Source organism: Mesorhizobium sp. Root157, assembly GCF_001427385.1.
Taxonomy (GTDB): Bacteria; Pseudomonadota; Alphaproteobacteria; order Rhizobiales; family Rhizobiaceae; genus Mesorhizobium.
On record NZ_LMGJ01000003.1, the window covers coordinates 259801 to 316879 of the forward strand.

The 57079-nt window shown below is 62.2% G+C and carries 54 protein-coding genes (1 of these 54 cut by a window edge); 23 read left to right on the forward strand and 31 right to left on the reverse strand.

The genetic code is table 11. The annotated features are described in order from the left end of the window. Positions 1-653: the 5' portion of a bifunctional proline dehydrogenase/L-glutamate gamma-semialdehyde dehydrogenase PutA gene (gene putA, locus ASD64_RS04450; protein WP_056101250.1), read on the reverse strand. It extends 2959 nt beyond the left edge of the window; only the first 653 of its 3612 coding nucleotides appear in the window; its start codon is at positions 651-653; its stop codon lies beyond the left edge, outside the window. Between the two features lie 142 nt (positions 654-795). On the opposite strand from putA, the gene ASD64_RS04455 reads away from it, so the two are divergent. After that, a complete protein-coding gene (locus tag ASD64_RS04455; protein ID WP_056101578.1) occupies positions 796-1275 on the forward strand; it encodes an Lrp/AsnC family transcriptional regulator in 480 nt (159 codons plus the stop codon). Positions 1276-1363: 88 nt separating this feature from the next. On the opposite strand, the gene ASD64_RS04460 is transcribed toward ASD64_RS04455, so the two are convergent. From ASD64_RS04460 to ASD64_RS04475, 4 genes are all read right to left on the reverse strand, one after another. Next, a complete protein-coding gene (locus ASD64_RS04460; RefSeq protein WP_056101253.1) occupies positions 1364-2566 on the reverse strand; it encodes a cytochrome-c peroxidase in 1203 nt (400 codons plus the stop codon). A gap of 7 nt (positions 2567-2573) precedes the next feature. After that, on the reverse strand, positions 2574-3011 hold the full coding sequence (locus tag ASD64_RS04465; RefSeq protein ID WP_320410175.1) for a FixH family protein: 438 nt from the start codon (positions 3009-3011) through the stop codon (positions 2574-2576). Positions 3012-3318: 307 nt separating this feature from the next. Further along, positions 3319-4776 (reverse strand): NAD-dependent succinate-semialdehyde dehydrogenase, encoded by a 1458-nt coding sequence (locus ASD64_RS04470; RefSeq protein ID WP_056101255.1) that lies wholly within the window; start codon positions 4774-4776, stop codon positions 3319-3321. Positions 4777-4929: 153 nt separating this feature from the next. Next, positions 4930-5880 (reverse strand): AEC family transporter, encoded by a 951-nt coding sequence (locus ASD64_RS04475; protein ID WP_056101583.1) that lies wholly within the window; start codon positions 5878-5880, stop codon positions 4930-4932. Positions 5881-6247: 367 nt separating this feature from the next. On the opposite strand from ASD64_RS04475, the gene ASD64_RS04480 reads away from it, so the two are divergent. Then, positions 6248-6796, forward strand: a complete 549-nt coding sequence (locus ASD64_RS04480; protein ID WP_056101259.1) for a histidine phosphatase family protein — start codon at positions 6248-6250, stop codon at positions 6794-6796. Here the strand turns inward: ASD64_RS04480 and ASD64_RS04485 are convergent. Beyond that, positions 6793-7230 (reverse strand): GFA family protein, encoded by a 438-nt coding sequence (locus ASD64_RS04485; protein WP_056101262.1) that lies wholly within the window; start codon positions 7228-7230, stop codon positions 6793-6795. The two genes, ASD64_RS04480 and ASD64_RS04485, sit on opposite strands and share 4 nt — an antisense overlap. A gap of 177 nt (positions 7231-7407) precedes the next feature. On the opposite strand from ASD64_RS04485, the gene ASD64_RS04490 reads away from it, so the two are divergent. From ASD64_RS04490 to ASD64_RS04510, 5 genes are all read left to right on the forward strand, one after another. After that, positions 7408-7686, forward strand: coding sequence for an acyl carrier protein (locus ASD64_RS04490; protein ID WP_056101265.1), 279 nt, complete (start codon positions 7408-7410; stop codon positions 7684-7686). A gap of 63 nt (positions 7687-7749) precedes the next feature. After that, entirely contained in the window at positions 7750-8934 is a 1185-nt protein-coding gene (locus ASD64_RS04495; protein ID WP_056101268.1) for a beta-ketoacyl-ACP synthase, read from the forward strand. 27 nt (positions 8935-8961) lie between these two features. Further along, positions 8962-10233, forward strand: a complete 1272-nt coding sequence (locus ASD64_RS04500) for a beta-ketoacyl-ACP synthase (RefSeq protein WP_056101271.1) — start codon at positions 8962-8964, stop codon at positions 10231-10233. Positions 10234-10344: 111 nt separating this feature from the next. After that, on the forward strand, positions 10345-11373 hold the full coding sequence (locus tag ASD64_RS04505; RefSeq protein ID WP_056101274.1) for a zinc-binding dehydrogenase: 1029 nt from the start codon (positions 10345-10347) through the stop codon (positions 11371-11373). An 8-nt stretch (positions 11374-11381) separates the two neighbouring features. After that, positions 11382-12365: a lipid A biosynthesis lauroyl acyltransferase gene (locus ASD64_RS04510; RefSeq protein ID WP_056101277.1), complete on the forward strand. Its 984-nt coding sequence runs from the start codon at positions 11382-11384 to the stop codon at positions 12363-12365. 316 nt (positions 12366-12681) lie between these two features. Here ASD64_RS04510 and ASD64_RS04515 read toward each other — a convergent pair whose 3' ends face one another. The 4 genes from ASD64_RS04515 to ASD64_RS04530 all read right to left on the reverse strand — a co-directional run bounded on the left by ASD64_RS04515 (position 12682) and on the right by ASD64_RS04530 (position 17809). Beyond that, positions 12682-13608 (reverse strand): dimethyl sulfoxide reductase anchor subunit family protein, encoded by a 927-nt coding sequence (locus tag ASD64_RS04515; protein ID WP_056101280.1) that lies wholly within the window; start codon positions 13606-13608, stop codon positions 12682-12684. Positions 13609-13646: 38 nt separating this feature from the next. Continuing rightward, on the reverse strand, positions 13647-14408 hold the full coding sequence (locus tag ASD64_RS04520) for a 4Fe-4S dicluster domain-containing protein (protein ID WP_056101584.1): 762 nt from the start codon (positions 14406-14408) through the stop codon (positions 13647-13649). Then, on the reverse strand, positions 14405-17251 hold the full coding sequence (locus ASD64_RS04525) for a molybdopterin oxidoreductase family protein (RefSeq protein WP_056101283.1): 2847 nt from the start codon (positions 17249-17251) through the stop codon (positions 14405-14407). The genes ASD64_RS04520 and ASD64_RS04525 overlap by 4 nt, the downstream gene beginning before the upstream one ends. A gap of 126 nt (positions 17252-17377) precedes the next feature. Then, positions 17378-17809, reverse strand: coding sequence for a L,D-transpeptidase (locus tag ASD64_RS04530; RefSeq protein WP_056101286.1), 432 nt, complete (start codon positions 17807-17809; stop codon positions 17378-17380). Positions 17810-18016: 207 nt separating this feature from the next. Here ASD64_RS04530 and ASD64_RS04535 point away from each other — a divergent pair, with 207 nt between their 5' ends. The 5 genes from ASD64_RS04535 (at position 18017) to ASD64_RS04555 (ending at position 24612) form a co-directional block, all read left to right on the forward strand. Next, complete coding sequence (locus ASD64_RS04535) at positions 18017-19294, forward strand: acetylornithine deacetylase/succinyl-diaminopimelate desuccinylase family protein (RefSeq protein ID WP_056101289.1); 1278 nt, start codon at positions 18017-18019, stop codon at positions 19292-19294. Between the two features lie 123 nt (positions 19295-19417). After that, positions 19418-20896, forward strand: coding sequence for an ABC transporter substrate-binding protein (locus ASD64_RS04540; RefSeq protein WP_056101292.1), 1479 nt, complete (start codon positions 19418-19420; stop codon positions 20894-20896). Between the two features lie 268 nt (positions 20897-21164). Beyond that, the gene (locus ASD64_RS04545) at positions 21165-22112 is read left to right on the forward strand and encodes an ABC transporter permease (RefSeq protein ID WP_056101295.1); all 948 of its coding nucleotides are present in this window, start codon (positions 21165-21167) and stop codon (positions 22110-22112) included. After that, positions 22109-22978 carry an ABC transporter permease gene (locus ASD64_RS04550; protein ID WP_056101298.1) on the forward strand — a complete coding sequence of 290 codons (870 nt, stop codon included), beginning with the start codon at positions 22109-22111 and terminating at the stop codon, positions 22976-22978. Before ASD64_RS04545 ends, ASD64_RS04550 begins: the two co-directional genes overlap by 4 nt. Beyond that, the gene (locus tag ASD64_RS04555) at positions 22975-24612 is read left to right on the forward strand and encodes an ABC transporter ATP-binding protein (protein WP_056101301.1); all 1638 of its coding nucleotides are present in this window, start codon (positions 22975-22977) and stop codon (positions 24610-24612) included. Before ASD64_RS04550 ends, ASD64_RS04555 begins: the two co-directional genes overlap by 4 nt. 60 nt (positions 24613-24672) lie before the next feature. Here the strand turns inward: ASD64_RS04555 and ASD64_RS04560 are convergent, their stop codons facing one another. Beyond that, on the reverse strand, positions 24673-25104 hold the full coding sequence (locus ASD64_RS04560; RefSeq protein WP_056101305.1) for a TerB family tellurite resistance protein: 432 nt from the start codon (positions 25102-25104) through the stop codon (positions 24673-24675). A 116-nt stretch (positions 25105-25220) separates the two neighbouring features. Between ASD64_RS04560 and ASD64_RS04565 the strand changes: the two genes are divergently transcribed. Next, on the forward strand, positions 25221-26006 hold the full coding sequence (locus tag ASD64_RS04565; RefSeq protein WP_056101307.1) for a TSUP family transporter: 786 nt from the start codon (positions 25221-25223) through the stop codon (positions 26004-26006). Positions 26007-26025: 19 nt separating this feature from the next. Here the strand turns inward: ASD64_RS04565 and ASD64_RS04570 are convergent, their stop codons facing one another. Continuing rightward, entirely contained in the window at positions 26026-27495 is a 1470-nt protein-coding gene (locus tag ASD64_RS04570) for a cobyric acid synthase (protein WP_056101315.1), read from the reverse strand. Between the two features lie 201 nt (positions 27496-27696). Between ASD64_RS04570 and ASD64_RS04575 the strand changes: the two genes are divergently transcribed. Next, entirely contained in the window at positions 27697-28875 is a 1179-nt protein-coding gene (locus ASD64_RS04575; protein WP_056101318.1) for an isobutyryl-CoA dehydrogenase, read from the forward strand. A gap of 70 nt (positions 28876-28945) precedes the next feature. Further along, entirely contained in the window at positions 28946-29824 is an 879-nt protein-coding gene (gene mmsB, locus ASD64_RS04580) for a 3-hydroxyisobutyrate dehydrogenase (protein WP_056101320.1), read from the forward strand. Positions 29825-29839: 15 nt separating this feature from the next. Here mmsB and glpK read toward each other — a convergent pair whose 3' ends face one another. The 9 genes from glpK to ASD64_RS04625 all read right to left on the reverse strand — a co-directional run bounded on the left by glpK (position 29840) and on the right by ASD64_RS04625 (position 39839). Beyond that, positions 29840-31330, reverse strand: coding sequence for a glycerol kinase GlpK (gene glpK, locus ASD64_RS04585; protein ID WP_056101323.1), 1491 nt, complete (start codon positions 31328-31330; stop codon positions 29840-29842). A gap of 79 nt (positions 31331-31409) precedes the next feature. Then, positions 31410-32939 carry a glycerol-3-phosphate dehydrogenase gene (glpD, locus tag ASD64_RS04590; RefSeq protein ID WP_056101324.1) on the reverse strand — a complete coding sequence of 510 codons (1530 nt, stop codon included), beginning with the start codon at positions 32937-32939 and terminating at the stop codon, positions 31410-31412. 122 nt (positions 32940-33061) lie between these two features. After that, entirely contained in the window at positions 33062-33832 is a 771-nt protein-coding gene (locus ASD64_RS04595; protein ID WP_056101327.1) for a DeoR/GlpR family DNA-binding transcription regulator, read from the reverse strand. Positions 33833-33950: 118 nt separating this feature from the next. Continuing rightward, the gene (locus ASD64_RS04600) at positions 33951-35363 is read right to left on the reverse strand and encodes a pyridoxal phosphate-dependent decarboxylase family protein (RefSeq protein ID WP_056101329.1); all 1413 of its coding nucleotides are present in this window, start codon (positions 35361-35363) and stop codon (positions 33951-33953) included. A 23-nt stretch (positions 35364-35386) separates the two neighbouring features. Continuing rightward, positions 35387-36118 (reverse strand): proteasome-type protease, encoded by a 732-nt coding sequence (locus ASD64_RS04605; RefSeq protein WP_056101332.1) that lies wholly within the window; start codon positions 36116-36118, stop codon positions 35387-35389. Positions 36119-36253: 135 nt separating this feature from the next. Beyond that, entirely contained in the window at positions 36254-37048 is a 795-nt protein-coding gene (locus ASD64_RS04610) for a transglutaminase family protein (protein ID WP_056101335.1), read from the reverse strand. Positions 37049-37057: 9 nt separating this feature from the next. After that, a complete protein-coding gene (locus ASD64_RS04615) occupies positions 37058-37999 on the reverse strand; it encodes an alpha-E domain-containing protein (protein WP_056101339.1) in 942 nt (313 codons plus the stop codon). 21 nt (positions 38000-38020) lie between these two features. After that, entirely contained in the window at positions 38021-39433 is a 1413-nt protein-coding gene (locus ASD64_RS04620; protein ID WP_056101341.1) for a circularly permuted type 2 ATP-grasp protein, read from the reverse strand. A 169-nt stretch (positions 39434-39602) separates the two neighbouring features. Next, positions 39603-39839, reverse strand: a complete 237-nt coding sequence (locus tag ASD64_RS04625) for an Lrp/AsnC ligand binding domain-containing protein (protein WP_056101344.1) — start codon at positions 39837-39839, stop codon at positions 39603-39605. Positions 39840-39997: 158 nt separating this feature from the next. Between ASD64_RS04625 and ASD64_RS04630 the strand changes: the two genes are divergently transcribed. Further along, positions 39998-40417 carry a DUF4864 domain-containing protein gene (locus tag ASD64_RS04630; RefSeq protein WP_056101347.1) on the forward strand — a complete coding sequence of 140 codons (420 nt, stop codon included), beginning with the start codon at positions 39998-40000 and terminating at the stop codon, positions 40415-40417. 9 nt (positions 40418-40426) lie between these two features. Here ASD64_RS04630 and tgt read toward each other — a convergent pair whose 3' ends face one another. Genes tgt through coaD form a run of 6 tightly spaced genes read right to left on the reverse strand, consistent with a single transcriptional unit; the run spans position 40427 to position 44739 of the window. Further along, positions 40427-41557, reverse strand: a complete 1131-nt coding sequence (gene tgt / locus ASD64_RS04635) for a tRNA guanosine(34) transglycosylase Tgt (RefSeq protein WP_056101356.1) — start codon at positions 41555-41557, stop codon at positions 40427-40429. After that, on the reverse strand, positions 41554-42630 hold the full coding sequence (queA, locus tag ASD64_RS04640; protein ID WP_056101358.1) for a tRNA preQ1(34) S-adenosylmethionine ribosyltransferase-isomerase QueA: 1077 nt from the start codon (positions 42628-42630) through the stop codon (positions 41554-41556). Before queA ends, tgt begins: the two co-directional genes overlap by 4 nt. A 2-nt stretch (positions 42631-42632) precedes the next feature. After that, positions 42633-43082 carry a DMT family transporter gene (locus ASD64_RS04645; protein WP_156460011.1) on the reverse strand — a complete coding sequence of 150 codons (450 nt, stop codon included), beginning with the start codon at positions 43080-43082 and terminating at the stop codon, positions 42633-42635. A 10-nt stretch (positions 43083-43092) separates the two neighbouring features. Next, a complete protein-coding gene (locus ASD64_RS04650; protein WP_056101362.1) occupies positions 43093-43608 on the reverse strand; it encodes a peptidylprolyl isomerase in 516 nt (171 codons plus the stop codon). A gap of 24 nt (positions 43609-43632) precedes the next feature. Continuing rightward, positions 43633-44220, reverse strand: coding sequence for a peptidylprolyl isomerase (locus tag ASD64_RS04655; protein WP_056101365.1), 588 nt, complete (start codon positions 44218-44220; stop codon positions 43633-43635). Positions 44221-44238: 18 nt separating this feature from the next. Beyond that, positions 44239-44739, reverse strand: coding sequence for a pantetheine-phosphate adenylyltransferase (gene coaD / locus ASD64_RS04660; protein ID WP_056101369.1), 501 nt, complete (start codon positions 44737-44739; stop codon positions 44239-44241). A gap of 293 nt (positions 44740-45032) precedes the next feature. Here coaD and ASD64_RS21350 point away from each other — a divergent pair, with 293 nt between their 5' ends. Then, the gene (locus ASD64_RS21350; protein WP_200957797.1) at positions 45033-45185 is read left to right on the forward strand and encodes a hypothetical protein; all 153 of its coding nucleotides are present in this window, start codon (positions 45033-45035) and stop codon (positions 45183-45185) included. A 33-nt stretch (positions 45186-45218) separates the two neighbouring features. Here the strand turns inward: ASD64_RS21350 and gyrA are convergent, their stop codons facing one another. Next, positions 45219-48002 carry a DNA gyrase subunit A gene (gene gyrA / locus ASD64_RS04665; RefSeq protein ID WP_056101370.1) on the reverse strand — a complete coding sequence of 928 codons (2784 nt, stop codon included), beginning with the start codon at positions 48000-48002 and terminating at the stop codon, positions 45219-45221. Between the two features lie 252 nt (positions 48003-48254). On the opposite strand from gyrA, the gene ASD64_RS04670 reads away from it, so the two are divergent. The 6 genes from ASD64_RS04670 (at position 48255) to ASD64_RS04695 (ending at position 54178) form a co-directional block, all read left to right on the forward strand. Continuing rightward, the gene (locus ASD64_RS04670) at positions 48255-48884 is read left to right on the forward strand and encodes a MarC family protein (protein WP_056101590.1); all 630 of its coding nucleotides are present in this window, start codon (positions 48255-48257) and stop codon (positions 48882-48884) included. 135 nt (positions 48885-49019) lie between these two features. After that, on the forward strand, positions 49020-50366 hold the full coding sequence (locus tag ASD64_RS04675) for a substrate-binding protein (protein ID WP_056101373.1): 1347 nt from the start codon (positions 49020-49022) through the stop codon (positions 50364-50366). A gap of 86 nt (positions 50367-50452) precedes the next feature. Further along, positions 50453-51478: a branched-chain amino acid ABC transporter permease gene (locus tag ASD64_RS04680; RefSeq protein WP_056101376.1), complete on the forward strand. Its 1026-nt coding sequence runs from the start codon at positions 50453-50455 to the stop codon at positions 51476-51478. A gap of 3 nt (positions 51479-51481) precedes the next feature. Next, complete coding sequence (locus tag ASD64_RS04685) at positions 51482-52636, forward strand: branched-chain amino acid ABC transporter permease (protein ID WP_056101380.1); 1155 nt, start codon at positions 51482-51484, stop codon at positions 52634-52636. Positions 52637-52640: 4 nt separating this feature from the next. After that, positions 52641-53408, forward strand: coding sequence for an ABC transporter ATP-binding protein (locus tag ASD64_RS04690; RefSeq protein ID WP_056101383.1), 768 nt, complete (start codon positions 52641-52643; stop codon positions 53406-53408). 2 nt (positions 53409-53410) lie between these two features. Beyond that, positions 53411-54178 (forward strand): ABC transporter ATP-binding protein, encoded by a 768-nt coding sequence (locus ASD64_RS04695; RefSeq protein WP_413813575.1) that lies wholly within the window; start codon positions 53411-53413, stop codon positions 54176-54178. A gap of 119 nt (positions 54179-54297) precedes the next feature. Here ASD64_RS04695 and ASD64_RS04700 read toward each other — a convergent pair whose 3' ends face one another. From ASD64_RS04700 to ASD64_RS04710, 3 genes are read right to left on the reverse strand one after another with little or no spacing between them, the layout of a single operon-like run. After that, positions 54298-55104 (reverse strand): ATP12 family chaperone protein, encoded by an 807-nt coding sequence (locus ASD64_RS04700; protein ID WP_056101385.1) that lies wholly within the window; start codon positions 55102-55104, stop codon positions 54298-54300. An 8-nt stretch (positions 55105-55112) separates the two neighbouring features. Then, entirely contained in the window at positions 55113-56027 is a 915-nt protein-coding gene (locus ASD64_RS04705) for a DMT family transporter (protein ID WP_413813573.1), read from the reverse strand. Beyond that, complete coding sequence (locus ASD64_RS04710) at positions 56024-57010, reverse strand: RluA family pseudouridine synthase (protein WP_056101598.1); 987 nt, start codon at positions 57008-57010, stop codon at positions 56024-56026. The genes ASD64_RS04705 and ASD64_RS04710 overlap by 4 nt, the downstream gene beginning before the upstream one ends. Positions 57011-57079: the final 69 nt, after the last annotated feature.

The following is a 57079-nucleotide window of genomic DNA, read 5'->3' on the forward strand; positions in this document are numbered from 1 at the left end:
GCATCGGCATAGGCCTTGAGATAGCGCAGCGCGTCGGCCTCGGTGCGGGCAGCCTCGCCCAGCATGTCGAAGGAATAGAGGTAGCCCTTGGCGGTCATCGAGCGGCCGCGCTTGATGGCCTCGGCAATGGTGCGGCCAAGCACGAACTGCTCGCCCATTTCGCGCATGGCGGCGGCAACCGCCTTGCGGATGACCGGCTCGCCCAACCGGCGCACCATGGAGCGCAGCATACCTTCGATGCCGCCCTCGTCTTCGTCGAGGACACGGCCGGTGAGCATCAGCGCCCAGGTCGAGGCATTGACGAAGATGGAGGACGAGCCGCCCGAATGCGCCGACCAGTCGTGCGGGGCAATCTTGTCGGCGATGAGGTCGTCCATGGTCTCGGCATCGGGCACGCGCAGCAGCGCCTCGGCCAGGCACATCAGCGCCACGCCTTCCTTGGTGGAGAGGCCGTAGGCGGACAGGAAAACCTCCATCAGCCGCGGATCGGACGAACCGCGGACGGCGCGCACCAGATTGGCGGCGCGCGCCGAAATCGCCTTGCGCTGGTCGCCGGAAAGAGCGGCGGCCTCGGCCAGCCGCTTCACGGCGGCATCTTCGTCGGGAAGGTAATTGGCGCGAATCTGCTGGCGGATAATGTCGAGCGGGGGCATGGCGGTCCTGTCGAAACGGATGCAACAACGGGACGGTCCAGATGCGTCCGGACCGGTGCTGCAGAAGCTAGCACAGGACCGGTTTTTTGGCCGGTCCAAAGAATTCGACACGGCAGCGCACTTGGACTATCCTTATCCAGACATGACAGTTCAAACGCCTGCCAATCCCGTCGCAATAGACCAATTGGACCGCATCGACCGTAATATCCTGTCGGCGCTGGCGGCTGACGGACGGCTTTCCATGGCCGAACTGGCGACAAAGGTCGGGCTGTCGAAGACGCCGGTGCAGGCGCGCGTGAAGCGGCTGGAAAAGGACGGCTATATTCGCGGCTATGCGGCCATCATCGATCGCGAGCGGATGGGCGAAGGCCATGTCGCCTTCGTGCAGGTGAAGCTGTCGGACACGCGTTCGGCGGCGCTGGACGCGTTCAACCGCGCCGTCCAGAGCGTGCCGGAGATCGAGCAGTGCCACATGATGGCGTCGAGCTTCGACTATCTGCTCAAGGTGCGCACGCGCGACATCGCCGCCTATCGCCGCGTGCTGGGCGAGCGGATCTCGGCGCTGCCGCATGTGGCGCAGACATCGACCTTCGTGGCGATGGAGACGGTGAAGGACCGGTAGAGCGGTTCATGAAACTTCTCTAATTCATTGTTTCTACATAATTCTTGACGGGAAATCGGTTTCGACTTTTCCTGGAATCGCTCCAGAGCTAATCGCTCAACGTTTTCAGGAAGGCGACGAGCGCCGAACGCTCGCGCTCGGACAACTGGACAGGATGTTGCTCGGTGGTGCCTTCAATGCTGGCGGGGGCATTGAGATAGTTATCGACCACCTGCTCCAGCGTCGCGAACTGGCCGGCGTGCATGTAGGGCGGCCGGGTGGCAACGCCGCGCAGCGACGGCGTCTTGAAGGCGCGAACCAGTTCCTCGCCGGTCTTGCGGATGAAGCGCAACTCGCCGCAGGCTTCCACTCCGCCGTCGCGATAGGGGCCGAGGCAGTTGAACGGATCGGCCTCGACTTGCGCGAGCGCGTCGATGCGGCCACGGTCCGGCGGCAGACCCGGTCTTGGGGAAACGCCGACATTGTGGAAGCTGCCGTCGGTGAACAGTGGGCCATTGTGACAGGTGACGCAGTTCGCCCTGCCGATGAACAGCTTGAGCCCCTGCATCTCCGCATCGGACAAGGAAGCGTCGCCTTGTGGTTCGGTACCGGAAGCGAGCGCTTCGGCAAAGTGGTCGAAGCGCGTCGGCGGCGGCATCAGCGACCGTTCGAAGGCGGCGATGGCCTTGCCGATATTGGCGAAGACGCGGTTGACGCCGCCGCGCTGGTCCTCGTTCATCGCGGCCCACGCTGCCCTTTCGGCATCGGTGCCGAATGGACCCGCCTTGGCCGGTATGCCGTAAAGGTCGGGCAGCGGACCGAAAATGCGCTCGTAGCGCTCGCCGAAGCGCGCCTTGATGTAGTGGGCGTAGGCGGCGCGGTTGCCGGCATGCTCGAGCGGGTTTTCGAGCGGCGTCAGCGCCTGCGACCAAAGGCTGTCGCGCCTGCCGTCCCAGAAGAACCACGCATTGTAGGCGACACCGGCAAGCGGCATGGTGCGCCGGTTGGTGCGGCCAACGCCCATGCCAAGCGGCAGGTCATCCTGGAACTGGCGGTCTATTCTGTGGCAGGTCGAGCACGAGACGGTGCCGTCGCGGCTGAGTTTCTGATCGAAGAACAGGGTCGAGCCGAGGGCGGCGGCCCCCGGATCGTCCGCGAAACGGTTGGTGGTGTCGGGCTTGAGCGGTGGCAGCGCGGAAAGCGACAGCGAGGCAATGGTGGCTTTTTCCGCATCGGAGAACTGCGGCTTGCCGCAACCGGCCAGCATCGCGGCCAATGCAAGGGCAAGGCAAACCGAAGCGATGCGCGTCATCACCCACTCACAGCGCCAGGTTGAAGACCACGGTATCGGACCCTGCCGCCGCCGATATCGACAGCCGCAATTGCCACCAACCGCGCATGGTGAATTTCATGCCTTCGATACGATAATGGCCGTTTCCAAGGTAACCGGTCACCTGCGGGCTGGTCGGCAGGCCGTGATTGTGCTCCGGCATGCCGCCTGACACGTCGATCGCGGCGTATTCAACCGGCTTGCCGGATGCCGTCTTGACGGTCACCAGCCACGCATGCAGATCGCCCTGCCACACTGTACTGCTCTCCGGCTCGATGCTGACCGTGAAAAGCCCGTTTACCGTTTTCCGGGAGCGGGAAATATCCGAATCGGCTTCGTGGCGTCCGAACCCGCTCACATAGACGGCAGCCAGAACGCCGAGCAGCACCGCCGCGAGGCAGCACGCAGCCAGAAGATAACGCCCCAACGATGCCAAAACCGCTCCCTTTGCAGTATGAACGCAGACCGATGCCGTCTGCATCCCCTTTGGCGGGAAAAAGCGCAAGCCGCGCCGCGCATGAGGTCATGCGCCGCCAGAAATCTACTGCATCGGTACTACGCCCGGGAGACAAATGTGCCAAAAAGAAAACGGGCGCGCTGATGAAGCGCGCCCGTTCGTAAAAGGCGATAGGCGGCGCGATCTTTCAGATTCGCTGGCCGCGCTCTAAGTATTTGTTTTTATGCATGTCGTTGTCCCGAAACCGGTTCCCACTTTCGGGCGACATGCATTAAATTCAGAGGCCGAGGCCGCCGATGCAGACATATTTGGTGTCGAGGTAGTCATCCATGCCCTGATGACCGCCTTCGCGGCCGAGGCCCGACTCCTTGACGCCGCCGAAGGGCGCTTCCGGCGTGGTGATGACGCCCTCGTTGACGCCGACCATACCGTATTTCAGGCCTTCCATGACGCGGAAGGCGCGGCCGAGGTCGCCAGTGTAGAAGTAGCAGGCAAGGCCGAACTCGGTGTCGTTGGCGAGCGCGACCGCTTCTTCCTCGGTCTCGAACTTGAAGACGGGAGCCAGAGGCCCGAAGATCTCGTCCTTCATGAACTTCATCTGAGGTGTCGCACCGGAAATGACGGTCGGCTCGAAGAAGGAGCCGCCCAGCGCGTGACGCTTGCCGCCGGAGACGATCTTGCCGCCCTTGGCGACGGCGTCCTCGATGAATTCCTCGACCTTCTCAACGGCCTTGACGTCGATCAGCGGACCCTGCTGCACGCCGTCTTCGAGACCGGAGCCGACTTTCAAGGTCTTTGCGGCTGCAGCCAGTTTCTCGACGAACTTGTCGTGAATGCCGGCCTGAACGAAGAAGCGGTTGGTGCAAACGCAGGTCTGGCCCGAATTGCGGTACTTGGCGGCAATGGCACCCTGCACCGCACGATCGATATCAGCATCGTCGAAGACCAGGAACGGCGCGTTACCGCCGAGTTCCATCGATACCTTCTTGACGGTCCCGGCCGACTTCTGGATCAGCATCTTGCCGATCTCGGTCGATCCGGTGAAGGTGATCTTCCTGACCAGCGGATTGGAGCAAAGCTCGTCGCCGATTTCGCCGGCCGAACCGGTGACGATGTTGACGACGCCCTTGGGGAATCCGACTTCCTCGCACAGCGCGCCCCAGGCAAGGCCCGAGTAAGGCGTCTGCGAGGCAGGCTTGACGACCGCCGTGCAGCCGGCAGCGAGCGCCGGGCCGAGCTTGCGCGACAGCATCGAGGACGGGAAATTCCACGGCGTGATGGCGGCGATGACGCCGACCGGCTCCCTGGTCACCAGGACCCGGCGATCCGCCCACGGAGAGGGCACCACGTCGCCATAGGCGCGGCGGGCCTCCTCGGCGAACCACAGCACATAGGCCGCGGACGAACCGACCTCGCCCTTGGCTTCGGTCAAGGACTTGCCCTGCTCCAGGGTCAGCAGTTCGGCCAGGACGTCCTGATTGTCCATGATGGCGTCGTGCAGTTTGCGCAGCAACTTCGAGCGCTCGAGCGCCGAGGTCTTGCGGAACGACTTGAATGCTTCTTCCGCAGCCTCGATGGCGCGACGGGTTTCGGCGCCGCCCGCCTTCGGCACGGTTCCGATCTTGAGACCGGTGGCGGGGTTGATGACATCGATGGTCTGGCCGGAATCGGCCTGCACCCACTCGCCATTGATGAGATTGGCCTGCCGCATGAAATGGCTGGTTTTCTGGAGCATGGTCTCGCCTCCGTTTGGCGCTCCTGGCGCCCATATATGGATTTCGCGGAAGGACGCGTCCGGGTTGATCGCGCGTCCGATCAGCGCTCTTACCCCACGGCAAGCGTGCCGATCAATCTCTGCGCCCAATATAAGCGATAGGCCAGCGCAAATCTAACCAAACACGTGAGAAGCGATCATCACCCAGGCAGTCGTGGTCAGGACCGCAAAGGCCGTGGACAACGTCATCTGGCTTGAAGACAGAGCCTGTCCTGTGCCGAATTGCGTGGCGATCAGATAGGAATTGACGCCCGCCGGCAGCGAAGCGCCGATCACCGCGATCTTTGCGGTAAGCGGCGGCAGGCCGAAAGCCAGGGCAAGCGCAAGGGCCACGGCGGGCATCAGCACCAGCTTGGTGACGGACAGCGACAGTGCCGCGCGCAGATTGCCCGAAATACCAAAGGCGCTCAGTTCGGCTCCCATGGCGAAAAGAGCCACCGGGCCGGCGATATCGGCCATCACGTCGACGAGCCTTGTGCCCAGCCCCGGCAATTGCAGTCCCGTCATACGCCAAGCAAGCCCAGCCAAGATGCCGATAATGAGCGGGTTGGCGAAGATCTTGCGCAGAAAGGTGATCAAAACCCGTACAAAATTCATGGGCTCGCCGTCGGTGCGGCCAAAGCTTTCGAACATGATCACCGATGCCATCATTACGACCGGCAAATGGACGGCGATGAGCAGCGACAGGATATCCACGCCCGGTTGGCCAAGCACGCCGAATACAAACGGAATGCCGAGCAGAACGAGATTGGAGAAGGAGCAGGACACTCCACCGACCACCCCTGCCCTGGCATCGCGGCCGAATATGCGGGTGGTGATCAGGTGGCCGACCGTCCAGGCGGTTGCAATGGCGCAGAAATAGGCCCCCCAAAGCGCCCAGGGCGCGGACCCATGAAAATCGACCTTGGTCATGGTGCGAAACAGAAGCACCGGCATGGCAATGCCGACGGCAAACTCGGCAAGCACCTCTCCGCTGCCCGCCTTCAGATATCCGCTCAAGGCAGCGACATAGCCCAGCGCAACGAGGCCGAAGACGAAAAAGACAGTTTCGGTGACGGGAGACATGAACTTCCGGAAAGGCAACGCGGCGATAAAGGTCGGGGCAGCAAAAAGGGCGGCCGAGCCAGCGCATAAATCCCAACTATCGAGCCCGAAAGCAACCACATATCCGATCGGATCAACAAACAGTCGAGCCAAGGTCGTGGACTTATGAATGTGATCGAAACGGCGCCGGAAACGGGAAGTAGATGCGAGGAGAAGCGCGACGGGAGATATGGTTCATCGTCCCAGCGGTTCGGCGCGGCAGCTTGCAGCCGTTCAGGTGTCCGCAGGATGTGGGCCACGACTTGGGGCAGATGCTGCTTGTTTTTCCGATTGCTTTGCAGTCCCTATATGTCCTGAACCGGCAACCGGGCCGGAAACGGGACTGCTCATGCAACGATTTCTCATCGCCTTTCTGCTTTTCATGCTGCCGCTTTCGGCACACGCCACCGATGCCGGCTGGGCGGCCTTGCGCGATGGCGGCCATGTCGTGTTGCTGCGCCATGCCATGGCCAGCGGCAGCGCAGAACCGGCCAATTTCGACATCGACAAATGCAACACCCAGCGCAACCTGTCGGAACGCGGCAAGCAGCAGGCGCGCAAGCTCGGCGCCCTGTTCGGTGCGCGCGCAGCCCCCATCGAGCGCGTCCAGTCGAGCCGTTACTGCCGCTGCCTCGACACCGCGCGCATCGCCTTCGAGGCGGAGGCGGAGGCGTTTCCCGCGCTCGACCCGATGAACGGCGACGAGGCCGAGAAGACCAAGCAGAAGGCGGCGATCATGGATGAAATCCGCGCCTATTCAGGCTCGGACCTGCTGGTCATGGTGACGCATCTGGAGAACATCCAGGAGCTGACCGGGGTGTCGCCGCGCGAAGGCGAAGCGGTGATCGTGAAACCGCAGGGCGAAGGGTTGCGCGTGCTGGGGCGGGTCGTCTTCTAGCATCCAACGCTCTGAAACCTGAGCACGCCGATAATGCCATCGCCCTTCTGCCCGTTTCCATCGGACGGGTGATTTACGCCGTCCGTGACCGGCACGTCTTCAAAATCGAACGGGCTGACGCCCTCGAGGCAGGCCGTGTTGACGCCATACTGGCTAGGGTCGGAGCGGCGCTGGTGATGGGTGTAGATGCCGCAACGGGAGCAGAAATAGTGCTTCGCCGTACCGGTGTTGAACTGGTAGAGCGTGAGCATCTCCTGCCCCGCCAGCATGTGAAGGTCGCCTAGCCTTGCGGTTACGGCCACTGCGCCACGCATGCGGCAAAGCGAACAGGTGCAGCGGCGGGCGGAATGCAACCCTTCCGACAGGCGGACATGGAAGCGTACAGCCCCGCAATGGCAGGCGCCGTCGAACTCGGTTGCATCCTTATCGAGCATGACATTCTCCCGTTCTTAACCTTGCGTCACCATAACATGGCGATGCCCACTGCCGGCATTTGAACCGGTGGCCGGCTATAGTTACGCCACATTCGGCCTTTTCCTGCCCGGGAAAACCGATTAGACAGCGCCAAACGCCCGAACACAGGTTTCGCGAGCGAACCGAAGGAAAAGCCCTTGTCCACCACTTTCGAAAAAGTAGCCAAGATCATCGCCGACACCAGCGAGATCGACATCGATACGATCACGCCAGACAGCCACACCATCGACGACCTGGGCATCGACAGCCTCGACTTCCTCGACATCGTCTTCGCCATCGACAAGGAATTCGGCATCAAGGTGCCGCTGGAGAAGTGGACGCAGGAAGTCAACGACGGCAAGGCTTCGACCGACGAGTACTTCGTCATGAAGAACCTGTGCGCCAAGATCGACGGACTGGTTGCCGCCAAGGGCTGATCCATCCGTTTCGCAGGCGGCAACCCCTTGACGCCTCCCGCCGCCTGATCCACCAAGAGCCACATGAACGCCCACGACGTCGTCATCACCGGCATCGGCCTTGTTTCTTCCCTGGGAGAGGGCCCTGAAAATCATTGGCGCAAGCTGACCACGCCGGGCGTCAAGCCTGTGCTGGAAGCGGAACGATTCGCGCCCTATACCGTCCATCCCCTGCCCGAGATCGACTGGAACCTGCAGATCGCCAAGCGCGGCGACCAGCGCCAGATGGAGACGTGGCAGCGGCTCGGCACCTACGCCGCCGGCCTGGCGCTGGACGATGCGGGCATGAAGACCAATGAAGCGCTTTGCGCCACCATGGACATGGTGGTGGCGGCAGGCGGCGGCGAACGCGACGTTGCGGTCGATTCCGACATACTTGCAGCCTCGGAGCAGCGAAGCGACCGCGACGTGCTGCTCAACGAGAAGCTGACCACCGAACTGCGTCCGACGCTGTTTTTGGCGCAGCTGTCCAACCTGCTGGCCGGCAACATCTCGATCGTCCACAAGGTCACCGGTTCGTCCCGCACCTTCATGGGCGAAGAAGGTGCTGGAGTGTCGGCCATCGAAACCGCGGCTGCGCGGATCCGTTCCGGCCAATCCACGCACATGCTGGCGGGCGGCGCCTTCCAGACCGAGCATGCCGACATGCTGCTCGGCTACGAGCTTGGCGGCTATCTGCATCGCGGCGACTGGAAGCCGGTGTGGCAGCGGCAAGGGGCGGAAGGCGGCGGCGTGGTGACCGGATCCGGCGGTGCATTCCTGGTGCTGGAGAGCCGCGAACATGCCGAAAAGCGGGGCAGCAGGATCTACGCCACCCTGGGGCCGGTGCTTTCGGGCCGCTCGCGCCGTGCGCGCGGCGAACTCAAGGCCGGGATCGAGGCGCTGCTCGATGAAGCGCGACTGCCGAACGGCGAGTTGCTCGCCATTTCGGGCGCATCCGGCAGCCACAAGGCCACCGCTGCCGAGAAAGCCGTTTTCGATGCAGTGCCCGGCATTGCGGCACGAGGCTTCTCGACGCTGACCGGCCACATGAAGGAAGCGCAATTTCCCTTTGCCGTGGCGCTGGCGGCGCTCGCCGTCCACCACAACGCGGCCTTGCCGCCGTTCGAGGCGAGCGAGCGGGCTTTTGCCGGCGCGACGCAGACCGTACTGGCAACGGCCATCGGCTATCACCATTTCGAGGGCATGGCGCTGGTCAGCGCCCCATGACTGGAAACGCGGCCTGAGGCTTAAGCGATGACAAAATTCACCGATCATCTGGGCAGACCGGTCGTCGCCGTCACCGGCATCGGCCTGGTCACGTCGCTCGGCAAGGGCAAGGCCGAAAACTGGGCAGCGCTGACGGCCGGCCAATCCGGCATCCATCCGATCACCCGCTTTCCGGTCGATCATCTCAACACCCGCATTTCGGGCATGGTCGACTTCCTGCCTTCCAGCAGCAAGGGGGCGAGCGCCCTCACCTATGAACTGGCCGAGACCGCGGCGCACGAAGCGGTTGCGGAAGCCGGCATCGGGCTTGAGGATTTCGGCGGGCCGCTGTTTCTCGCGTCCCCTCCGATGGAACTCGACTGGCACGACCGCTTTGCCCTTTACAACAGCGGCAAGGAAACGCCGGCGCCCGAGCGCCTGCTTGAAGTGGCGCGCGGCCTGAATTCGCTCGACATGTTCGAAACCTCGCAGTTCGGCTCGATCGCCGACCGGCTGGCGGACCGCTTTGGCACCACCGGGCTGCCGATCACGCTCTCCACCGCCTGCGCATCCGGCGCGACCGCCATCCAGCTCGGCGTCGAGGCGATCCGGCGCGGCGAAGCAAAGCGCGCGCTGTCGATCGGCGCCGACGGCTCGGCAACGGCGGAGGCGCTGATCCGCTTCTCGCTGCTCTCGGCGCTTTCGACCAGCAACGACGTGCCGGAAAAGGCGTCGAAGCCTTTTTCCAAGGACCGCGACGGCTTCGTGCTGGCGGAAGGCTCAGCCGCGCTGGTGCTGGAATCACTGGAAGCCGCACTGGCGCGCGGCGCGACCGTGCTCGGCATCCTGCGCGGCTGCGGCGAAAAGGCCGACGACTTTCATCGCACCCGCTCGAAACCTGACGGTTCGCCCGCCATCGCCGCGGTGCGGGCAGCCCTTGCCGATGCGGGCTTGAGCGAGGACGAAATCGACTACATCAACGCGCACGGCACCTCGACGCCGGAAAACGACAAGATGGAGCACATGTCGCTGTCGACGGTATTCGGCGAGCGCATCAGCCGCATCCCGATCTCCTCCAACAAGTCGATGATCGGGCATACACTGTCCGCAGCCGGGGCCATCGAAGCGGCTTTCTCGCTGATGACGATGCGCGAAGGCATCATCCCGCCGACCATCAACTACGACAATCCCGACCCGGCAATCGCGCTCGACGTGGTGCCGAACGTGAAGCGGCAAGCCAAGGTCGGCACGGTTTTGTCCAACTCGTTCGGCTTCGGCGGCCAGAACACCTGCCTTGTCATGGCGCGGGAACCCGGTTAAGCGAGGCACGACAACCGCCACGCCGGATCGAGACGTGCCATCGATTTTCTCCCCCTCCGGCCTGCCAGAGGGGGGTGTTTTCATCCGCCTCCAACACGAGGTTTCCATCTGATGCGCGCTTTGCAACTCATTGCCGACCGCCGGCTCGAAGCAGTCGACATTCCCGCGCCTCCCGCACCGGCGCTGGGCGAAGTGACGCTCAGGATCAAGGCGGTAGCGCTCAACCATATCGACGTGTGGGGCTGGCGCGGCATGGCGTTCGCCAAGCGCAATCTGCCGCTCACCATCGGCGCGGAAGCATCGGGCGAAGTCGAGGCCGTCGGCCCTGGCGTGTCCAACCTTATGCCCGGTCAACTGGTGTCGATCTATGGCGCGCGCACCTGCGGGCTTTGCCGCGCCTGCCGCGAAGGCAGGGACAATCTGTGCGAGCATGTTTCGGGCGTGCATGGCTTTCATCTCGACGGATTTGCGCAGGAGAAGATCAATTTGCCCGCGCGCCTGCTGGTTCCTGCACCGCCAGGCGTCGATGCCATAGGCGCTGCCGTCGCACCAGTGACGTTCGGGACGGTCGAACACATGCTGTTCGACAATGCCAGACTGGAGCCGGGCGAAACGATTCTCGTGCATGCCGGCGGCTCGGGCATCGGCTCGGCAGCGCTGCAGCTTGCCAAGAAAATGGGCTGCACGGTGATCACCACCGTCGGCTCCAACGACAAGATCGAGAAGGCCAAGGCGCTTGGCGCCGATCATGTCATCAACTATCGCGAGGACCGCTTCGAAGGGGTGGTGCGCAAACTGACCAAGAAGCGCGGCGTGGACGTCGTGTTCGAACATGTCGGCGCCGACACCTGGGCGGGCTCCATGCTGTCGCTGAAGCGCGGCGGCCGGCTCGTGACCTGCGGTTCGACTTCGGGCGTCTCGGCCCAAATGAACCTGATGCAGCTTTTCCAGCAGCAGTTGAAACTGCTCGGCTCCTTCGGCTGCCGCATGGAGAACATGGCCAACGCCATGCAGAAGATGGCGGCCGGGCTGGTCCATCCCGTCATCGACACGCAAGTCGATTTCGAGGGCATCGATGCGGCGCTGAAGCGCATGGAAGGCCGCGACGTGTTCGGCAAGATCATCCTCACGGTCGGCTGAGGCGCGGTTTGGCTCCCGGCCCTCTCGGCAAATTGCGCCGCGACCTCAAGTTCGGTCTCGGCCGCCGCTCCCGCAACGCAAAGCACTGGCTGACGGCCAGGCTGGCGATGACGGTGATCGGGGTGCTGCGCCTTTTGCCGCCGGACAAGGCCTTGAATTTCGCCGACCGCGCGGCACGGCGCGTCGGCCCGCTGGTCGGTCGCCACCGGGTTGCGCTCGACAACCTGCGCCAGGCCTATCCGGAAAAGAGCGAAGCCGAGATCAAGCAGATCGCGCTCGACATGTGGGGCAACATGGCCCGCCTCGGCGCGGAATACATCTTCCTCGACCAGTTGTTCGATCTGGATCCGAAGGCGACGACAGCCGGACGCATCGAAATTTCGGCTGCCAGCATCGAGCACTTCGAAAAGATCGCCGAAGACGACAAGCCGCATATCATCTTCACCGGCCATCTCGGCAATTTCGAATTGTTGCCGGTGGGTGCGGCGGCCTTCGGCATGAAGATTACGGCGCTGTTTCGTCCACCCAACAATCCGTACATGGCCGAATACATCCAGTCGATGCGCCGTTCGAACATGGGAGCGCTGTTGCCGTCATCGACCGGCGCCTCGTTCGCGCTGGCCGCGATCCTCGAAAAAGCCGGCAATATCGGCGTGCTGGTCGACCAGAAATTCATCAGCGGGCTGGAGACGACGTTCTTCGGCAGGCTGTGCCAGACCAATCCGCTGCTCGGCATGCTGGCACGCCACTATGAATGCGACGTCTATCCGGCCCGCTGCGTGCGGTTGCCTGACAACCGCTTCCGGCTGGAGATCGAAGACAAACTCGTGCTGCCACGCGACGCCAAGGGCACCGTCGATGTGCATGCGACGACGCAACTCATCACCGACGTGGTCGAGCGCTGGGTGCGCGAAGACCCCGGCCAATGGATGTGGTTCCACAAACGGTGGCAGTTGAGCGGCCGCCGCCGCACCTTGCGCGGACGCAACTGAGCGTTTCGCGCCTGCGCGCCTTCCTTCACGCGTTTCCGAAGCCGGACTGTTGAAAACAGTTGCACTGTCGCGAAATTTCGCGCGTACTACGTCTTATGACGTAACGGAAGATATGCTTGTGGAGGACAGGCAATGACGACCGGGATTGAAAAGCAGCCGCCGACAATGCTTTGGACGCCATGGGGTGGGCAAAGAATCTTGCAGCCGGGCGAGAAGTTTGCTGCCCTGCGGGTGCTCGCCAGGAAACTGCGGACTGGCCGCAGGGCCAGGGCCCTGCGCAAACAACCAGCGAATTGAATAGTTTACGTTTCTTCGCTCATTCGCCGTAATAATTCATGACGGCGTGACGCGCTTCGGCGAAAAACAACCAGCGCTCGGCAAGCACGCCGACTACATGCGAAAGCATGGCCGCGATTGCCAGACCTGCCGCGAGAAATCCGGACGCTTGTCCGGCGACTGAAAGAACAAGCAACGTCAGAGCCGGCACCACGCCGCCCAGAACGACTGCGATGGTCCACAACTTGCCGGCATGCTTGCGGGCAATCTTGAAGCCCATCTCACGGGTCAGGTAGTTCTCGGTCATATGCGGCCGCTCGAACAGCCGCACCTTGCCGATGGCTCCCAGACCGGTTGCGGTTTCAGGCGTCGAGATCGGTACGAGCGCCTGCATGTTTCGACGCCACGCAGCTTTGACGGCCCATGCCGCTGCAAGCGCCGCGATTGCCAGCCAAGCCAGAAGAGAGGTGTTTCCTGCCCCTGCAAAGCCAAAGGCGCTCGCGACGACGAGGCCGCCGGCGGCGGAGAAGAGAAGGTAGCTGGCCGGCGTCAACGGCGTGTGCCAGGCCTGCACGGATTTGAGCGAGGTGTAGATCATCGCCGTGCAAAACACCGTGCCGAGGCTGAGCAGCGAGCCGGCGAGACCAGGCAAGGCCAGATAACGGCTTTCGATCACGCTGGCCCAAGCCGACCAGACAAGCGGCACGAAGGTGACGATGGCCATCACGCCCTCGCGCGACAGCCAGCTTGAACGCCATTGCGAAAGCGCCCGCCATGCGCGCTGAGGATTGCCGAGATGCAAGGTCGAGGCCAGCAGGCCGCCGGAAATCAGCACCAAAGCAAGGATGTAAGCGGCCTTCGCGGCAAGCGCGGCAGGATCGAGCAAGCCGAGCCCGAGGACGGCCGCAAGCCCATAGCCGAGCCCTGACAGCGTGGTGAAGACGATGATCGAAGGCGCGGGATGCATGGGTCAGGCGGCCTTCGTGCGCGATGATTCCGGGAAAGTCATATCCTGTCCAGCATGTCGTCGAGCCAGGCGAAGAAGCCGGTCGCGCCGGTGGTGTCTTCCCTGGGCAGCGGTGGCGTTGCGGAGAGCGCCGTGCGCGGGCGCGGCGGCAGATATTTGTTGACGGGGCGGGTGCCCTGCTCCGGCATGAGGTCGATGCCGCCGCGTTCGGCAACCATGATCGACACTGCCGAATGCGGGTCCGAAAAATCGCCGAAATGGCGTGCATTGACCGGACAGGTACGCACGCAAGCCGGTTGGCGGTCGACCTCCTCCAGCGTCTCGTTGTAGATGCGGTCGACGCATAGCGTGCATTTCTTCATGACGCCGGCGGCAAGGTCCATCTCGCGCGCGCCGTACGGGCAAGCCCAGGCGCAAAGACCGCAGCCGATGCACATATTCTCGTCGACCAGCACGATACCGTCTTCGGCGCGCTTGTAGGATGCGCCGGTCGGGCAGACTGTGACGCAAGGGGCGTCGTCGCAATGCAGGCAGGATTTGGGGAAATGGACGATGCGCGCATCACCCGCCTCGCCAACCACTTCGCCGCCTTCTGGCACCACTTCGAATGTGTGCACGCGGTTCAGCCAGGCGCCGGAGACGTCGGCTCCGTAAGGGGCCTGATCCGAAAGCGCCGAGCCGTAGCCGCCGGTGTTCCACTCCTTGCAGTTGACCACGCAGGCGTGACAGCCGACGCAAACGTCGAGATCGATGACAAGGCCGAGCTTCTTTGGCGGGGAAACGGAGGGGAGAGAGGTCACGACGTCCACTCCTGCCCATAGCGCAGTTCATCGGGATGCGGCTCCGGGCCGGGCCGCGCCACGGCGGGGAATTGCGGCTCGCTGTTCGACGCAGGATCGGCCTTTTCGATGCGGACGCGAAGGTCGTACCAGGCGGCCTGGCCGGTGATCGGATCGGAGTTCGACCAGCGCATGCCGTCTTCCCGCGGCGGAAGAAGCTCATGGATCAAGTGATTGAGCAGGAATCCTTTTTTCGCCTCGGGAGCGCCCTTGTCCAGGCCCCATGCGCCCTTGCGCTTGCCGATGGCGTTCCACGTCCACAGCGTCGAGGAATTGACCGCTTCCATGCGCGCGACCTCGACCTTGATGCGGCCGTGGTGGGAAATCACCCAGACCCAGTCGCCGTCATCGAGGCTCAGTTCATCGCACAGAGGACCCGGCACATAGAGCGGGTTTTTGGTATGGATCTGGCGCAGCCACGCATTCATCGAGCCCCAGGAATGATACATCGCGGCGGGCCGCTGCGTGATCGCGTGATAGGGGTATTCGGTGCGGTCGATCAGCGCTTCGCCGAGTGGGCGATACCAGTCCGGCAGCGGATCGAAGGCTTCGAGGATGCGCTGGCGATGCGTCTGCGGCGCATGCGGTTCGCGCAGGCCCTGCGCCGACAGGCGAAATTTCTGCAGCGATTCCTGATAGAGCTGGAAAATCACCGGCTGGGGCGTGTCGAAGAAGCCCATGCGCACGGCAAAATCCTGATAGGCCTGATTGGCGTGCTTGAAGAACTGCGCTTCCATCGGGATATGCGTGGAGAAGAACGAGCCGTTGTCGATGTAGCGCTTCAGTTGGTCCCGATTGGCGGCACCGCGCCCTGCCCGGTCGCCGTTGGAGCCGCGAAAGCCGGCCAAGGGACCGATGCCGGGCCGGCGCTCGTGGCGCACGATATAGTCGGCATAGTCCTTGTAGAGCGGCTTGCCGTGGTTGTCGGCAAATCCGGGCAGTCTGAGGCGGGCGCCGAGATCGATGAGCACGCTCTGGAAAGCGCGCACGTCGCGGTCGGGCTGAAGGACCGGCCAGCGTATGGCATCCTGTACGGCGTCCGGCTCGGAGATCGGCCGGTCGAGCAGGGAGATGCAGTCGTAGCGCTCGAGATAGGTGGTGTCCGGCAGGACCAGGTCGGCATAAGCGACCATTTCGGAAGCGTAGGCGTCGGAATAGATGATCTTCGGGATGCGGTATTCGCCGGTTTTCTCGTCCTTGTCCTCCAGCATCTTGATGACGCCGGCGGTGTTCATCGACGAGTTCCACGCCATGTTGGCCATGTAGAGGAACAGAACATCGACCGGATACGGATCGCCGGCGTGGGCATTGGCGATGACCATGTGCATGGCGCCGTGGACGGCAAACGGGGCATCCCACGAAAACGCCTTGTCGATGCGCGTCGGCTGGCCGTCGGCGTCGATCAGCATGTCTTCCGGTCCGCGCGGGAAGCCCAGATGCGGCCCCGACATCGGCTTGTTGGAGCCGAAATGCTCGGCCCGGCCATGCGGGGTCGGATGCGCCCCGACCGGTTTCGGATAAGGCGGCTCGAAGCGGAAGCCGCCGGGGCAATCGACCGCGCCGATCAGCACCTGCAATATGTGCAGGGCGCGCGTCGTCTGGAAACCGTTGGAATGAGCGGAGAGGCCGCGCATGGCATGGAAGGACACCGGGCGGCCGATGTAGGCCTGATGGCGCTCGCCGTTGGTGTCCGTCCACGGCTGGTCGATGCTGATTGCCTCATCGAAGGCGACGCGGGCGATCTCGGAAGCGAGGCCACGGATGGTCTCGGCTGAAATGCCGGTCTCGGCGGCGACGTTCTCGGGGGCGTATCTTTCGTCCAGATATTTCTCTGCGAGCAACTGGAAGGACGGAACGGCAAAACGGCCGTCCTCAAGCCGGACGCGTCCGGACAGCGCCGCCCGCGCGCCCCTGGTGCCGAAAGGCACGACCTGCTCCGTCACAGTTTCATGGATGAGCGTCTTGCCCTCGCCGTCACGGGCGAACAGGCCGTGATCGGCCGTGCCGGGTGCATCGATCACCAGCCAGGTGGCGTTGGAGTAGCGGACCAGATAATCGACGTCGATCTTGCGCGCTTTCAGAAGCTCATGGACGACCGACAGGATCATCAGCCCGTCGGTGCCGGGGCGGATGCCGATCCAGTTGTCGGCCACGGCCGAATAGCCGGTGCGCACCGGATTGACCGAAACGAAGCGCGCACCGCGCTGCTTCAGCTTGGCGATGCCCATCTTGATCGGGTTGGAATCGTGATCTTCGGCAACGCCGAACATGACGAACAGCTTGGTGCGGTCCCAGTCAGGCGCGCCGAATTCCCAGAACGCCCCGCCGATGGTCATGATGCCGGCGGCGGCCATGTTGACCGAGCAAAAGCCGCCATGGGCGGCATAGTTCGGCGTGCCATATTGCTGCGCCCAGTAGCCGGTCAGCGATTGCGACTGGTCGCGCCCGGTGAAGAAGGCAAGCTTCTTAGGATCGGTGTTGCGCACCTCGCCCAGCCAGCCGGTGGCGATGGACAGCGCCTCTTCCCACGAGATTTCCTGGAACTCGCCGGAGCCGCGCGGGCCGACGCGCTTCAGCGGCGCGCGCAGACGAGCCGGCGCATAATGCTGCATGATGCCGGCCGAACCCTTGGCGCACAAAACGCCCTTGTTGACCGGATGATCGCGGTTGCCCTCGATGTAGCGGATCTTGCCGTCCTTGATGTGGACGTTGATGCCACAACGGCAGGCGCACATGTAGCATGTGGTCTTGCGGACTTCGTCGGCAACCGGCCTTGAAAGCGCAACCCGCTCCCTGGGTTTCATCGGCAATGCTCTCCTCGCCGTGACTCGTAGCGAGGTGCGCTCAGAAAGGGAATGCCAGAAACAAGCAATTCAAGGCAAACTTTTCCCAATCAGAAGCGCCATTTGAGCATGACGATCCGCCTGCCCTCAGTTGGTGACGACAATACGCGTATTGCCCATGCCGACCTCGCGCACCAGCGAATAGAAGGTGGCCGCGTTGGCGGTTTGCAGACGCACGCAGCCGTGCGAGGCCGGACGCCCCAGTTGCTTGACCGCACCGGTGCCGTGGACGGCGTAGCCGCCATGGTAGAAGACGGAATAGGGCATCGGCGACATGTCGTATTTGCGCGAATACCACATCTTGTGCATGCGCTTGGGCCGCCATGCGCCACGCGGCGTCACGTAGCCGTTGCGGGCAGTCGAGACCTTCCACCTGTAGAGGACACGGCCCTGCCGGCTGACGGTCATCGTCTGCTTTGAAATGCTCACTCGTGCTTCGATATTTCCGGCCCAGGATGAAACGGGCGCCGCAAGCAGCATCGCCGCACACATGGCTGCCATGAGAATGGTCTTTTTCATCAGATCATGCCCCTTCCGGTCCGCTGCCTGCAAACTGTCGATGGCTGCGGTGGTCTTCGCCTTGCGGGACGATAGGGGTGAGTCCTTGCGAAATTGCTGACAGAACGATTGAAAATTTGAAAGATTGCCCGTTTCGGTTGTGCGGCACGGGCAAGGCCTATGCGTTGCATCTTGCAAAGCGGTAGCGATCCCTGCTCAATTCAGGCCATGAACGAGCGACTCTTCAAAGCCGTCGAGGCTCGCCGCGACGAAGTCGTGGCGCTGACCGCCGACCTGATCCGTTTTCCGACCGTCAATCCGCCCGGAGAGGCGTACACGCCCTGCGCCGAATATGTCGGGGCCTATCTGAAGAAATGCGGTTTCGAGACCGAGTTTATCCGCGGCGAAGGCGCGCCGGGCGACACCGACCGCTATCCGCGCACCAATGTGGTGGCGCGCTTCGACGGGCGCGTGCCCGGCCCTTGCGTTCACTTCAATTCGCATATCGACGTGGTCGAGGCCGGCGACGGCTGGAGCGTCGATCCGTTCGCGGGGATCGTGAAGGACGGCAAGGTTTACGGACGCGGCGCCTGTGACATGAAGGGCGGGCTCGCCGCTTCGATCATCGCGGTGCAGGCCTTCATGCAGGTCTATCCGGATTTTCCGGGCGCAATCGAGATATCGGGAACGGTGGACGAGGAATCCGGCGGCTTCGGCGGCGTCGCGCATCTGGCCAAGCTCGGCTATTTCTCCAAGCCCAAGGTCGACCACGTCATCATTCCGGAACCGCTGAACAAGGACCGCATCTGTCTTGGCCATCGCGGCGTGTGGTGGGCCGAAATCGAGACCAAGGGCGAGATCGCGCACGGCTCGATGCCGTTTCTGGGCGACAATGCGGTGCGCCACATGGGCGCCGTGCTGCAGGCCTTCGAAGACGAGCTTTTCCCGGCGCTCGAGCGCAAGACCACCCGCATGCCGGTGGTGCCGGAAGGGGCGCGGCGCTCGACCATGAACATCAATTCCATCCATGGCGGCCAGACGGAGGATTTCCGCCCCGGCCTGCCCTCGCCCAACGTTCCCGATTCCTGCCGGTTGACCATCGACCGGCGCTTCCTGCTGGAAGAGGACATCGACACGGTCAAGAGCGAAGTGATCTCGATCCTTGACCAGTTGAAGCGCGAGCGGCCCAAATTCGACTACGACATTCGCGACATCATGGAAGTGCAACCCACCATGACCGAACGCGGCGCGCCGGTGGTCAAGGCTATCGCACAAGGCATCATGGATGTGTTCGACAGGGAGCCGGATTATGTGATTTCGCCCGGCACCTATGACCAGAAGCACGTCGCGCGGCTGGGCCACCTTTATGATTGCATTGCCTACGGCCCCGGCATCCTTGACCTGGCACATCGTCCCGACGAGTGGGTCGGCATCGACGACATGGTGGAATCGGCCAAGGTGATGGCGGCAGGATTGAACGTTCTCCTGCGCGGCGGGGCGCAATGACGAAGGCAGGGACCGCTTGGCCTGATCGATCTGCCGCAACGCACAATATCGCCGCGGGTAAGGATTTACTCGGCTGTCGATCCGCGCTTTGATCCGACCGCCTCGGGAATTGGGAGTCGACCGATGAAATCATGGAAATCGTTTCTTGCCGCCAGCGCATTGACCCTGGCGTTCGGCACGGCAGCATTTGCGGCGCGCACCGACCTCGTGATCGGCATTCCGCTCGAGCCGCCGCATCTGGACCCGACCGCAGGTGCAGCCGCAGCAATCGACGAGGTGCTCTACGCCAATGTGTTCCAAGGCCTGACCCGGATTGGGCCGGCCGGCGAAGTGTTGCCCGATCTTGCCGAAAGCTGGACCATTTCCGACGATGGCAAGGCCTACACGTTCAAGCTGCGCACCGGGGTCAAATTTCATGACGGCACCGACTTCAACGCCGACGACGTGAAATTCTCGCTCGACCGGGCTCGCGCCGATGACTCCGTCAATGCCCAGAAGGCGCTGTTTGCCGCGATCGATACTGTCGAGGTGGTCGACCCGGCCACGGTGAAGGTGTCGCTGAAGACCCCGCAAGGATCCTTCCTCTACAATATGGGCTGGGGCGATGCGGTGATGGTGGCGCCCGAATCGGCCGCTACCAACAAGGAAAAGCCGATCGGCACCGGCCCCTTCAAATTCGATAGCTGGGCCAAGGGGTCGGCGATCAAGCTGGTCAAGGCCGATGGCTATTGGGGCGATCCCGTTTTCCTCGACAAGGCAGAATTCCGCATCGTGCCGGACGCGGCGGCCGCCGTGCCGGCACTGCTTTCCGGCGACGTCCAGGCCTTCCCGTTCTTCCAGCCTGACGGCGTTGCCCAGATCGAAGGCGATCCGCGCTTCAAGGTGGTGGTCGGCGCGACGGAAGGCGAAACGCTTTTGTCGATCAACAACAAGAAGCCGCCCTTCGACCAGCTCAAGGTCAGGCAGGCGATATCCTACGCGCTCGACCGCAAGGCGATCATCGACGGCGCATCGGCCGGGCTCGGCACACCGATCGGCTCCCACCAGTCGCCGGCCTCGAAAGCCTATGTCGACCTGACCGGGGTCTATCCGCATGACGTGGCCAAGGCCAAGGAACTGCTGAAGGAAGCCGGATTCGAAAACGGCATCAAGGCGACGCTGAAACTGCCACCGCCCTCTTACGCCCGGCTTGGCGGCGAAATCATCGCCTCGCAGCTGCGCGAGGTCGGCATTGACCTGGAGATCATTCCGGTCGAGTGGGCGCAGTGGCTCGACCAGGTGTTCAAGCAGAAGGACTACGATCTCACCATTGTCTCGCACACCGAGCCGAACGACATCGATATCTATTCGCGCAAGGACTATTACTTCAATTACGACAACCCTGCCTTCGACAAGGTGATCGAAGAACTCAACCTCACCTCGGACGAGACCAAGCGCAACGAGTTGCTGGGCGAGGCGCAGAAGATCCTGGCCGACGATGCCGTGGTCGGCTTTCTCTACGAACTGCCCAAGGTCGGCGTGTGGGACGCCAAGCTGGAGGGCATGTGGCAGAACGCACCCATCCAGGCTAACGACCTGACCAAGGTGAAGTGGGCGGATTAAAACCAGACGGACCGCGAGGTTTGCGTTCCTCCCCACTCCCCTGTGTCCTGCCGGGCATCTCCCCCTCAAGGGGGGAGATTGGCGGTTTTTTCAACCGCTCCATTCCTTCAGCGGTGAGGATTTCTTCTTCCGCAACATTGGCGATTGGCGAATGCCGGACGGCTGTTCCGGTCTCCCCCCTTGAGGGGGAGATGCCCGGCAGGGCAGAGGGGGGTGGGAAGGAGCGCCGCATAGGTAATTTCACGCAAGCCGCTCTCTTGCGCCGCCCATGAGCGCCTATCTCGCCAAGCGCCTGGGGATTGCCGCCGTGACGCTGGTGCTGGCGTCACTGGTGGTGTTTTCAGTGCTGGAGATCGTGCCCGGCGATCCGGCCCGCCTGATGCTGGGCATGAATGCCAGCGATGCGCAGGTCGAGCAGTTGCGCGACCAGATGGGCCTCAATGCGCCGCTGATCGTGCGCTATCTCGACTGGATCGGCGGGCTGCTGACACTCGATTTCGGCCGCTCCTACACCTATTCGGTGCCGGTAATCGACCTGGTTGCGGAGCGCATTGCGGTGTCGCTGCCGCTGGCGCTGGTTGCGCTTACGCTGTCGACGGCCATCGCCATTCCGGTCGGCCTCTATTCAGCCAGCCGGCGCGGAGAGGCCGGGGATGCGGTGGCGATGGGTGCCGCCCAGCTTGGCGTTGCCATACCCAATTTCTGGTTCGCGCTGATGCTGGTCTATCTGTTTGCGGTGTGGCTGCGCTGGGTTCCTGCCGGCGGCTTTCCCGGATGGAGCGCTGGCATGTGGCCAGCGCTGAAGTCGCTGCTGTTGCCCGCAGTGGCGCTGGCGCTGCCGCAAGCGGCGATCCTTGCCCGCGTCACACGCTCGGCGCTGATCGAGGTGCTGAACGAGGATTATATCCGCACCGCGCGCGCCAAGGGCATGCCTTATCGGGCCGTTTTGTGGCGGCATGCGCTGCGCAACGCGCTGATCCCGGTCGTCACCATTATGGGCCTGCAGTTCGCTTTCCTGCTTGCCGGCACCATCATCATCGAAAACGTGTTCTATCTGCCTGGCCTTGGCCGGCTGGTGTTCCAGGCCATCACCCAGCGCGACCTGGTCGTGGTGGAGAGCGTGGTGATGCTGCTGGTCGCCACCGTCATCGCCGTCAACCTCATCGTCGACCTCACCTACGCGATTGTCGATCCGCGCCTGCGGAGCCGGTCATGACGGTGCCGGCGCAATTGCCCGACGATGGCGTGGCTAAATGGATCGGCAAGGCGTTCGCCAACCGCTCGTTCCTGGTCGGCTTCCTCATAACGCTCACGGTCGCCGTGGTGGCGCTCGTTTCGTTCCTGTGGACGCCTTACGACGTGACCAGGCTGATCATCGCCGACAAGACGCAGGCGCCATCACTTACGCATTGGTTCGGCACCGATCATTTCGGCCGCGATATCCTGTCGATGATCATGGTGGGCGCGCGCAATTCGATTGCCGTGGCGCTGGTGGCGGTCGGCATCGGCATGGGCATCGGCGTACCGCTCGGCATGTTCGCGGCGGCGCGCGGCGGGCTGGTCGACGAAGCGCTGATGCGGTTGAACGACCTCGTCTTCGCCTTCCCTGCCCTGTTGTCGGCGATCATGATCACCGCCATCTTCGGGCCAGGCGCAGTCAACGCCATCATCGCCATCGGCATCTTCAATATTCCGGTGTTCGCGCGCGTGGGCCGCGCCGGCGCGCTGTCGATCTGGCCGCGCGAATACATCCTTGCCGCGCGCGCCGCCGGCAAGGGCAAGGCCCAGATCACGGTCGAGCATATTTTGCCCAACATCGCCAACCAGTTGCTGGTGCAAGGCACGATCCAGTTCGCTCTCGGCATCCTGGCCGAGGCCGGGCTGTCCTATCTCGGGCTGGGCGCACAACCGCCGATGCCAAGCTGGGGCCGCATGCTGTTCGACGCGCAGACGCGCATGGTGATCGCGCCATGGATGGCGCTTGTTCCCGGCATGGCCATTGTCATAACCGTCCTGGGGCTGAACCTGCTCGGCGACGGCATCGCCGACATCCTTGACCCGAAATCCAGGCGGCGGCGATGAGCCTTCTGGAGATCGAGAACCTGACGCTGTCGATCGGTGAAGCGCCGATCCTGAAGGGCGTGGAGCTTTCCGTCACGCCGGGCGAAGTGATGGGGCTGGTGGGCGAATCCGGCTCGGGCAAGTCGATGACGGCGCTGACGGTGATGCGGCTGTTACCGCACCTTTCGCGCATGGCTGGCCGCGTCACCTTCGACGGCATCGACATCCTTGCCGCCAGCGAAGACCAGATGTGCGCGCTGCGCGGCGACGACATCGGCATGGTGTTCCAGGAGCCGATGACGGCGCTCAATCCGGTAAAGACCATCGGCGAACAGGTGGCAGAGGGCATTCGCTGGCATACGCGCGCAAGCCGGGCCGAGGCTGAGGAGCGGGCGCGCGCGATACTGGATCGCGTTGGCCTGCCGGAGAGCAAATTTCCGCTGTCGCGCTATCCGCACGAATTGTCCGGAGGTCAACGCCAGCGCGTCGTCATCGCCATTGCCTGCGCGCTGAAGCCGAAGCTTCTGATCGCCGACGAGCCGACGACGGCGCTGGACGTGGTGCTGCAGGCGCAGGTGCTCGACCTGTTGCGCGATCTCGTCGCCGAAAACCACATGGGACTGCTGTTGATTTCGCACGACCTCGCCGTCGTCACCGAAATGGCCGACCGCATCACGATCCTGCGCCATGGAGAGGTGATGGAAGCGGGCGACACGGCGCGGGTCCTTTCCGAGCAGGTACACCCCTATACGCGGCAACTGGCGCAAGCCTCCGTGCATGTGCCGGCACGAGCGCGCGCCGACCCTCCCCGCAAGGACGAGGGACCAAGCGCGGTCCCCCTCCTGCGCGTCGAAAACCTTTCCCGCCACTACCCCGGCCGCCGCCTGTCCCTATTTCGGCGGGGCGAGCCTACGAACGCCGTTGATGGCGTCTCCTTCTCCATGATGCCGGGGCAATCGGTGGCGTTGGTCGGCCGCTCCGGCTGCGGCAAGTCCACGCTGGCGCGCATGGTGCTGGCGCTGGACAGGCCGTCATCGGGGGAAATCCGCTTTCGCGGCGATGCGTTGACGGGCAAGAGCGAAGCGGACCTCAAGCCGGCCCGGCGCGACATGCAGGTTGTGTTCCAGGATCCCTACGGTTCGTTCGATCCGCGCCAGAAGGTGGAACGGCTGGTGGCGGAACCGCTGCATGTGCTGGAAACCGCGCCGACGCGCGCCGAGCGGCGCGAAATGGTGGCGCATGCGCTGCATGAAGTAGGCCTTGCAGCCTCCGACATGGACAAGTATCCGCATGAATTTTCCGGCGGCCAGCGCCAGCGCCTGTCGATTGCGCGCGCCATCATCACGCGGCCAAAGCTTGTGGTGGCGGACGAGCCGGTTTCGGCGCTGGACGTGTCGATCCGGGCGCAAATCCTCGATCTCTTCGCCGAACTGAACGGCAAACTCGGCGTGGCCTATCTGTTCATTACCCACGATCTCACGGTGGCGCGCGCCATCACCGACGAAGTGATGGTCATGCACGAAGGCCGGATCGTGGAGCGCGGCAAGACCGGTGAAGTGCTCGACCATCCGCAGTCGGACGCCGCCCAGGAGCTGGTCGCGGCGGCACCCGACCTGCACCGGGCAATTGCGAGGCGCCTGCAGGAACAGGGGTAAGCCCGCCAATGCCGAAAGCGACTTGAAACCCCTTACGCCCGTTCGATTCCGGGCGAGGCCTCAATCTTCCGGTTTCACCGCATCGACCGGGCTGATACCGAGGATATCGAGCGTGCGGCGAAGCAGTTTCACCTCGCTTTCGGCCAGATGCCGGTCGGCTCTGGCGATCTCGACCATGTGGCGGGCGAGCAGTTTGCGCCTTTCCACCTCGAGGTCCTGGAACGACGCCATTGCCTGCGAGCCGGAGGTTTCGTAGCCGGAATCGTTGAGGTAATCGATGACTTTGTCGATGCTTGATTCGGGAATACTGAAAGAATCCCGACAGATACGGTGGAATGTTTCCATCTCGCTTTCGCTGACCGAGCCATCGGCGAGGATCATGCGAAACAGTATCAGGAGTTCGGCCGACAGCACCGGATCGTCAGCGACCTTGCGCACGCCGGGGTCGCCATCGAAGATCGAACGTATCTGGTCCAGCAAAGCAAATGCCATCGGCGCTCCCTTCCTTCATGTGGCTCAATAGTTAGCGCACAATCGCCATTGCGCAATCCGCACCGCCATGATGGAACACAAATCATCTTCCCCCTCCTCCGGTAACCTCCTTCTTGATGTTCGAATTCGCTTCCGAGACCGTCGCGCTGCTGATGCTGGCTGCTTTTGCCGCCGGTTTCATCGATTCGATTGCCGGTGGCGGTGCCCTGATCGGCATCCCGGCTCTTCTCCTGGCGGGAATTCCACCGGTTTCGGCGCTTGGCACCAACAAACTCCAGGCGCTGTTCGGGTCCGGTTCTGCAACGCTTGCCTATGCCTCCAAGGGCCATGTCGACCTGCGCAAGCAATTGCCGTCGGCCGTCGTGGCCGCGATCGGCAGCGCCATCGGCGCGCTGGCGGCAACCGCCGTGCCCGCCGATATGCTGGAGGCGGCGCTTCCCGTCGTGTTGATCGCAATCGCACTGTTTTTCGCCGTCAAGCCAAGAATGAATGACGTCGACCGCGCCCGACGCATGACGCCGTTCCTGTTCGGCCTGACGGTGGTGCCGGTGCTGGGGTTCTACGATGGAATCTTCGGCCCAGGCACCGGTTCCTTCTACATGCTGGCCTTCGTGACGCTCGCGGGCCATGGCGTACTCAAGGCGACGGCGCACACCAAGTTTCTCAATCTCGCGACCAATATCGGTGCTTTGATCGTCTTTGCCCTTGCTGGCGCAATCTACTGGAAGATCGGACTGGTGATGGGCGTGGCACAGTTTTTTGGCGCACGCCTTGGCGCCTTGCTCGCGATCCGCGTCGGCTCCCGCCTCATCAAGCCCGTGCTCGTCGTCGTTTGCTTCGCACTGACGGTGAAACTGCTGGCCGATCCGACCAATCCGCTCCGCGCAACGCTCGGCATTTAGGGCCAGTATCCGAGAATATTCAGCGCGCCAGCGAAAAGATGGCGTCGCAATCCAGATGCGCTTCAAGCTCGTCGGCAATTTCATCGAGCGCCTTCTCGACCTCTGCACGATAGTCGATGCCGGCACCCCTGACGCCGAGACTTTCGAGGAATCTGGACCGGAACGCATCCGCGCCGAACAAGCCGTGCAGATAGGTGCCGAACACCTTGCCATCGGCCGAGGTCGCGCCATCTTGCGCGCCGTCTATGCTCACAACAGGTCGCCGGCTGTCGGGGCCATAGGTGCGGCCAAGGTGGATTTCATAGCCTTGCAGCGGCAGATCGAAGGCGACCGAGCGCGCGGTTACGTTTCGCACCGTCTTTTCAGGCTCCATCACCGTTTCCACGTCGAGCAGGCCAAGCCCATCGGTTTGCGTGGTGCTGCCTTCGATGCCATCGGGATCGCGCACCGTGCGCCCAAGCATCTGGAAGCCGCCACAGATGCCGACGACATGGCCGCCGCGCTTGCGGTGAGCGGCAAGATCGCGGTCCCAGCCATTGTCGCGAAAGCGAAGAAGATCGCCGATGGTCGATTTGGAGCCGGGTATGACGACCAATCCGGCATCGGCGGGGAGGCTCTTACCCGGCGGAACGAAGACCACCTCGACCTGAGGCTCCGCCTTCAACGGATCCAGGTCGTCGAAGTTGGCGATACGCGACAACATCGGCACCGCGACCTTGAGCGCCCGCTTTTCGCCGGAAGCCAGCCGCTCCAGCACCACCGAGTCTTCCGACGGCAGGCGCGCAGCCGCCCTGAGCCAGGGCACGACGCCGAAGCAGGACCAGCCGGTAAAACGATCGATTGCCGCGATGCCGTCGTCGAACAGGGAAACATCGCCGCGGAACTTGTTGATGAGATAGCCGACGATCATGCGCCGGTCTTCCTCCGGCAGGATCAGGTGCGTGCCGGCGACCGAAGCAATGACCCCGCCCCGGTCAATGTCCCCGACCAGAACGACAGGAACGTCGGCGCGTGTGGCAAAGCCCATATTGGCGATGTCGCGGTCGCGCAGGTTGATCTCGGCCGGCGAACCGGCACCTTCGACGATGACCAGATCGGCGCCCTCGCCGACCTTGGCCCACGAGTCCAGCACGGCGTCCATCAACTGCCCCTTGAGGGTCTGATAGTCGCGAGCGCGCGCCTGGCCGAACACCTTGCCCTGCACGACGACCTGTGCGCCGACATCGCTTTGCGGCTTGAGCAGCACGGGATTCATGTGCACCGACGGTTCGGCACCGCAGGCTATGGCTTGCAGCCATTGGGCACGGCCGATCTCGCCCCCGCCGGCCTCGCCCGGCAGATCGGCCACGGCAGCGTTGTTCGACATGTTCTGCGGCTTGAACGGCCTGACCTTCAAGCCACGTTTCTTCGCCACACGGCAGAGGCCGGCAACCAGCACCGTCTTGCCGACATCGGAGCCGGTGCCCTGCAGCATGATCGCCCTGGCCATCCGTCAGGCTCCGGCAAAGCCGGGAGCGGCATGTGCATTCGGCTGTCGGTTATTGTTTTTTGTCGGCACGCGATTTCCCGTACATGATTTTTCGCACAGCCGCTCCGCTTAAGGTCGGGTTTGCGCGGTGGCATCATTGGTCTAGATTGAACGCCACGCATAGCCAAAAACGACAGGCTAAGACAACCACGGGAGGGCGCCATGGATAGCGTTGTTTCAACGATGGGCGGCCAGTTCGAACTCAACGAGGACCAGCGCGCCATTCAGGAAATGGCTGAGGCGTTCGCCAACGACCGCGTCGCGCCCAACGCGCTCGACTGGGACAAGAACAGGCATTTTCCGTCCGATGTGATCCGCGAAACCGGGCCGCTTGGCCTGGGCGGCATCTATGTGCGCGACGATGTCGGCGGTTCGGCGCTCGGGCGGCTCGATGCCGTGCTGATCTTCGAGGCGCTGGCGAAGGCTTGCCCGGCCTTCTCCTCCTTCATTTCCATCCACAACATGGCCGCCTCGATGATCGACCGTTTCGGCAACGAGGAGCAGCGCCAGCGTCTTTTGCCGAAGCTGACCTCGATGGAATGGCTGGCAAGCTATTGCTTGACCGAGCCGGGATCGGGTTCGGATGCGGCAGCGCTCAAGACGCGCGCCGCCCGTTCCGGCGGCAACGGGTCCGACTACGTGCTGAACGGCACCAAGCAGTTCATTTCCGGCGCGGGCGATTCCGATGTCTACGTCGCCATGGTCCGCACCGGGGCGGATGGGCCGAAAGGCATTTCGACCATCGTCGTTCCGAAGGATGCGCCGGGGCTTTCGTTCGGCGCGGTCGAAAACAAGATGGGCTGGCACATGCAATCCACACGGCAAGTGATCTTCGAAGATTGTAAGGTGCCGGCGGAGAACCTGCTTTCGCGGGAAGGCGACGGTTTCGGCATCGCCATGGCCGGGCTGGACGGCGGACGACTCAACATCGCGGCGTGTTCGCTGGGCGGCGCGCAATCGGCGCTGGACAAGGCGCTTGCCTATAGCGCCGAACGCAAGGCCTTCGGCAAGGCGATCAACCAGTTCCAGGCGCTGCAGTTCCGGCTGGCCGACATGGAGACGGAATTGCAGGCGGGCCGCATCTTCCTTTACACCGCCGCTTCCAAGCTGGACGCCAAGGCGCACGACGCTTCGAAATGGTCGGCCATGGCCAAGCGTTTCGTCACCGATACCGGTTTTGCCGTTGCCAACGACGCGCTGCAACTGCTTGGCGGCTACGGCTACCTGCACGACTACGGCATCGAGAAACTGGTGCGCGACCTGCGCGTCCACCAGATACTCGAGGGCACCAACGAGATCATGCGCGTCATCATCGCCAGGCATCTGATCGGAAAGCAGTAGGGCAATTGGGCGATATGCCCGCAGACCCTCTGCCTACCCGTCCACTGCCCCATTCCCACGGAGGACATCAATGACCACCATCGCCTTCATCGGCCTCGGCAACATGGGCAATCCCATGGCCGCCAATCTCGTCAAGGCAGGCCACACCGTGCTGGGTTTCGACCTGATGCCGGAGAACCTGGCGGTGGCGCGCGATCATGGCGTAACCATTATGGCCAATGCGGTGGCGGCGGTGAAGGACGCCGATGTCGTGATCACAATGCTGCCGGCGGGCAAGCATGTGCTGTCGGTTTATGAGGACATCGCGCCCAAGGCCAAGCAAGGCGCGCTGTTCATCGATTCCTCCACCATCGATGTCGAATCGGCCCGCAAGGCGCACGCCGTGGCCAAGAAACACGGCCTTGCCTCGATCGATGCACCGGTATCCGGTGGTACGGGAGGTGCGTCGGCGGGCACGCTGACCTTCATGGCCGGTGGCAGCGACGACGCCTTCACCAAGGCCGAACCGATCCTGAAGCCGATGGCCGGCCGCATCGTCCATTGCGGCGGCGACGGTGCCGGCCAGGCGGCGAAGATCTGCAACAACATGATCCTCGGCATTTCGATGATCGGTGTCGCCGAAGCCTTCGTGCTGGCCGAAAAGCTCGGCCTTTCGCATCAGGCGCTGTTCGACGTGGCCTCGACGTCATCCGGCCAATGCTGGTCGCTGACCTCCTATTGCCCGGTGCCGGGACCGGTGCCTGCCTCGCCCGCCAACCGCGACTACAAGCCGGGCTTTGCGGCGGCGCTGATGCTGAAGGACCTCAAGCTTTCGCAGGAAGCAGCGCAAGGCGCGGGCGCGGTGACGCCGCTGGGAGCAGAGGCGGCGCAACTTTACGCACTGTTCAATGCGCAGGGCGGCGCGGCCAGCGATTTTTCCGGCATCATCAACTTCCTGCGCGGCAAGTGACGTAACTGCCACCGGTTATACGCTGAGCGTGCGGCGGACAGCCTCGCGCCAGCCTTTCAGCTTGGCGGTGCGTGTCGCTTCATCCATTTGCGGGGTGAAGCGCCGGTCAAGCGCCCATGACTTGGCGAATTCCTCGGCCTTCGGCCAGACGCCGGCCTTCGAGCCGGCAAGCCAGGCCGCACCAAGTGCCGTGGTCTCCAGAATGGTCGGCCGGTCGACGGGCGCGTCGAGAATGTCGGCCAGACGCTGCATGGTCCAGTCGGACGCGACCATGCCGCCGTCGACGCGCAATACGGTTCTGGCGGTGCCGCCCTTCCAATCCTTGTGCATGGCATCCAGAAGGTCGCGCGTCTGGAAGGCAACCGATTCCAGCGCGGCGCGGGCGAATTCGGCCGGGCCGGAGTTGCGCGTCAGGCCATAGACTGCGCCGCGCGCCTCGGCATCCCAATGCGGTGCGCCAAGGCCGACGAAGGCCGGGACCAGATAGACAGACTGGGTCGGATCGGCTTCTGCCGCGAGTTTGCCGGTTTCGCTTGCCTTGCCGATGATCTTCAAGCCATCGCGCAGCCATTGCACGGCTGCACCGGCAATGAAGATCGAGCCTTCGAGCGCATAGGTCGTATTGCCGTTCAAACGGTAGGCGATGGTGGTGAGCAGGCGGTTTTTCGAGCGCACCAGATCGCCGCCGGTGTTGAGCAGGGCAAAGCAGCCGGTGCCGTAGGTCGATTTCATCATGCCCGGCTGAAAACAGGCCTGGCCGATGGTGGCAGCCTGCTGGTCACCGGCAACGCCCAGGATCCTTATGCCGGATCCAAGCAGGTTTTCATCTGTTATTCCATAATCATCGGCGCAATCCTTCACCTGCGGCAACACCGCGGCAGGAATGTTCAGAATGCTGAGAAGCTCGGTGTCCCATTCATTTTTCTCGATGTTATAGACAAGCGTGCGGGAGGCATTGGTGGCATCGGTCGCGTGAACCTTGCCGCCAGTGAGCCGCCAGATCAGGAAACTGTCGATGGAGCCGGCGAGCAGTTCGCCCTTCTCGGCCCGCTTGCGGGCACCCTTCACCTTGTCCAGCATCCAGGCGATCTTGGTGCCGGAGAAATAGGGATCGAGCAGAAGGCCGGTCTTCTTGCTGAATTTCGGCTCGAGCCCCTGCTTCTTGAGCTTGGCGCACAGGGGCGCGGTGCGGCGGTCCTGCCAGACGATGGCGTTGTGGATCGGCTTGCCTGTCGCCTTGTCCCAGATGACGACGGTTTCGCGCTGGTTGGTGATGCCGATTGCAGCTACATCGGCGGCGCGGCACTGTGCCTTCTTCAAGGCGGCTTTCACCGTCGAAACGACGCTGCCCCAAATCTCCTCGGGATCATGCTCGACCCAACCGGATGCCGGGTAATGCTGGGTGAATTCCTTCTGGCCGAGGCCGACCACCTTCATTGCGCTGTCGAACAGGATCGCCCGGCTCGAGGTGGTGCCCTGATCGATCGCCAGCACAAAGCCGCTCATTGTGTCCCCCGCCAAAAACCCGATTGCGGCCGATCCTGCCTTGCCGGCACCGAACGGCGCAAGGGGCAGCGGCCCTGCTTTATTCGGCAGCCGCCGCTGGATGCCGGTTGCTCAGGGTTCGCATGAATAAATCTAGCGCCGATGACTGGTCCGACGTAAGGCGCAGGCCTCGCTTGGTTCGGCGCCACAACACGTCCTCGGCGGTGACGGCCCATTCGTTCGCAACCAGATAGCGCACTTCGGCCTCGTAAAGGTCGGCGCCGAAATGTTGGCCGAGTTCGACAATCGATTTGGCCCGGCCAAGCAAGCCATGTGCCCGCGTTCCATAGAGGCGCACGAGACGACGGGCATGGTGGGGATCGAGGAACGGATAGGCGTTGCGCAATTTTGTGACTTCGGCGACAAAGCCGGTCGCTGGAAAATCGCCGCCGGGCAGCGGCGCATTCGCCGTCCAGGGCTTGCCGCGCTTGCCAAGAAAACCCTCGATCTTTTCCAGCATCGCTTCGGAAAGCCGGCGGTAGGTGGTGATCTTGCCACCGAACGCATTGAGGAGCGGCGCTCCCGCCTCGCCTTCCTCGGCTTTCAACACGTAGTCGCGGGTCGCCTCCTGCGCCTTGGAGGCACCATCGTCATAAAGTGGGCGCACCGCCGAATAGGTCCACGCGATATCGGCGCGCGTGACCGGCTCGGCAAAATACTCGCTTGCCGCCGAACACAGATAGTCAATCTCGGCGTCGCTGATCTTCACATCGTGCGGATCGCCCGGATAGTCCTGATCTGTGGTGCCGATCAGGGTAAAATCCTCTTCATAGGGAATGGCGAAGATGATGCGCCCATCCTTGTTCTGGAAGAAGTAAGCGCGCGGATCGTCGAATTTCTTCGGCACGACAATATGGCTGCCTTGGACGAGGCGGACATTGTGGACATCGTTCCGGCCTAACGCTTCCGACAGGACATGGTCGACCCAAGGCCCTGCCGCGTTGACCAGCAAACGGGCCTTGACCTCTTCGCGGGCTCCGGTGCGCCCATCCTCCAGCGTAACCGCCCAGAGTTCGTTTTCGCGATGTGCTGAGACAACCTTGGTGCGCGTGCGGATATCGGCACCCCGATCGGCGGCGTCGCGGGCATTCAAGACGACCAGCCGGGCATCGTTGACCCAACCGTCCGAATATTCGAATGCCTTCGAAAACAACGGCTTCAGCGGCTTTCCTGCCGGGTCGCCACGCATATCCAGCGTCTTCGTCGCCGGCAGCAACTTGCGGCCGCCAAGATGATCGTAGAGAAACAGGCCGAGCCTGAGCAGCCATGCCGGCCGCAAGCCCTCGGCATAGGGCAGCACGAAACGCATCGGCCAGATGATGTGGGGCGCATTGCGCCACAACACCTCGCGCTCCATCAGCGCCTCACGCACCAGCCGGAATTCGTAGAATTCCAGATAGCGCAGGCCGCCGTGAATGAGTTTGGTCGACCCCGAGGACGTGCCGCTGGCGAGGTCGTTCATCTCGGCAAGAAGCACGGAAAAGCCGCGGCCGGCAGCGTCGCGGGCAATGCCACAGCCATTGATGCCGCCGCCGACGACCAGAATGTCATGGATCGGGGTTTCGCCCACGAAGTTCTCCGAGATTTCGTTGCGCGGCTATTTTTCCAATTTCGAAATCAATTCGAGATTATTTCGAAATGATAACGAATGTCAAACGACCTCTCGGGGTAGTTTTCACCGTCCGACCATCCTCAGGCGCGGGCGGTCGTTTCGATCAGTTGAACCTCGGATTCCTCGCAGATGCGGCGTACCGAAGCGATCTCGCAACGGTCGGTGATGAAGGTATTGACCTGGGAGAGATGGCCGATGCGCACCGGCGCTGTCCGCTCGAACTTGGTGCGATCGGACACCAAAATCACATGCCTGGCATTGGCAATGATGGCCTGCGCCACTTTGACTTCGCGGAAATCGAAGTCGAGAAGCGCGCCATCGTGATCGATGGCGGAGGCGCCGATCACCGCGTAGTCGACCTTGAACTGCTTGATGAAATCGACTGCCGCCTCGCCTACGACGCCGCCATCCGAGCCGCGGACGACACCGCCGGCAATGACCACCTCTATGGAAGGATAAACGCGCATCCTGTTGGCAACATTGATGTTGTTGGTGATGACCATGAGGCCGGAATGATCGAGCAGCGCGTTGCTGACCGCCTCTGTCGTGGTGCCGATATTGATGAACAGCGAGGCACTGTCCGGGATCAGGCGCGCGGCGGCCTTGCCGATGGCTTCCTTCTCGTCCGCAGCGATCTTGCGCCGGGCCTCATACTCCATGTTTTCGATGCCTGAGGGGAACAGCGCCCCACCATGGACACGGCTCAGCAGGCGCTGATCGCACAGATCGTTGAGGTCCTTGCGGATGGTCTGGGGGGTGACCGAGAAATGCGCGGCCAGATCATCGACCAGTACCCTGCCCTTGTCCTTGGCCATCTGGATGATTTCGACATGGCGAGGTGGGAGGTACATGGCTCAACCTGTTTTCGTTTTTTCGACCCATAGCGTAAAACGAAAACGATGAACAGGCATGAGGCGTGCAAAAGAACTTGCGGATTGGTCGTGAGCCTATCGAAAATGCGGGCGGACTTCAGGACAGACCGCGGGCGAGTTCGGTGATGACGGTAAAGGCCGTTTCGATATCCTGGGCGGTGGTTTCGAATTGGCCGGCCTGGAAACGGATGGCAAAACGCCCGTCCACCTTCGTTTGCGTCAGGTAAATACGGCCATCGTCGTTGATGGCGTTGAGCAGGCGCAGATTGTGCCCGTCGCCGTCAATGCCGGCGGGAGTGCGATGGCGAAACGAAAACAGGGACAGCATCGGCGCGGTGACGATCTCGAAATCCGGCTCGGCAGCCAATTGGCCGGCCAACCTTTCGCTCCATGAGACGTGATTTCGTATCATCATGCGCAAGGCTTCGAGCCCATGCGCGCGCAACAGGAACCATAGTTTAAGCGCCCGGAAACGGCGTCCGAGCGGCACCGACCATTCGGAATAATTGACGATGCCGTCATGGCCATGGGTCTTGAGGTATTCCGGCTTGATGGCCAACGTTCGCACGTGGCTGTCAGGATCGCCGATGAACTGGATCGAACAGTCGAACTGGGCGCCCAGCCATTTGTGCGGATTGAAGACGATGGAATCCGCGCCCTCCACACCGGCCCAGAAGTGCCGGTACTCCGGACAGATCATGGCCGAGCCGGCCCAAGCGGCATCGACATGGAGGTAGAGGCCGTGACGGCGCGCAATATCTGCAACAGCCGCTATATCGTCTGTTGCGCCGACGCTGGTGCCGCCAACGCAAGCGATGATCCCGGCCGGAAGGAAGCCATTGGCGCGGTCGGCGGCGATTGCCGCTTCAAGGGCAATCACGTCCATCGCCCGCAACGGACCCTTGACCGGGATGCGGACCAGATTCTCCTCGCCTATGCCGGACACCCAGATGGCGCGATCAATCGACGTGTGGACCTGATCCGACGAATAGATGCGCACGGCCTGCTGGCCGGCGAGCCCCTTCTTGTTGCCCTGCCAGGCGAGCGCGCGTTCGCGCATGGTGAGAACGGCGGCCAATGTGGCCGAGGAAGCCGAATCCTGAATGACACCGGAAAAGCCTTGTGGAAGGCCGAGCGCCTGGCGCATCCAGTCGATGATGCGCATTTCAAGTTCCGTCGCCGCCGGCGAGGTCTGCCACAGCATGCACTGGGCAGCCATGGCCGAGACAAGGTATTCGGCCACGACCGAGACGGGAGCGGCATTGGCCGGGAAATAGGCGAAGAAGCGCGGATGCTGCCAATGGGTCATGCCCGGCACGATCGTCGCCTCGAAATCCGCGAATATCTTCTCCATCGGCTCGCCGGCTTCCGGTGGGGAGGCCTCAATGGCGCGGAAGACGTCACCCGGTTCGGTACTCGGCCTCACCGGCCGGTCGCGCAAGGTTTGGCGATAGTCGGCACCCCACTCGGCGGCCCGGATCGACCAGTCGCGGAACTCGTTGCCGTCCATTTGGCTCTCTCCGGTCGGATAAATTACTCAGGATAGTCCGGCAATTGCTGGAAGGCTGCCTTCAGGGCGTCCGACCAGCCTTCCGAGATCGTGCGGTAATAGGGATCGTCTTGGCCGATCCTTTTCCTCAAACCGACCTTGAAGCTGTCTTTCTCATAAAACATCAGATCGAGCGGCAACCCGACGGACAGGTTCGATTTCAACGTCGAATCAAACGAAACCAGCATCAGTTTGACGCTTTCCGCGAAGGTCATGGCCCGGTCATAGGCCCGGATGATGATGGGCTTGCCATACTTGGTCTCGCCGATCTGGAAGAACGGCGTATCGTCGGTCGCCTCGATGAAATTGCCTTCCGGATAGATCATGAACAGGCGCGGCTGCGAACCGCGAATCTGACCGCCGAGAACGAAAGAAGCGTTGAAATAGGCATCCGCCCGTTCGCCTTCCGGCGCCGAACTGGCAATGACTTCCTTGACTGTATCGCCCACCAGACGCGCGGTCTGATACATCGACGGCGTTTCGAGCAAGGTGGCGCGACGATCGGCAACGGCTTTGGTGCGTTCGTCGAGCAGGCTGACAACGGCTTGCGTTGTCGCGAGATTTCCGGCGGTCATCAGCACGATGACGCGGTCGCCCGGCAGTTCCCAGACATGCATCTTGCGATAGGTGGAGATGGAATCCATGCCGGCATTGGTGCGCGTGTCCGACATGAACACGAGCCCGCGGTCGATCTGCAACCCTACGCAATAGGTCATGGATACTCTTCCGACATGATCTTGGCGCGCGCCGCGATCTTTCAGATTCGCTGACGCGCTCCAAGTATTTGTTTTCATGCATGTCGTTATCCCCAAACCGGTTCCCACTTTCGGGCGACATGCATTGGCGCGGAATTACTGCTCTACCGTGATCTGAACCGCAAGCCGTTCTTCGGCCTGTCCCAAGCGGATTCCCGACGCAGGCATGGCATCCCGGTAGTCGCGGCCAACGGCTATGCGCACATAACGCTCATCCGGGGAAATGCCATTCGAAGCGTCGAATCCTACCCAGCCGAGCTTCGGGACATGAACTTCCGCCCAGGCGTGGCTGGCGGTCTGCTGGATGGCGGTGTCCATCATCAAGTAGCCGCTGATGTAGCGGGCCGGCAAACCCATGGCGCGCGCGGCGGCTATGAGTATATGGGTGTGATCCTGGCACACGCCCATGCCGAGCGCCAAGGCGTCTTCGGCGGCCGTTTGCGTGGTGGTGCTGCCGATAGTGTAGCTCACGCACGCACCGACGCTCATCATCAGCCGATGCAGCTTTTCGATATCGCTGCCGTCACCGGCGGAAGCGACCAGGTCGGTGATCCCGCTACCGGCTTTGGTCAGGTGCGTTTCCTGGCAAAACAGCCACAATGGCGCGAACCCGTACTGCATGCCGTAGACACCGGCGGTGTCGCGCGTTTCGACTTCGCCGGCGACCTCGACGACAATGCGGTGCGGATCGCCCTCGACGCTGATCAGGCGCGTGTCGTTTTCGAAGTGATCCTTGAAGCGGACCTCCTCGCGTGCGCCTTCGATGGTCAAGTCCCATGAAAGCACCTTCTGCGTCGGCCCGCTGGACGGCATCAGCCGCAGGCGCTGGAGGGCATAGTGCACCGGCACATCGTAGCTATATTCGGTCCGGTGAGTGATCTTCAGCCGCATCCAGAGACCTCAATGAAACCGGTAGTGCTGGGCGATTTCGTTTCCGAGCCGGGTGTTGTCGCGGATGAAATCGCTCAGGAATTCGTGCAAGCCGGCGTCGAAAATGTCCTTGATGGAGCCCACCTTGAGCAAGGAGCGCGTTGTCAGTGCCGTGTCATGGCAGGCGTGCCGCTCGCCGTAGTCCTCGGAAAGGAGATTGAGATGCTCGGCAATGAAACGGTAGCAGAAAGCCAGCGAACGCGGCATGCGGCCGTTGAGGATCAGATAGTCGGCAATGTTGGACGGCTTGTAGGTCGCGTCATAGTTCCAGCGATAGGAGCGGTGGGCCGACACCGAGCGCAGGATCGATTCCCACTGGTAGTTGTCCAGCGTCGAGCCAACCCAGGAAATCGACGGCAGGAGCACGTAGTATTTGACGTCGAGGATACGCGCGGTGTTGTCGGCGCGTTCGACATAGGTGCCAAGCTGGGAAAAATCGAAGATCTCGTTCCTCAGCATGGTGCCATAGAAAGCGCCACGGATCAGCGCCGTTTCGCGCTTGATCGCGTCGAGCACCGCAGGCAGTTCGCGCTCGTCGATGGGCTTGGCTAGCATGCGCTTCAACGACATCCAGGCCTCGTTGATGCTTTCCCAGGTCTCGCGGGTCAACGCGGTGCGGACCATGCGGGCATTGGTGCGGGCGGTTTCGATCGACGACATGACCGATGATGGATTGGACGTGTCGCGCAACAGGAAATCGGTGACGTTGGCCGCCGTGTAGTCGCTGTATTTGTTGGCGAAAGCCACATCCGAGCCGGAACTGATGATGACGGAGGTCCACTCCTCCGAGGCATCCTGCGTACGCGTCAGCGCCATGCGCAAGCCGGCATCGACGAGACGCGCCATGTTTTCAGCCCGCTCGATGTAGCGGTTCATCCAGTAAAGGCCATTGGCAGTGCGCCCGAGAAGCATCAGATGGTCCTCCCGCCCGGCTCAGTCATCGAGCACCCACGTATCCTTGGTGCCACCGCCTTGCGAGGAATTGACGACCAATGAGCCTTCCTTGAGCGCAACCCGGGTAAGGCCACCGGGAACAAGCTGGATGCGATCGGACACAAGCACATAGGGGCGCAGGTCGACGTGGCGGGGGGCAAGCCCTTTTTCCGTCATGATCGGAACCGTGGAGAGCGCCAGCGTCGGCTGGGCAATGTAGTTCGACGGCTTGGACGACAGCTTGGCGGCGAACGTCTCGCATTCCTTCTTGGAGGCAGCGGGGCCGACCAGCATGCCGTAACCGCCGGAGCCGTGAACTTCCTTGATGACCAGTTCATGGATGTGCTCGAGCACATATTTCAGGCTGTCCGGCTCCGAGCAGCGCCAAGTGGGCACGTTACCGAGGATGGCCTTGCGTCCGGTGTAGAACTCAACGATTTCAGGCATGTAGGAGTAGATCGCCTTGTCGTCGGCAATACCGGTTCCGGGTGCATTGGCAATGGTGATGTTTCCGGCGCGATAGACATCCATGATGCCGGCGACGCCGAGCGTGGAATCGGGATTGAACGTCAGCGGGTCGAGGAACGCATCATCGACGCGGCGGTAAAGCACGTCGATCTGCTTGTAACCTTCGGTGGTGCGCATGGCGACGTGACCGTCGACAACGCGCAAGTCCTGGCCCTCGACCAGTTGCACGCCCATCTGGTCGGCCAGGAAGGCATGTTCGAAATAGGCCGAGTTGTAGCTTCCCGGTGTCAGCACCGCGATGGTGGGCGCATCCTTGGCGCCCTCGGGCTTGACTGCCGCAAGCGACTGGCGCAGCAATTGCGCGTAGTTCTCGACCGGGCGGACCTTGATCTGCTGGAACAACTCCGGAAAGAGCTGCATCATCGTCTCGCGGTTTTCCAGCATGTAGGAAACACCGGATGGCGTGCGGGCATTGTCCTCCAGCACATAGAACTCGTTCTCGCTGGTGCGCACGATGTCTATGCCGATGATGTGGGTGTAGACGCCGGCGGGCGGGCGCACGCCGATCATTTCAGGAAGGAAAGCCTCGTTGCGGGCAATGAGGTCTTTCGGCACCCGTCCGGCACGCAGGATTTCCTGACGATGGTAGATGTCGTCCAGAAAGGCATTCAGCGCCTGCACGCGCTGTTCGATGCCCTGCGTGAGGCGCCGCCATTCCTGGCCGGAGATGATGCGCGGCACAATGTCGAACGGGATCAGCCGTTCAGAAGCTTCCTGCTCGCCATAGACGGCGAAGGTGATACCGGTCTTGCGAAAGACCCGCTCGGCATCCTGCATCTTCTGGGCAAGTCTGGCCGGATCCTGTTCCTTGAGCCAACGATCGTAAGCCGTATATGGCTTCCTGAGCCCGGATACTTCCGGGAGCATTTCATCGAATGCCGCCAATCGCGTCCTCCCCTGTAACGCTATTTGAAATGGCGTCAGGGGAGAAAAGCAAGCGTAATCGCAGGATTGGTGCGTCAGAAGCGATCCGAGCCTCTCGATTGCCCGGATTTGAGGCGGCAAAACAGATTTTCAGGCGGATCCGCCGCCGAAACCGGAGGTGGGTAGAGGGTCAGAACGCCCGGAACGTGACGGTGGTGAAGGTATCCTTGATGCCCGATATGACCTGCACCTTCTGGTTGACGAAGTGGCCGACGTCTTCCTCATCGCCGACATAGAACTTAGCAAGCAGGTCGAACTGCCCTGCCGTGGAGTAGATTTCAGAGGCGATTTCCGCATCGGCCAGTTCGCTGGCGACCTCATAGGCCTTACCGAGGTCGCACTTGATCTGCACAAAAAACGTCTTCATCGTTCGTTCCGTCCGAAACCGCAGGTTGGTTTGGGTCCTTGTCGCAGACTGTCCGGCGCCTTTCAAGCTCAACAACTTTTCGTGCTGCCGTGAAACCTGCCGCAGCCTTCGTTCGTATTGTATGATGATACGATCCAAGATGCTGCGGAGGGCCAGATATGCACCGCATTCTTATCGCGCTGACAGCGGCAGGTCTGACCTTCTCCTCGCCATGCTTTTCCGGAGAAACAGAGATCAAAGCCGTGCAGGACGTCATCGACGGCCAACTCAAGGCTTTCGTCTCCAATGACGGCGCACTCGCCTACAGCTTCGCCGCCCCCAACATAAAGCGGATGTTCCCGACTGCCGATATCTTCATGGATATGGTGAGCAAGGGATATGCTCCGGTGCGGCGGCCGAAGGGCTACGCATTCGGCAAGGTGCAGGAAATAAGCCCGACCTCGATCATCCAGCAGGTGCTCGTCACCGGACCGGACGGCAAGGATTACGAAGCGGTCTATACGCTCGAATTGCAGCCGGACGGCACGTACCGCATTACCGGCTGTAGCTTGAGGGCATCAAATTCTCTGAGTACTTGACCGCAAAACTCAAAGCGTCGGGATGTCGCCCCGCGCCCAGCCTTCGGAAATTTCGGCGGCGCGGGCCTCGAAGGCCTGCGCCCCGATCGCCGCGCGGATATCCTGCATGAGCCGCTGGTAGTAGGCGAGATTGTTCCAGGTGAGCAGCATGGCGCCCAGCGATTCCTGCGAACGCACCAGATGATGCAGGTAGGCGCGAGAGTAGTCGCGGGCGGCGGGGCAATCGCTTTCTTCATCCAGCGGGCGATGGTCGTCGGCGTGGCGAGCGTTGCGCAGGTTGACCTTGCCGCGCCGCGTATAAGCGAGACCGTGCCGCCCTGCCCTGGTCGGCATGACGCAGTCGAACATGTCTATGCCGCGCGACACCGACTTCAGAATATCGTCCGGCGTGCCGACGCCCATCAGGTAACGCGGCTTTTCGGACGGCAGGACCGGACAGGTGATGTCCAGCATCTCCAGCATCACGGCTTGAGGCTCGCCAACGGCAAGACCGCCAACGGCATAGCCTTTCAGGTTCATCGCCTTGAGCGCTTCGGCCGACTTGACTCGCAAAGGCGCACTGTCGCCGCCTTGCACGATGCCGAACATCGCCTTGCCCGGCTGATCGCCGAAGGCTGTCTTGCAGCGTTCGGCCCAGCGCAGCGAAAGCTCCATCGCGCGCTCGATTTCCTTGGACGTCGCCGGCAGCGCCGTGCATTCGTCGAGCTGCATCTGGATATCGGAATCGAGCAGGCCCTGGATTTCGATGGAGCGCTCCGGGGTCATCTCGTAGGGCGCGCCGTCGATGTGCGACCGGAAGGTCACGCCTTTTTCGGTGAGCTTGCGCAGCTTCGAAAGCGACATGACCTGGAAGCCGCCGCTGTCGGTGAGGATCGGGTGCGGCCAGCGGGCAAACTCGTGCAGCCCACCCTGTCGCGCCACGCGCTCCGCTCCCGGGCGCAGCATCAGATGGTAGGTGTTGCCGAGGATAATGTCGGCGCCGACGCCGCGCACCTGATCCATATACATGGCCTTGACGGTGCCGCCAGTGCCGACCGGCATGAAGGCCGGGGTGCGGACGACGCCGCGCGGCATCGACACTTCGCCGCGCCGCGCCTTGCCGTCGGTGGCGAGAAGCTTGAAGGAGAATTCGGCGGTCATGTGCGCTCCCTAAACAGGAGACTGGCGTCGCCATAGGAATAAAAGCGGTAGCCGGTTTCTATGGCATGGTCATAGGCGGCGCGCATCGTTTCCAGCCCCGAAAATGCCGAGACAAGCATGAACAGGGTCGAGCGCGGCAAGTGGAAATTGGTCATCAGAACGTCGACCGCCCGGAAGCGATAGCCGGGGGTGATGAAGATGTCGGTCGGGCCTGACCAAGCCTTGAGCGTGCCATCTTCGCTGGCGGCACTTTCAAGGAGCCGTAGCGAAGTGGTGCCGACCGCGACGATACGGCCTCCACGGGCCCTGGCGGCGTTCAGCGCCGAAGCGGTCGCTTCCGAAACAAGGCCGATTTCTGCGTGCATCTTGTGATCCGACGTATCGTCAGCCTTCACCGGCAGGAAGGTGCCGGCACCGACATGAAGGGTGACGAAGCGGCGCTCGATGCCCTTTGCGTCCAGGGCCGCGAAAAGCTCGGGCGTGAAATGCAAGCCCGCCGTGGGCGCCGCAACCGCACCTTCCTCGCGCGCATAGATGGTCTGGTAGTCACGAATGTCGCGCTCGTCGTCATCGCGTTTCGAAGCGATATAGGGCGGCAAAGGGATATGCCCGACCGCATGCAGCGCCTCGTCGAGGAACGGGCCTGAAACATCGAATCCGAGCAGCACTTCGCCGCCCTCGCGCTTTTCGAGCACGGTGGCATCGAGTTGGCCAAGAAAGCAAGAGTTGCCGTCATGGCCGAAATGGATGCGGTCGCCGGCGGCCACACGCTTGCCCGGGCGCATGAAGGCAAGCCACCGGTCGGGCGAAGTGCGCATATGCAGCGTCGCTTCCACTTGGGCCACGGCGTCGTCGCGCCGGCGCATGCCCTTCAGTTGCGCCGGAATGACCTTGGTGTCGTTGAACACGAGCACATCGCCGGAGTTCAGCAGGTTCGGCAAATCCTGAACCGAAAGGTCGCGCATGCCCTCGCCCGGCTTGACTTCGAGGAGGCGGGCATGATCGCGCGGTTCTGCCGGCCTGAGGGCAACGCGTTCCTCGGGCAATTCGAAATCGAACAGGTCAACGCGCATTTTCAGTAAATCCGGATCAGAACCGCTCCGGCAAGCAGCAGCATGGCCCCTGCCATGCGTCCGACCGAAATCTCACGCACGGCGAGACCGAGAAAGCCAAGGCGGTCAACGACTATACCGGCGAGCAATTGGCCCGCAACCACGAAACCCATCGTAGCTGCCGCGCCAAGCCGCGGCGTAAGGATGATGACGGCGGTAACGAACGCCGCCCCGAGACAGCCGCCGACGAAGAACATCCACAGCGGCGGCACGCGCCAGCCGATCGAAATGCCTTGCGCCTGCGAAAAGACAGCCGAAACGAAGGCCAACGCCACCGCTCCCGCCAAGAACGAGGAGGCAGCCGCCGCGACCGGCATGCCGAGACCTTTGCTGAGCGCGGCGTTGATCGGCGCCTGGATGGCAAGGAAAGACCCTGCCACCACGCCGAATGCCCCCCAAAGCAGGCTCCAGATCATTCAGATGTCAGGCCGCGACGTCGGCAGCGACCTTCATCGACACGATCTTGTCGGGATCCGGTACCGGTTCGCCGCGCTTGATCTTGTCGACATTGTCCATACCTTCGATGACCTGGCCCCATACCGTGTACTGGCGGTTCAGGAACCCGGCATCGTCGAAGCAGATGAAGAACTGCGAGTTGGCCGAGTTCGGGTTCTGGGAACGCGCCATCGAGCAGGTGCCGCGGCCGTGGTTGACGTTGGAGAACTCAGCCTTCAGGTCCGGCTTGTCGGAGCCGCCCATGCCGGCGCGGCCGGGATTGAAATCCTTGCCGCCGGACTTGCCGAACTTGACGTCGCCGGTCTGGGCCATGAAGCCATCGATGACGCGGTGAAAGACGACGCCGTCATAAGCGCCTTCGCGGGCCAGTTCCTTGATGCGGCCGACATGGCCGGGCGCCAGGTCGGGGAACAGTTCGATGACGACCTTGCCCTGGGTCGTTTCCATGATGAGCGCATTTTCGCGGTCCTTGATGTCAGCCATTTGCAATAATCCTTATGAATCCAGTTACTTGTTGTCGGAGGCGATGCGCACCTTGATCATGCGGTCGGGGTCGGCGACCGACCCGTTCTGCGCATCATCGCCCTTCTTGATGTTGTCGACGAGTTCCATGCCGCTCTCCACCTGGCCGACGACGGTGTACTGGCCATTGAGCGAGTCGGCCGGCGCGAACATGATGAAGAATTGCGAATTGGCAGAGTTCGGATCCTGGGCGCGCGCCATGCCGACGACGCCGCGCACAAAGGGTTCGGCAGAGAATTCCGCCGGCAGGTCGGGAAGCGCCGAACCGCCGGTGCCGGCTGCACCGGCATTGTAGCCTTCCTTCATGTCGCCATACTGGACGTCGCCGGTCTGGGCCATGAAGCCATTGATGACGCGGTGGAAGGCGACGTTGTCATATTCGCCTTCGCGCACCAGCTTCCTGATCTGCTCGACATGCTTCGGCGCAAGATCGGGCCTGAGCGCGATGGTGACGTCGCCATCCTTCAGCGTAATGATCATGGTGTTTTCGGGATCGGCGGCGGAAGCCGGAACCGAGAAGGCTGCAAGGCCAGTGAACAGGGCAGCCAGCGCCAGGAATTTCCTGCGATACATGGATGGGTCTCCGAAGGGCTATTTCGCGAATTTGGCAACGAGCGGGCCAACGACCGCCGCCGGAACGAAGGGGCGGATGTCTCCGCCCATTGAAGCGATCTGGCGCACGAGTGTGGCGGTAATGGTTCGCACCGAGGGGCTGGCAGGCAAAAAAACGGTCTGCAGTTCGGGCGCCATGGTCTCGTTCATGCCTGCCATCTGCATCTCATAATCAAGATCAGTGCCGTCGCGCAGGCCGCGGATCATGATGGAGGCTCCTTCGCGCCTGGCCGCGTCTATGACCAGACCGTCAAATGCCACCACCTTGATGCGGGCGCCATCGCTGCCCAACTCGTCCCTGGCCACTTTTTCAATCAGCACCACCCGCTCCTCGAACGAGAACAGCGGCTTCTTGCCGGGGTGGATGCCAATTGCCGCATAAATCCTGTCCGCAACGGCCAAGGAGGCCTTGAGAACGTCCAGATGGCCGTTGGTCAGCGGGTCGAAGGAGCCGGCATAGATGGCAATGCGTTCAATCATGGCAAGTGCTTCTAAAGATACGCCCGCCCAAAGGCAAACCCGTTCGCGCGTCTTGCAACGCTTTAGAGCGCCGTGCGTCCTTTCAGACGCACAAAGGACGCTCTAACACTTTGAATGAGCATCGGAATAGTCCGAAAACCGAGTACACTTTTCGGTCCGATGCTCCAAGCCTCGATGAACGGCAGATGAATGCCCTGCTCAGCACCCATTCAAGCCGAATTCACCACAGTGTGAGCGAGGATGGCTGAAACCAAAGCGCGCCCCACGCGTTCCAATGGTCAGGAGATACGCTGATGATGATCTACATGCTCGCCACTGCCATGACCGTAGCCATGCTGATCGCAACCGTTTTCGGCCTGCATCAGGAAGCTGAACGCGCCCGCACCAAGAGCACAAAACGCGTTGACAGCTTCGGCTTACGAACCCGCCGGCACCGCGATTTCTAGCGCCACCAGCCCGGTGCTAACCGGGCCGACGCATCAGTCGAGGCTTGTTTCCTTGTCTGACGGAACCGCTTCCAGATCGCCGTTGGCCTCTTCGTCGTCCGTGTTCGGCTCCGAAATCCGTTCGACCGAAACCACTTTTTCGCCGTCTGCCGTGTTGAAGATGGTTACGCCCTTGGTGGCGCGGCTGGCGAAACGAATGCCCGCCACAGGAACGCGGATGACCGTGCCACCGTCCGACACCAGCATGATCTGGTCGTCATTGCCGACCGGGAATGTGGCTACGAGGCGGCCGATTTCATCGACCTTGGAGACATCGGTGGCGCGGATACCCTTGCCACCGCGCCCGGTGAGCCGGAAATCATAGGACGACGAGCGCTTGCCGTAGCCGAGTTCGGTCACCGTCAAAACGAACTGCTCGTGGTCTTTCAGGAATTCGTAGCGTTCGTCGGAAAGCTGTGCCTCCTCGCCAACCTCTTCGTTGGTGAGCGCGATCTCCTCTTCGTCGCCATTGCCCAACAACGCGCGGCGCTCGACGGCGGAGCGCTTGAGATAGGCAGCACGTTCCGACGGGTCGGCATCGACATGCTCGATGATGGTCATGGAAATGGCGCGGTCGGTATCGGCCATGGAAATGCCGCGCACGCCTACCGAATTGCGGCTTTGGAATACTCGCACGTCGGCGACACGGAAGCGTATGCACTGACCGGAATTGGCCGTCAGGAGCACGTCGTCATTGTCGGTGCAGGTCTCGACGCCGAGAATCTCGTCGCCTTCTTCCTCCAACTTCATGGCGATCTTGCCATTGCGGTTGACCTGGACGAAGTCCGACAGCTTGTTGCGCCGGACTGTGCCGCGCGTCGTGGCGAACATGACGTCCAGATCGCCCCAGCGTGTCTCGTCCTCGGGCAGCGGCATGATGGTGGTGATGCGCTCGCCCTGTTCCAGCGGCAGCATGTTGATCAGCGCCTTGCCGCGCGATTGCGGGCTTCCGATCGGCAGGCGCCAGACTTTTTCCTTGTAGACGATGCCGCGCGAGGAGAAGAACAGCACCGGCGTGTGGGTGTTGGCCACGAACAGCCGCGTGACGAAATCCTCGTCCTTGGTCGACATGCCGGAGCGGCCCTTGCCGCCACGACGCTGCGCCCGGTAGAGCGACAGCGGCACGCGCTTGATGTAGCCGGAATGGCTGACGGTAACGACCATGTCTTCGCGCTGGATGAGGTCTTCGTCGTCCATGTCGGCGCCGCCATCGGCAAGCTCGGTGCGGCGCGGCGTGCCGAATTCATCGCGCACGGCCACAAGCTCGTCCTTGACGATCTGCTGGATGCGGGCGCGCGAGGAAAGGATGTCGAGATAGTCCTTGATCTCGTCGCCGATGGTGTTCAATTCGTCGGCGATCTCGTCGCGGCCAAGGGCGGTCAGGCGCTGCAGGCGCAGTTCAAGGATGGCGCGCGCCTGCTCCTCGGAAAGATTGTAGGTGCCGTCGTCATTGATGCGATGGCGAGGATCGTCGATCAGCCGGATCAACACCTCGACATCGGCCGCCGGCCAGCGCCGTTCCATCAACTGCTCGCGCGCCGTTTGCGGATCGGGCGCGGTGCGGATCAGCTTGATGACTTCATCGATATTGGCAACCGCGATGGCAAGGCCGACGAGAACGTGGGCGCGGTCGCGCGCCTTGCGCAGCAGGAACTTCGTGCGCCGGCTGATCACTTCCTCGCGGAAAGACACGAAGGCCTTCAGCATGTCGATCAGCGTCATCACTTCCGGCTTGCCGCCGTTCAGGGCAACGACGTTGGCGCCGAACGAGGTTTGCAGCGGCGTGTAACGATAGAGTTGGTTGAGGATGACCTCGGCGTTGGCGTCGCGCTTCAGTTCGATGACGACGCGGTAACCCTGACGGTCGCTCTCGTCGCGGATGTCGGAGATGCCTTCGATGCGCTTGTCGCGCACCAGTTCGGCCATCTTCTCGATCATCGACGACTTGTTCACCTGAAAGGGAACTTCGGTGATGACGATGGCTTCGCGGTCGCCGCGCATGTCCTCGACATGCACCTTGCCGCGCATGATGATGGATCCGCGGCCTGTCGAATAGGCATTGTAGATGCCTGAACGACCGAGCACGATGCCGCCCGTCGGAAAATCCGGGCCTGGAATGATCTCCATCAAGTCCGGCAGGTCGATGGCCGGATTGTCGATGAGGGCAACGGCGCCATTGCAGACTTCAATCAGGTTGTGCGGCGGGATGTTGGTGGCCATGCCCACCGCGATACCGCCCGAGCCGTTGACCAGAAGGTTCGGGAAACGGGCCGGCAGGACACGCGGCTCGTGCGAAGACGCGTCATAGGTGTCCTGAAAATCGACAGTGTCCTTGTCGATGTCTTCCAGAAGCTCGTGTGCGACCTTGGTGAGGCGTGCTTCTGTGTAGCGCATGGCCGCCGGCGGATCGCCATCGATCGACCCGAAATTGCCCTGCCCGTCGATGAGCGGAACGCGCAACGACCAGTCCTGCGCCATGCGCACCAAGGCGTCATAGATCGAGGCATCGCCGTGGGGATGGTACTTACCCATGACGTCGGCCACCGGACGAGCCGACTTCACGTATTTGCGGTTCCAGTGGTAGCCGCTTTCATGCGCCGCATAGAGGATACGCCGGTGCACCGGCTTCAGGCCGTCGCGCACGTCGGGCAACGCCCGGCTCACGATCACACTCATGGCGTAATCGAGATAGGAGCGCTGCATCTCCTCTATGATGGAAATCGGTTCGATGCCGGAAGGGCCGCCGTCGGCGTCGCGCGGTGTGTTCTGGTCGGTCAAATTGGATCACGCAGTCTTGGGAATCACTCTATTCTTATATAGGAACGGTTGCAGATTCTCCAACAGTCAACGATATTTTCCAACGCTGATTTCCTCCAATATTTCAAATGGATATGCCTTATTGTCCTAAATACTGATGAAATATTCGACGCAGCAGGCGAAACGGCCCGCGCGGATGGCCGCACCATTGTGCATCGACGGCTGGCGTCCGGCCGTCGACCGCGCTAATTTACTAAACAGGGGGAGCAGATGATGCCGAGTTTCGATAGCCTTTTCAATGCTTTCGTCACCATCCTCGTGACTATCGACCCGCCGGGCCTGGCGCCTCTGTTCCTTGCAGTCACGCGCGGCATGAACCGTCAGCAGCGCCAGCAAGTTTCCATACGCGCCTCGACCATCGGCTTTGCCGTGATGGCGCTTTTCGCCATCGCGGGCGCCTCGATTCTTGCCGTGTTCGGCATCACGCTGCCGGCATTCCGCGTTGCCGGCGGCTTTCTGCTGTTCTTCATCGCCTTCGAAATGGTGTTCGAGCGCCGGCAGGACCGCAAGGAAAAGATCGGCGACGTCGCCATCACCCGCGACCACATCCACAATATCGCCGCCTTCCCGCTGGCGATCCCGCTGATCGCCGGACCCGGCGCGATCTCGGCCACGGTTCTGCTTTCAGGCTCGTTCCAGGGTTTTGCGGCACAAGCGGCATTGGTCGGCATCATTTTCATGTGCCTGGCAATCACCTATCTCGTGTTCGTCCTGTCGGAACGCATCGACCGCATTCTCGGCCATACCGGACGCTCCATCCTGACGCGCCTGCTCGGCGTCATCCTGGCAGCCCTTGCCGTGCAATTCGTCGCCGACGGCATCAAGGCGCTCATAGCCGGCTGATGCGATACCTTAGTATTATAACTTAAGGCTCATATTCCAAAGCCCAATTGAGGATTTCGCGCCGTCGGGTACCGTTTGGTACCTGCGACGCTTCGGGAGGGAGTCGCCGGAGCACAACCTTATGGGAGGATTTTTATGTCCAAGTTTATCATGACGCGTCGTGGTCTTTTGCGGGCCGGCGCGGCGTCGGGCGTAGCGCTCGCCGCACCGATGCACTTCATCCGCGGCGCCTATGCCGAGGATATTTCGTGCAACATGCCGAAGGGCGACACCGTCACGTTCGGCTGGAGCGTACCGCTGACAGGCCCCTATGCCGACGAAGGCGCCGACGAACTGAAGGCGTTCCAGCTGGCCGTCAAGCACTTGAACGGTGAAGGCGACGGCGGCATGATCCCGACGATGAAGCCGGCCGCGCTGAAAGGCAACGGCGTTCTGGGCAAGAAGGTCGCCCAAGTCCACGGCGATTCGCAGACCAAGACCGACGCCGCCCGCGACAACTCCAAGCGCATGATCGAGCGCGACGGCGCGATCATGATCTCGGGCGGGTCGTCGTCTGCCGAAGCCGTGGCCGTGCAGAGCCTTTGCCAGGACATGGGCGTCATCCACATGTCCGGCCTGACCCACTCCAACGACACCACCGGCAAGGACAAGAAGCGCTACGGTTTCCGCCACTTCTTCAACGCCTACCAGTCGGGCGTGGCGCTCGGACCCGTCATCGCGGAAGCCTATGGCAAGGACCGCAAGGCCTATCACCTGACGGCCGACTACACCTGGGGCTGGACGCAGGAAGAATCGATGAAGGCCGCCACCGAAGCACTCGGCTGGCAGACCGTCGCCGCGGTGCGCACGCCGCTCGGCTCGGCCGACTTCTCCCAGTACATCACGCCTGTGCTCAATTCTGGCGCCGACGTGCTGATCCTGAACCACTACGGCAAGGACATGGTGAACTCGCTGACCCAGTCGGTTCAGTTCGGCCTGCGTGACAAGGAAGTGAACGGCAAGAAGTTCGAGATCGTCGTGCCGTTGTTCTCCGAATTGATGGCGCAGGGCGCTGGCGACGCGGTCAAGGGCATCTACGGCACCAGCAACTGGGACTGGAAGCTCGACGACGACGCAACGAAGGCCTTCACCAAGTCGTTTGGCCAGGAATACGGTGCACCGCCCTCGCAGGCCGCGCATACATGCTACGTGCAGGCGCTGCTCTACGCCGACGCCTGCGAACGCGCCGGGACTTTCTTCGCCCCTGCCGTGATCAAGGCGCTGGAAGGCTTCGAGTTCGACGGCCTGGGCAACGGGTCGACGCTCTACCGTGCTGAAGATCACCAGTGCATGAAGTCGTGCCTGGTGGTGCAGGGCAAGGAAAACCCCAAGGACAAGTACGACCTGATGGAGATCGTCAAGGTCGTTCCCCGCGAGGTGACCACGTACGATCCGGCGATCTTCGGCGGCGAACTCGGGCCATCCGACGCCAAGCAGTGCTGACGGCATAACACCGAAACAAACCCGGCTGCCCCACGGCGGCCGGGTCCTTCGATCTGGCACGCTAACTCGTTCACAGGCTGGTGGGCATGGACGCTATTTTGCTGCAAATATTGAACGGTCTCGACAAGGGCGGCGCTTATGCGCTGATTGCACTTGGTCTTACCCTTGTCTTCGGCACACTGGGTGTCGTCAACTTCGCCCACGGCGCGCTGTTCATGTTGGGCGCATTCTGCGCCGTCACGTTCAACAAGCTGCTCAATCTCGAAAGCGTTGTGATCGACCCCAGCCAGACGACGGCCTGGGGTACGCCGCTTGAAGTCCGCACGCCCTACATAGAGGCCCTGCTCGGCGACTTCGGCGCATATCTGCACGATTATTCCGTTCCCTTCTCCATCCTGCTCGCCATACCCGTGATGCTCATCATCGGCATCGTCATGGAGCGCGGACTGATCCGCCATTTCTACAAGCGGCCACATGCCGACCAGATTCTGGTCACCTTCGGCCTTGCCATCGTCATCCAGGAAATCATCAAGCATTTCTTCGGCGCAAACCCCATTCCGCAGCCGGCGCCCATGGCTTTCGGCGGTACAGCCTATGTCGGCGAAATCTTCGGCATGGGGCAGACGCTCGCCTATCCATGGTGGCGCATCATCTATTTCCTGTTCTCGCTCGGCGTGATCGGAGCGGTCTTTGCGTTCCTCCAGTTCACCACTTACGGCATGGTGGTCAGGGCCGGCATGCGCGACCGCGAGACGGTCGGCCTGCTCGGCATCGACATCGAGCGGCGCTTCACCGTCGTATTCGGACTGGCCTCGGTGGTCGCCGGCGTGGCGGGCGTCATGTACACACCGATCCTGCCGCCGGACTACCACATGGGCATGGAGTTTCTGGTGCTGTCCTTCGTGGTCGTCGTCGTCGGCGGCATGGGTTCGCTGGGCGGCGCGGTGGCTGCCGGCTTCCTGCTCGGCATCCTGCAATCCTTCGCCTCGATGAACGAGGTCAAGGCGATTATTCCCGGTATCGATCAGATCATCATCTACCTTGTCGCCGTCGTCATCCTGTTGACACTGCCGCGCGGGTTGATGGGTCGCAAAGGCGTGATGGAGGACTGATCCATGTTCAAAGGCCTCTCCCGCAACGACTGGATCATGCTCGCCGGCTTCACCGCCTTCGTGCTCCTGATGCCAATCATCCTGCAGCCGATCGGCGCCGCCTATCCAGCGCTGATGCAGAAATTCTGCATCTTCGGCATCTTCGCCATCGGCTTCAACATCCTGTTCGGCCTGACCGGCTACCTGTCCTTCGGTCATGCCGCGTTCCTGGGCGTCGGGTCTTATGCCGCGGTCTGGTCGTTCAAGCTGTTCACCATGAACATCATCCCGGCGATTTTCATGTCGGTGTTCTTCGCGGCGATCTTCGCCGTCGTCATCGGCTATGTGAGCCTCAGGCGGTCGGGCATCTATTTCTCGATCCTCACGCTGGCATTTGCCCAGATGTGCTACAATCTGGCCTACTCCGTGCTCACCCCTTTGACCAACGGCGAAACCGGCCTGCAGTTGACGTTGCGGGATCCACGCTGGATCGACGCAATGTTCCATGAGCCGGGCGCCGGACTGCCGAGGGCGACCCTGTTCGGCCTCGAGACCAGCGGCGGCGGCCTGGGCGGCTTCTATCTTTGCGCCGTGGCGCTGATCATCTGCTTCTACATCTCGATGCGCATCTTCCGCTCGCCATTCGGCATGATGCTTCGCGCCATAAAGTCGAACCAGAACCGCATGCGCTACACCGGCTTCGACACCCGCCCCTACTTGCTCGCCGCCTTCGTCATTTCGGGCGTCTATGCAGGCCTCGCCGGCAGCCTGATGGTCGCGACCGACCCGCTGGCGGGCGCCGAGCGGATGCAGTGGACCGCATCGGGCGAAGTGGTGCTGATGACCATACTGGGCGGCGTCGGCACGCTGATCGGCCCGGTGGTGGGCGCGGCCGTCATCAAGTACTTCGAGAACATCTTCTCCTCGTTCGGTCCGGATACCCTCCATGGGGTCTTTAGTTTCCTGCCCGATACGATCGAGAACGCACTGGTTTCATTCCTCTCGCTGTTCGTCGGCGAAGGTTGGAACCTGACGCTCGGCGTCATTTTCGTACTGCTCGTGGTCTTCATGCCGGGCGGCATCATCGAAGGCCTGCGCCGCCTGTGGGTCATCTTCACCCGCCGACGCGGCGGCGGCGATGCCGTGCCAGCGGCGCCCCATCCCCAACCGGCGGAGTAATCCGATGAGCGACAAAAACATCGTCCTGCATGTCGCCGACGTCCACAAGCGCTTCGGGGGTCTGCACGCACTGGCGGACGTCGACCTGCAGGTCGAGGAAGGCACCGTGCATGCCATCATCGGCCCTAACGGCGCCGGCAAGTCGACGCTGCTCAATGTGTGCGTGGGCCGCATCAAGCCGGACCGGGGGCAAGTCGTTTTCGACGGCCAGGCGCTCAACAACCACCAACCGCACCAGATCAACCAGCTTGGCGTCAGCCGGGTCTTCCAGACGCCGGAGATTTTCGCCGACCTGTCGCTGCTTGAAAACGTCATGATCCCGGCCTTCGCCAAGCGCGACGGGGCCTTCCGTTTCAACGCCTCCTCCCCCGTCGCCAAGCAAAAGGACATCCGCGAGAAAGCGGAGGCGGCGCTTGAAGACGTCGGCCTGCAGAACAGACGCAACGTCGAGGCCGGCAGCCTGTCGCGCGGCGACAAGCGCCGCCTGGAACTGGCCATGTGCCTGGTGCAGAATCCGCGCCTGTTGCTGCTTGACGAACCGACGGCCGGCATGTCGCGCCATGACACAAACAGCACTATCGACCTTCTCAAGCGCATCAAGAGCCGCGGCATGACCAAGGTCATCATCGAACACGACATGCATGTCGTGTTTTCACTTGCAGACAAGATAAGCGTGCTTGCGCAGGGACGCATCATAGCGGACGGTACGCCCGAAGATGTGCGGGCAAATCCCAAGGTCAAGGAAGCTTATCTCGGGGAGGCACAAACATGAACATGGCCGCGCATTCCGAAAAAGACTTCACGGGGGGAGCGACGAAAGTGGCGGACAACGAAGCCGAGCCGTTCTTCAGCGTCAGAGACATCCACGCCTATTACGGCGAATCCTACATCGTCCAGGGTGTTTCCTTCGACATTCGCAAGGGCGAAATCCTGTCGCTGCTGGGCCGCAACGGCGCCGGCAAGACCTCGACCCTGCGCACATTGGCGCGTGTGGCATCGCCACAACTGGCGTCTGGCGAAATCTGGCTTGAAGGCAAGCCCATCCACAAGATGAAGTCGCATCAAGCGGCGCAGGCCGGCGTGCAATTGGTGCCGGAGGACCGGCGCATCATCGGCGGCCTCTCTGTCGAGGAAAACCTGATCCTTGCCCAGGTGGCAGAACCGAAGGGCTGGGAATTGCAGCGCATCTACGAGCACTTTCCACGCCTGGCCGAACGGCGCAAACAAGAGGCGACGACGCTTTCGGGCGGCGAGCAACAGATGCTTGCGGTGGCACGTGCCCTGGCCCGCGACATCAAGATCCTCTTCCTCGACGAGCCTTACGAGGGACTTGCGCCGGTCATCGTCCAGGAGATTGAAAAGATCGTCCAGCAGATCCGCGAAATCGGCATCACCACCATCATTGTGGAACAGAACGCGGTTGCGGCGCTGAGGCTTTCAGACCACGCCGTCATCATGGACACCGGCACCGTCGTGTTCAGCGGCACGGCCAAGGAAGTGCTCGAAAACGCCCAGCTTCGTCACGAATATCTGGCGATATGAGGAAGCGGGGGAACAGCGAGTAGCGATCGGAGACTGCAGGCTTCCAGACCGGAGACGGTTCCGGCCTGGATGAGAACGTGGCTTCCCGCCCCTCTTGTATCGCCAGCTATTTCAACTGGCTATTCGCCAATCTTTTCCTGTTCGAGCGCGCCCAAAAGCGCCGCTGCGGCCACGAAATCCCGCTTGCGGTGCGAGCGCCGGGCAACGGCTTCGGCGTCCTGCCCCCATTGCTCGATCTGCCAGTCCTCATCCACATGAGCGGCAAGCCAGGCGGCGTCGACATCCAGTTCCCCGGCATCGGCGGCAAGGGCCAGCAGGGCCGAACCGGTTAGCGACGTCATGACGTGCAAAGCGGCCAACCGGAACGGATTGGCGTTTCTGGCCAGATGCGCACCAAGAACAGCGATCGATTCCCTTGGCTGCTCGACATGGATCACACCCTCAGCAAGGTTGAAGCGCGCACTCAGTGTAACCTGGACCCAATCCAGCACCGGGTCCCAGTGCGTGTTTTGGCGCTCCACGAGGCCCTGTGGCGCATCGGCTCGATAGCAAAGCATATCGGAGGCGGCAAAGCGCAAAATATCCTCCAGCACGGCCTGCGGATCGACCGCCACACCAACGATCGCGGTGTTGGCCAGCCGCAAGACGGGCATCGATACCGGGTCGATGACCTCCTTTTGCACTTCGAACTCCGAGGCGACAAGCAGTGCCGCCGGTTCGGTCGGCAGAGCCAGCAACGCCTTGCCCGGCGTGCGCACCGGCTTGCCATCGAGATGCACGGCGAAGCCAGCCGCCTCCTTCGAAACCGAGGCGGCCTTGTAGAACCGCTTCGGCAACGGCGTCTTCATCTGGATTTGCGCACGACGCACCGGATCCGGATCGGACAGATAGTTGCCGGCTTCGAGGTCTTTCAAAATATCCCGCATCACAGTTCCTAACCGATGATCTGCTTGCGCACCGGCCGATTGACGATGATCAACCCGATAGTGATCAGCGCCAAGGCAATGAAAATTCGAGCGCTCAACGCCTCACCCAGAAAGACAGCTCCGCAAAGCACGCCAAATACAGGCGTCAGGAAGGCGAAACTCGACAATCCGGACGCCGGGTAGCGCCTGAGCAACCAAAACCACAGGACGTAGGTGAAGGCAACGATGTAGACCGCCTGGAACAGCAAGGCGGCTGTTGCCGCGGCGGTGACATCGCGGATCGGATGCTGGGCCAAAGGCAGAGCGATGAAGCCGACCACGGCTGCCCCCGCCAATTGATAAAGAAGCACCTTCTCCGCGCCGATGTTGGTCAGTCTCGATCGCTTGATGACGAGATTGGTAAGCGCCCACAAAATGCCGGCACCAAGGCTCAAAAGATCACCCATCAGCGCCCCGCCGGTGCCCAATTTATCGGAAAACACCGTGGCGAGACCGAGAAATGCCAGAACCAGCCCAGCCAGTTTTCGCCTGGTGAAGTGCTCGCCCAGAAAGAAATGGCCGCCGATCAGCATCCAGAACGGCATGGCGTTGACGAGGAGCGTGTTGCGGGCGACCGTTGTCTGCTCCAGTCCGATGTAGAGGAACAGGAACTCAAGGCCGAACAGCGCCCCCGCCACGGTCCCGGCGACGAGCGTTCCATCGCGCTCAAACAAGGCGATGCCGCGCCAGCGGCACCAGCCAACGACCAGCAGGCCGCCAATCAACGCCCGAGCGATTGAAATGAAGACGGGGTCAAAGCCGCCGTAGGCAATTTTCGCGGCAACATAGTTGAGGCCCCACGACAGCGTCAGGCCGAGCATCATGGCCGTTGCGGCCACGTCGATGGCATCGCGCCGTTCTATGCCATCGACGGCAGCGCTCACGTGTCGTCCTCAGCGCTCTGCAGGTCAAAGCCGATCAGGTTCCAGCTCTGGCGCATGTGCGGTGGCATCGGCGCCGTGACATCGATCTTGCCGCCATCGGGATGCGGGATGACGATGCGACGGGCATGCAGGTGCAGCCGGTTCTGGAGGCCGCCGGGAAACTCCCAGTTGGTATCGGCCTCGAAATATTTGGGATCACCGATGATCGGGCACCCGATATGGGCCGCGTGGACACGAAGTTGGTGGGTGCGGCCGGTATAGGGTTCCATCTCCAGCCAGGACATCGACTGCGCGGCCTGCTCGATGACGCGATAGTAGGACACCGCGTGATCGGCGCCCTTCTCGCCATGTTTGGCCACGCGCACGCGGTCACCGTCGGGCGTGGGTTCCTTGATCAGCCAGGTCGAAATCTTGTCTTCGCGCTTGGCCGGTACGCCCTTCACCAAGGCCCAATAGGTTTTCTTCGTCTCGCGGGCGCGAAACGATTCCGACAGTTTCATCGCGGCAAGACGGGTGCGGGCGACAACCAGCACGCCGGACGTATCGCGGTCGAGGCGATGGACAAGGCGCGGCTTCTCGCCCTTCTTGCTGCGCAATGCCTCCAGCATGTCATCGACGTTGCGCGTGACGCCCGAACCACCCTGCACGGCAAGTCCGGCCGGCTTGTTGAAGACGTAGACCTTGGCGTCTTCGTGCAGCAGCATCCTGGCCAGAACGTCACCATCGTCCTGGTTGCGGATGGAATAGCCGGTAAGCTGGCCCTCGCCCTTCTTGTCCACGTCGAGCGGCGGAATGCGGATGACCTGACCGGGCTCGACGCGCGTGTCGGTCTTGGCACGGCCGCCGTTGACGCGGACCTGGCCCGAGCGCAGCAGCTTTTGCAGATGTCCGAAGCCAAGCCCCGGGAAATGGGTCTTGAACCAGCGGTCGAGCCGCATGCCGGCCTCGTCGGCCCCAACCGTTAGCTGTTCTACGCCTGCCATGTGCCTGTCCGCTTGATCGCCGGGCATCTTCAAGGATGCGCAAATGGCGATTCATCTGTTGGTTGGAGC

Excerpts from the sequence above, each read along its gene's own strand:
- ASD64_RS04455 (WP_056101578.1), top strand. The coding sequence starts at position 796 with ATGACAGTTCAAACGCCTGCCAATCCCGTCGCAATAGACCAATTGGAC.
- ASD64_RS04460 (WP_056101253.1), bottom strand. The coding sequence starts at position 2,566 with ATGACGCGCATCGCTTCGGTTTGCCTTGCCCTTGCATTGGCCGCGATG.
- ASD64_RS04470 (WP_056101255.1), bottom strand. The coding sequence starts at position 4,776 with ATGCTCCAGAAAACCAGCCATTTCATGCGGCAGGCCAATCTCATCAAT.
- ASD64_RS04475 (WP_056101583.1), bottom strand. The coding sequence starts at position 5,880 with ATGTCTCCCGTCACCGAAACTGTCTTTTTCGTCTTCGGCCTCGTTGCG.
- ASD64_RS04480 (WP_056101259.1), top strand. The coding sequence starts at position 6,248 with ATGCAACGATTTCTCATCGCCTTTCTGCTTTTCATGCTGCCGCTTTCG.
- ASD64_RS04485 (WP_056101262.1), bottom strand. The coding sequence starts at position 7,230 with ATGCTCGATAAGGATGCAACCGAGTTCGACGGCGCCTGCCATTGCGGG.
- ASD64_RS04495 (WP_056101268.1), top strand. The coding sequence starts at position 7,750 with ATGAACGCCCACGACGTCGTCATCACCGGCATCGGCCTTGTTTCTTCC.
- ASD64_RS04500 (WP_056101271.1), top strand. The coding sequence starts at position 8,962 with ATGACAAAATTCACCGATCATCTGGGCAGACCGGTCGTCGCCGTCACC.
- ASD64_RS04505 (WP_056101274.1), top strand. The coding sequence starts at position 10,345 with ATGCGCGCTTTGCAACTCATTGCCGACCGCCGGCTCGAAGCAGTCGAC.
- ASD64_RS04515 (WP_056101280.1), bottom strand. The coding sequence starts at position 13,608 with ATGCATCCCGCGCCTTCGATCATCGTCTTCACCACGCTGTCAGGGCTC.
- ASD64_RS04525 (WP_056101283.1), bottom strand. The coding sequence starts at position 17,251 with ATGAAACCCAGGGAGCGGGTTGCGCTTTCAAGGCCGGTTGCCGACGAA.
- ASD64_RS04530 (WP_056101286.1), bottom strand. The coding sequence starts at position 17,809 with ATGAAAAAGACCATTCTCATGGCAGCCATGTGTGCGGCGATGCTGCTT.
- ASD64_RS04535 (WP_056101289.1), top strand. The coding sequence starts at position 18,017 with ATGAACGAGCGACTCTTCAAAGCCGTCGAGGCTCGCCGCGACGAAGTC.
- ASD64_RS04540 (WP_056101292.1), top strand. The coding sequence starts at position 19,418 with ATGAAATCATGGAAATCGTTTCTTGCCGCCAGCGCATTGACCCTGGCG.
- ASD64_RS04545 (WP_056101295.1), top strand. The coding sequence starts at position 21,165 with ATGAGCGCCTATCTCGCCAAGCGCCTGGGGATTGCCGCCGTGACGCTG.
- ASD64_RS04550 (WP_056101298.1), top strand. The coding sequence starts at position 22,109 with ATGACGGTGCCGGCGCAATTGCCCGACGATGGCGTGGCTAAATGGATC.
- ASD64_RS04555 (WP_056101301.1), top strand. The coding sequence starts at position 22,975 with ATGAGCCTTCTGGAGATCGAGAACCTGACGCTGTCGATCGGTGAAGCG.
- ASD64_RS04560 (WP_056101305.1), bottom strand. The coding sequence starts at position 25,104 with ATGGCATTTGCTTTGCTGGACCAGATACGTTCGATCTTCGATGGCGAC.
- ASD64_RS04565 (WP_056101307.1), top strand. The coding sequence starts at position 25,221 with ATGTTCGAATTCGCTTCCGAGACCGTCGCGCTGCTGATGCTGGCTGCT.
- ASD64_RS04570 (WP_056101315.1), bottom strand. The coding sequence starts at position 27,495 with ATGGCCAGGGCGATCATGCTGCAGGGCACCGGCTCCGATGTCGGCAAG.
- ASD64_RS04575 (WP_056101318.1), top strand. The coding sequence starts at position 27,697 with ATGGATAGCGTTGTTTCAACGATGGGCGGCCAGTTCGAACTCAACGAG.
- mmsB (WP_056101320.1), top strand. The coding sequence starts at position 28,946 with ATGACCACCATCGCCTTCATCGGCCTCGGCAACATGGGCAATCCCATG.
- glpK (WP_056101323.1), bottom strand. The coding sequence starts at position 31,330 with ATGAGCGGCTTTGTGCTGGCGATCGATCAGGGCACCACCTCGAGCCGG.
- ASD64_RS04595 (WP_056101327.1), bottom strand. The coding sequence starts at position 33,832 with ATGTACCTCCCACCTCGCCATGTCGAAATCATCCAGATGGCCAAGGAC.
- ASD64_RS04600 (WP_056101329.1), bottom strand. The coding sequence starts at position 35,363 with ATGGACGGCAACGAGTTCCGCGACTGGTCGATCCGGGCCGCCGAGTGG.
- ASD64_RS04605 (WP_056101332.1), bottom strand. The coding sequence starts at position 36,118 with ATGACCTATTGCGTAGGGTTGCAGATCGACCGCGGGCTCGTGTTCATG.
- ASD64_RS04610 (WP_056101335.1), bottom strand. The coding sequence starts at position 37,048 with ATGCGGCTGAAGATCACTCACCGGACCGAATATAGCTACGATGTGCCG.
- ASD64_RS04615 (WP_056101339.1), bottom strand. The coding sequence starts at position 37,999 with ATGCTTCTCGGGCGCACTGCCAATGGCCTTTACTGGATGAACCGCTAC.
- ASD64_RS04625 (WP_056101344.1), bottom strand. The coding sequence starts at position 39,839 with ATGAAGACGTTTTTTGTGCAGATCAAGTGCGACCTCGGTAAGGCCTAT.
- ASD64_RS04630 (WP_056101347.1), top strand. The coding sequence starts at position 39,998 with ATGCACCGCATTCTTATCGCGCTGACAGCGGCAGGTCTGACCTTCTCC.
- tgt (WP_056101356.1), bottom strand. The coding sequence starts at position 41,557 with ATGACCGCCGAATTCTCCTTCAAGCTTCTCGCCACCGACGGCAAGGCG.
- queA (WP_056101358.1), bottom strand. The coding sequence starts at position 42,630 with ATGCGCGTTGACCTGTTCGATTTCGAATTGCCCGAGGAACGCGTTGCC.
- ASD64_RS04650 (WP_056101362.1), bottom strand. The coding sequence starts at position 43,608 with ATGGCTGACATCAAGGACCGCGAAAATGCGCTCATCATGGAAACGACC.
- ASD64_RS04655 (WP_056101365.1), bottom strand. The coding sequence starts at position 44,220 with ATGTATCGCAGGAAATTCCTGGCGCTGGCTGCCCTGTTCACTGGCCTT.
- coaD (WP_056101369.1), bottom strand. The coding sequence starts at position 44,739 with ATGATTGAACGCATTGCCATCTATGCCGGCTCCTTCGACCCGCTGACC.
- ASD64_RS21350 (WP_200957797.1), top strand. The coding sequence starts at position 45,033 with ATGATGATCTACATGCTCGCCACTGCCATGACCGTAGCCATGCTGATC.
- ASD64_RS04670 (WP_056101590.1), top strand. The coding sequence starts at position 48,255 with ATGCCGAGTTTCGATAGCCTTTTCAATGCTTTCGTCACCATCCTCGTG.
- ASD64_RS04675 (WP_056101373.1), top strand. The coding sequence starts at position 49,020 with ATGTCCAAGTTTATCATGACGCGTCGTGGTCTTTTGCGGGCCGGCGCG.
- ASD64_RS04680 (WP_056101376.1), top strand. The coding sequence starts at position 50,453 with ATGGACGCTATTTTGCTGCAAATATTGAACGGTCTCGACAAGGGCGGC.
- ASD64_RS04685 (WP_056101380.1), top strand. The coding sequence starts at position 51,482 with ATGTTCAAAGGCCTCTCCCGCAACGACTGGATCATGCTCGCCGGCTTC.
- ASD64_RS04690 (WP_056101383.1), top strand. The coding sequence starts at position 52,641 with ATGAGCGACAAAAACATCGTCCTGCATGTCGCCGACGTCCACAAGCGC.
- ASD64_RS04695 (WP_413813575.1), top strand. The coding sequence starts at position 53,411 with ATGGCCGCGCATTCCGAAAAAGACTTCACGGGGGGAGCGACGAAAGTG.
- ASD64_RS04700 (WP_056101385.1), bottom strand. The coding sequence starts at position 55,104 with ATGCGGGATATTTTGAAAGACCTCGAAGCCGGCAACTATCTGTCCGAT.
- ASD64_RS04710 (WP_056101598.1), bottom strand. The coding sequence starts at position 57,010 with ATGGCAGGCGTAGAACAGCTAACGGTTGGGGCCGACGAGGCCGGCATG.